Annotated in this window: 63 protein-coding genes and 1 tRNA gene (2 of these 64 running past the window's edge); 27 read left to right on the top strand and 37 right to left on the bottom strand. The window is 64.1% G+C overall.

Translation table 11 applies throughout. The annotated features are described in order from the left end of the window. From LZ016_RS02295 to LZ016_RS02275, 5 genes are all read right to left on the bottom strand, one after another. Positions 1-341 carry the 5' portion of a TspO/MBR family protein gene (locus LZ016_RS02295; RefSeq protein WP_241445579.1) on the bottom strand. Its footprint begins 178 nt before the window's first position, so only the first 341 of its 519 coding nucleotides appear in the window; its start codon is at positions 339-341; its stop codon lies beyond the left edge, outside the window. Beyond that, positions 334-1,062 (bottom strand): TlyA family RNA methyltransferase, encoded by a 729-nt coding sequence (locus tag LZ016_RS02290; protein WP_241447426.1) that lies wholly within the window; start codon positions 1,060-1,062, stop codon positions 334-336. Before LZ016_RS02290 ends, LZ016_RS02295 begins: the two co-directional genes overlap by 8 nt. Positions 1,063-1,067: 5 nt before the next feature. Next, on the bottom strand, positions 1,068-2,990 hold the full coding sequence (gene dxs, locus LZ016_RS02285; protein ID WP_241445578.1) for a 1-deoxy-D-xylulose-5-phosphate synthase: 1,923 nt from the start codon (positions 2,988-2,990) through the stop codon (positions 1,068-1,070). A gap of 96 nt (positions 2,991-3,086) precedes the next feature. Further along, a complete protein-coding gene (locus tag LZ016_RS02280; protein WP_241447425.1) occupies positions 3,087-3,557 on the bottom strand; it encodes a Fur family transcriptional regulator in 471 nt (156 codons plus the stop codon). A gap of 46 nt (positions 3,558-3,603) precedes the next feature. Beyond that, a complete protein-coding gene (locus LZ016_RS02275) occupies positions 3,604-3,933 on the bottom strand; it encodes a MerC domain-containing protein (protein ID WP_241445577.1) in 330 nt (109 codons plus the stop codon). A gap of 146 nt (positions 3,934-4,079) precedes the next feature. Between LZ016_RS02275 and LZ016_RS02270 the strand changes: the two genes are divergently transcribed. Both LZ016_RS02270 and cutA read left to right on the top strand, forming a co-directional pair. Further along, on the top strand, positions 4,080-5,144 hold the full coding sequence (locus tag LZ016_RS02270; protein WP_241445576.1) for a COX15/CtaA family protein: 1,065 nt from the start codon (positions 4,080-4,082) through the stop codon (positions 5,142-5,144). After that, positions 5,141-5,455 carry a divalent-cation tolerance protein CutA gene (cutA, locus tag LZ016_RS02265; protein ID WP_241445575.1) on the top strand — a complete coding sequence of 105 codons (315 nt, stop codon included), beginning with the start codon at positions 5,141-5,143 and terminating at the stop codon, positions 5,453-5,455. Before LZ016_RS02270 ends, cutA begins: the two co-directional genes overlap by 4 nt. A 4-nt stretch (positions 5,456-5,459) precedes the next feature. Here cutA and LZ016_RS02260 read toward each other — a convergent pair whose 3' ends face one another. Both LZ016_RS02260 and LZ016_RS02255 read right to left on the bottom strand, forming a co-directional pair. Further along, the gene (locus LZ016_RS02260) at positions 5,460-6,770 is read right to left on the bottom strand and encodes a sugar MFS transporter (protein WP_241445574.1); all 1,311 of its coding nucleotides are present in this window, start codon (positions 6,768-6,770) and stop codon (positions 5,460-5,462) included. Positions 6,771-6,836: 66 nt separating this feature from the next. Then, positions 6,837-7,721, bottom strand: a complete 885-nt coding sequence (locus LZ016_RS02255) for an ROK family protein (protein ID WP_241445572.1) — start codon at positions 7,719-7,721, stop codon at positions 6,837-6,839. 86 nt (positions 7,722-7,807) lie between these two features. On the opposite strand from LZ016_RS02255, the gene LZ016_RS02250 reads away from it, so the two are divergent. The 3 genes from LZ016_RS02250 (at position 7,808) to LZ016_RS02240 (ending at position 10,094) form a co-directional block, all read left to right on the top strand. Continuing rightward, positions 7,808-9,148, top strand: a complete 1,341-nt coding sequence (locus LZ016_RS02250) for a glycoside hydrolase 5 family protein (RefSeq protein ID WP_241445570.1) — start codon at positions 7,808-7,810, stop codon at positions 9,146-9,148. Positions 9,149-9,156: 8 nt separating this feature from the next. Further along, a complete protein-coding gene (locus tag LZ016_RS02245) occupies positions 9,157-9,759 on the top strand; it encodes a LuxR C-terminal-related transcriptional regulator (protein ID WP_366512876.1) in 603 nt (200 codons plus the stop codon). Between the two features lie 125 nt (positions 9,760-9,884). After that, positions 9,885-10,094, top strand: a complete 210-nt coding sequence (locus tag LZ016_RS02240) for a DUF378 domain-containing protein (RefSeq protein WP_241445568.1) — start codon at positions 9,885-9,887, stop codon at positions 10,092-10,094. Here the strand turns inward: LZ016_RS02240 and LZ016_RS02235 are convergent. Together LZ016_RS02235 and LZ016_RS02230 are read right to left on the bottom strand one after the other, a co-directional pair. Beyond that, positions 10,091-10,582 (bottom strand): PilZ domain-containing protein, encoded by a 492-nt coding sequence (locus LZ016_RS02235; RefSeq protein WP_241445567.1) that lies wholly within the window; start codon positions 10,580-10,582, stop codon positions 10,091-10,093. The two genes, LZ016_RS02240 and LZ016_RS02235, sit on opposite strands and share 4 nt — an antisense overlap. A gap of 100 nt (positions 10,583-10,682) precedes the next feature. Beyond that, positions 10,683-12,131: a CYTH and CHAD domain-containing protein gene (locus LZ016_RS02230; RefSeq protein WP_241445566.1), complete on the bottom strand. Its 1,449-nt coding sequence runs from the start codon at positions 12,129-12,131 to the stop codon at positions 10,683-10,685. A 174-nt stretch (positions 12,132-12,305) separates the two neighbouring features. On the opposite strand from LZ016_RS02230, the gene LZ016_RS02225 reads away from it, so the two are divergent. From LZ016_RS02225 to LZ016_RS02210, 4 genes are all read left to right on the top strand, one after another. Further along, complete coding sequence (locus tag LZ016_RS02225) at positions 12,306-12,737, top strand: NUDIX hydrolase (protein ID WP_241445565.1); 432 nt, start codon at positions 12,306-12,308, stop codon at positions 12,735-12,737. 122 nt (positions 12,738-12,859) lie between these two features. Then, on the top strand, positions 12,860-13,339 hold the full coding sequence (gene rplM / locus LZ016_RS02220) for a 50S ribosomal protein L13 (protein WP_241445564.1): 480 nt from the start codon (positions 12,860-12,862) through the stop codon (positions 13,337-13,339). Then, the gene (gene rpsI, locus LZ016_RS02215) at positions 13,339-13,887 is read left to right on the top strand and encodes a 30S ribosomal protein S9 (protein WP_241445563.1); all 549 of its coding nucleotides are present in this window, start codon (positions 13,339-13,341) and stop codon (positions 13,885-13,887) included. The genes rplM and rpsI overlap by 1 nt, the downstream gene beginning before the upstream one ends. A gap of 73 nt (positions 13,888-13,960) precedes the next feature. Continuing rightward, complete coding sequence (locus tag LZ016_RS02210) at positions 13,961-14,734, top strand: dimethylarginine dimethylaminohydrolase family protein (protein WP_241445562.1); 774 nt, start codon at positions 13,961-13,963, stop codon at positions 14,732-14,734. Here the strand turns inward: LZ016_RS02210 and LZ016_RS02205 are convergent. Both LZ016_RS02205 and LZ016_RS02200 read right to left on the bottom strand, forming a co-directional pair. Continuing rightward, positions 14,731-15,321, bottom strand: coding sequence for a DnaJ domain-containing protein (locus tag LZ016_RS02205; protein WP_241445561.1), 591 nt, complete (start codon positions 15,319-15,321; stop codon positions 14,731-14,733). The two genes, LZ016_RS02210 and LZ016_RS02205, sit on opposite strands and share 4 nt — an antisense overlap. 142 nt (positions 15,322-15,463) lie before the next feature. Further along, complete coding sequence (locus LZ016_RS02200; RefSeq protein ID WP_241445559.1) at positions 15,464-16,522, bottom strand: fatty acid desaturase; 1,059 nt, start codon at positions 16,520-16,522, stop codon at positions 15,464-15,466. A gap of 142 nt (positions 16,523-16,664) precedes the next feature. Here LZ016_RS02200 and LZ016_RS02195 point away from each other — a divergent pair, with 142 nt between their 5' ends. Together LZ016_RS02195 and LZ016_RS02190 are read left to right on the top strand one after the other, a co-directional pair. Beyond that, the gene (locus tag LZ016_RS02195) at positions 16,665-17,414 is read left to right on the top strand and encodes a ThuA domain-containing protein (RefSeq protein WP_241445557.1); all 750 of its coding nucleotides are present in this window, start codon (positions 16,665-16,667) and stop codon (positions 17,412-17,414) included. Further along, positions 17,411-18,667, top strand: a complete 1,257-nt coding sequence (locus LZ016_RS02190; RefSeq protein WP_241445555.1) for a metal-dependent hydrolase family protein — start codon at positions 17,411-17,413, stop codon at positions 18,665-18,667. The genes LZ016_RS02195 and LZ016_RS02190 overlap by 4 nt, the downstream gene beginning before the upstream one ends. A gap of 21 nt (positions 18,668-18,688) precedes the next feature. On the opposite strand, the gene LZ016_RS02185 is transcribed toward LZ016_RS02190, so the two are convergent. Further along, a complete protein-coding gene (locus tag LZ016_RS02185) occupies positions 18,689-19,675 on the bottom strand; it encodes an aldo/keto reductase (RefSeq protein ID WP_241447423.1) in 987 nt (328 codons plus the stop codon). A gap of 24 nt (positions 19,676-19,699) precedes the next feature. Continuing rightward, positions 19,700-19,975: a DUF167 domain-containing protein gene (locus LZ016_RS02180; protein ID WP_241445553.1), complete on the bottom strand. Its 276-nt coding sequence runs from the start codon at positions 19,973-19,975 to the stop codon at positions 19,700-19,702. Positions 19,976-20,018: 43 nt separating this feature from the next. On the opposite strand from LZ016_RS02180, the gene metC reads away from it, so the two are divergent. Beyond that, a complete protein-coding gene (gene metC / locus LZ016_RS02175; protein WP_241445551.1) occupies positions 20,019-21,203 on the top strand; it encodes a cystathionine beta-lyase in 1,185 nt (394 codons plus the stop codon). Here metC and LZ016_RS02170 read toward each other — a convergent pair. The 6 genes from LZ016_RS02170 to LZ016_RS02145 all read right to left on the bottom strand — a co-directional run bounded on the left by LZ016_RS02170 (position 21,200) and on the right by LZ016_RS02145 (position 27,651). Further along, on the bottom strand, positions 21,200-22,747 hold the full coding sequence (locus LZ016_RS02170; RefSeq protein WP_241445550.1) for a DHA2 family efflux MFS transporter permease subunit: 1,548 nt from the start codon (positions 22,745-22,747) through the stop codon (positions 21,200-21,202). The genes metC and LZ016_RS02170 overlap by 4 nt on opposite strands. A gap of 9 nt (positions 22,748-22,756) precedes the next feature. Then, positions 22,757-23,833 carry an HlyD family secretion protein gene (locus LZ016_RS02165; protein ID WP_241445549.1) on the bottom strand — a complete coding sequence of 359 codons (1,077 nt, stop codon included), beginning with the start codon at positions 23,831-23,833 and terminating at the stop codon, positions 22,757-22,759. Further along, a complete protein-coding gene (locus LZ016_RS02160; protein WP_241445548.1) occupies positions 23,830-24,273 on the bottom strand; it encodes a MarR family winged helix-turn-helix transcriptional regulator in 444 nt (147 codons plus the stop codon). The genes LZ016_RS02165 and LZ016_RS02160 overlap by 4 nt, the downstream gene beginning before the upstream one ends. Positions 24,274-24,410: 137 nt before the next feature. Beyond that, entirely contained in the window at positions 24,411-26,291 is a 1,881-nt protein-coding gene (gene asnB, locus LZ016_RS02155) for an asparagine synthase (glutamine-hydrolyzing) (RefSeq protein WP_241445547.1), read from the bottom strand. A 5-nt stretch (positions 26,292-26,296) separates the two neighbouring features. After that, entirely contained in the window at positions 26,297-27,253 is a 957-nt protein-coding gene (locus LZ016_RS02150; RefSeq protein ID WP_241445546.1) for a class I SAM-dependent methyltransferase, read from the bottom strand. Next, positions 27,250-27,651 (bottom strand): NAD-dependent epimerase/dehydratase family protein, encoded by a 402-nt coding sequence (locus tag LZ016_RS02145; RefSeq protein ID WP_241445545.1) that lies wholly within the window; start codon positions 27,649-27,651, stop codon positions 27,250-27,252. Before LZ016_RS02145 ends, LZ016_RS02150 begins: the two co-directional genes overlap by 4 nt. Before the next feature lie 241 nt (positions 27,652-27,892). On the opposite strand from LZ016_RS02145, the gene LZ016_RS02140 reads away from it, so the two are divergent. Together LZ016_RS02140 and LZ016_RS02135 are read left to right on the top strand one after the other, a co-directional pair. Next, on the top strand, positions 27,893-28,309 hold the full coding sequence (locus LZ016_RS02140; RefSeq protein WP_241445543.1) for a hypothetical protein: 417 nt from the start codon (positions 27,893-27,895) through the stop codon (positions 28,307-28,309). Positions 28,310-28,439: 130 nt separating this feature from the next. Next, positions 28,440-29,543: a hypothetical protein gene (locus tag LZ016_RS02135; RefSeq protein ID WP_241445541.1), complete on the top strand. Its 1,104-nt coding sequence runs from the start codon at positions 28,440-28,442 to the stop codon at positions 29,541-29,543. Here LZ016_RS02135 and LZ016_RS02130 read toward each other — a convergent pair. Both LZ016_RS02130 and cysE read right to left on the bottom strand, forming a co-directional pair. Further along, a complete protein-coding gene (locus LZ016_RS02130) occupies positions 29,521-29,865 on the bottom strand; it encodes a DUF2794 domain-containing protein (RefSeq protein ID WP_241445539.1) in 345 nt (114 codons plus the stop codon). The genes LZ016_RS02135 and LZ016_RS02130 overlap by 23 nt on opposite strands. Further along, complete coding sequence (cysE, locus tag LZ016_RS02125) at positions 29,862-30,569, bottom strand: serine O-acetyltransferase (protein ID WP_241445538.1); 708 nt, start codon at positions 30,567-30,569, stop codon at positions 29,862-29,864. The genes LZ016_RS02130 and cysE overlap by 4 nt, the downstream gene beginning before the upstream one ends. 157 nt (positions 30,570-30,726) lie before the next feature. On the opposite strand from cysE, the gene LZ016_RS02120 reads away from it, so the two are divergent. Together LZ016_RS02120 and LZ016_RS02115 are read left to right on the top strand one after the other, a co-directional pair. Further along, complete coding sequence (locus LZ016_RS02120; protein ID WP_241445537.1) at positions 30,727-31,140, top strand: alpha-isopropylmalate synthase regulatory domain-containing protein; 414 nt, start codon at positions 30,727-30,729, stop codon at positions 31,138-31,140. Positions 31,141-31,242: 102 nt separating this feature from the next. Then, entirely contained in the window at positions 31,243-31,722 is a 480-nt protein-coding gene (locus LZ016_RS02115; protein ID WP_241445536.1) for a hypothetical protein, read from the top strand. Between the two features lie 59 nt (positions 31,723-31,781). Here the strand turns inward: LZ016_RS02115 and LZ016_RS02110 are convergent, their stop codons facing one another. Continuing rightward, on the bottom strand, positions 31,782-32,966 hold the full coding sequence (locus LZ016_RS02110; RefSeq protein ID WP_241445535.1) for a TIGR03118 family protein: 1,185 nt from the start codon (positions 32,964-32,966) through the stop codon (positions 31,782-31,784). Between the two features lie 267 nt (positions 32,967-33,233). Between LZ016_RS02110 and LZ016_RS02105 the strand changes: the two genes are divergently transcribed. Next, positions 33,234-33,464 carry a hypothetical protein gene (locus tag LZ016_RS02105; protein ID WP_241445534.1) on the top strand — a complete coding sequence of 77 codons (231 nt, stop codon included), beginning with the start codon at positions 33,234-33,236 and terminating at the stop codon, positions 33,462-33,464. A gap of 112 nt (positions 33,465-33,576) precedes the next feature. Here the strand turns inward: LZ016_RS02105 and LZ016_RS02100 are convergent, their stop codons facing one another. The 4 genes from LZ016_RS02100 to LZ016_RS02085 form a co-directional block, all read right to left on the bottom strand. Further along, entirely contained in the window at positions 33,577-33,846 is a 270-nt protein-coding gene (locus tag LZ016_RS02100) for a hypothetical protein (RefSeq protein ID WP_241445533.1), read from the bottom strand. Positions 33,847-33,978: 132 nt separating this feature from the next. After that, complete coding sequence (locus LZ016_RS02095; RefSeq protein WP_241445531.1) at positions 33,979-34,176, bottom strand: hypothetical protein; 198 nt, start codon at positions 34,174-34,176, stop codon at positions 33,979-33,981. A gap of 73 nt (positions 34,177-34,249) precedes the next feature. After that, positions 34,250-34,501, bottom strand: coding sequence for a hypothetical protein (locus LZ016_RS02090; protein WP_241445529.1), 252 nt, complete (start codon positions 34,499-34,501; stop codon positions 34,250-34,252). Between the two features lie 3 nt (positions 34,502-34,504). Next, entirely contained in the window at positions 34,505-35,020 is a 516-nt protein-coding gene (locus LZ016_RS02085) for a DUF1993 domain-containing protein (RefSeq protein WP_241445527.1), read from the bottom strand. A 250-nt stretch (positions 35,021-35,270) separates the two neighbouring features. On the opposite strand from LZ016_RS02085, the gene LZ016_RS02080 reads away from it, so the two are divergent. Continuing rightward, positions 35,271-35,465 carry a hypothetical protein gene (locus tag LZ016_RS02080; protein WP_241445525.1) on the top strand — a complete coding sequence of 65 codons (195 nt, stop codon included), beginning with the start codon at positions 35,271-35,273 and terminating at the stop codon, positions 35,463-35,465. A 53-nt stretch (positions 35,466-35,518) separates the two neighbouring features. Here the strand turns inward: LZ016_RS02080 and LZ016_RS02075 are convergent, their stop codons facing one another. Continuing rightward, complete coding sequence (locus LZ016_RS02075) at positions 35,519-36,037, bottom strand: carboxymuconolactone decarboxylase family protein (protein WP_241445523.1); 519 nt, start codon at positions 36,035-36,037, stop codon at positions 35,519-35,521. Between the two features lie 91 nt (positions 36,038-36,128). Further along, positions 36,129-36,671 (bottom strand): peroxiredoxin, encoded by a 543-nt coding sequence (locus LZ016_RS02070; protein WP_241445522.1) that lies wholly within the window; start codon positions 36,669-36,671, stop codon positions 36,129-36,131. 121 nt (positions 36,672-36,792) lie between these two features. Between LZ016_RS02070 and LZ016_RS02065 the strand changes: the two genes are divergently transcribed. Next, on the top strand, positions 36,793-37,764 hold the full coding sequence (locus tag LZ016_RS02065; RefSeq protein WP_241445521.1) for a hydrogen peroxide-inducible genes activator: 972 nt from the start codon (positions 36,793-36,795) through the stop codon (positions 37,762-37,764). Here the strand turns inward: LZ016_RS02065 and LZ016_RS02060 are convergent. The 3 genes from LZ016_RS02060 to pgsA all read right to left on the bottom strand — a co-directional run bounded on the left by LZ016_RS02060 (position 37,694) and on the right by pgsA (position 41,007). Further along, on the bottom strand, positions 37,694-37,981 hold the full coding sequence (locus LZ016_RS02060) for a hypothetical protein (protein ID WP_241445520.1): 288 nt from the start codon (positions 37,979-37,981) through the stop codon (positions 37,694-37,696). The genes LZ016_RS02065 and LZ016_RS02060 overlap by 71 nt on opposite strands. Before the next feature lie 86 nt (positions 37,982-38,067). Next, a complete protein-coding gene (gene katG / locus LZ016_RS02055; RefSeq protein ID WP_241445519.1) occupies positions 38,068-40,314 on the bottom strand; it encodes a catalase/peroxidase HPI in 2,247 nt (748 codons plus the stop codon). A gap of 123 nt (positions 40,315-40,437) precedes the next feature. After that, the gene (gene pgsA, locus LZ016_RS02050; protein WP_241445518.1) at positions 40,438-41,007 is read right to left on the bottom strand and encodes a CDP-diacylglycerol--glycerol-3-phosphate 3-phosphatidyltransferase; all 570 of its coding nucleotides are present in this window, start codon (positions 41,005-41,007) and stop codon (positions 40,438-40,440) included. A gap of 163 nt (positions 41,008-41,170) precedes the next feature. Here pgsA and LZ016_RS02045 point away from each other — a divergent pair, with 163 nt between their 5' ends. Beyond that, positions 41,171-42,481 carry an MFS transporter gene (locus LZ016_RS02045; protein WP_241445517.1) on the top strand — a complete coding sequence of 437 codons (1,311 nt, stop codon included), beginning with the start codon at positions 41,171-41,173 and terminating at the stop codon, positions 42,479-42,481. 166 nt (positions 42,482-42,647) lie between these two features. Here LZ016_RS02045 and LZ016_RS02040 read toward each other — a convergent pair whose 3' ends face one another. Both LZ016_RS02040 and LZ016_RS02035 read right to left on the bottom strand, forming a co-directional pair. Further along, positions 42,648-42,821: a hypothetical protein gene (locus tag LZ016_RS02040; RefSeq protein WP_241445516.1), complete on the bottom strand. Its 174-nt coding sequence runs from the start codon at positions 42,819-42,821 to the stop codon at positions 42,648-42,650. Between the two features lie 106 nt (positions 42,822-42,927). Next, positions 42,928-44,571 carry a putative bifunctional diguanylate cyclase/phosphodiesterase gene (locus tag LZ016_RS02035; RefSeq protein WP_241445514.1) on the bottom strand — a complete coding sequence of 548 codons (1,644 nt, stop codon included), beginning with the start codon at positions 44,569-44,571 and terminating at the stop codon, positions 42,928-42,930. A gap of 73 nt (positions 44,572-44,644) precedes the next feature. Between LZ016_RS02035 and LZ016_RS02030 the strand changes: the two genes are divergently transcribed. Then, positions 44,645-45,055 carry an SET domain-containing protein gene (locus LZ016_RS02030; RefSeq protein ID WP_241445512.1) on the top strand — a complete coding sequence of 137 codons (411 nt, stop codon included), beginning with the start codon at positions 44,645-44,647 and terminating at the stop codon, positions 45,053-45,055. On the opposite strand, the gene LZ016_RS02025 is transcribed toward LZ016_RS02030, so the two are convergent. Then, entirely contained in the window at positions 44,983-46,284 is a 1,302-nt protein-coding gene (locus LZ016_RS02025) for a hypothetical protein (protein ID WP_241445510.1), read from the bottom strand. The genes LZ016_RS02030 and LZ016_RS02025 overlap by 73 nt on opposite strands. A 54-nt stretch (positions 46,285-46,338) precedes the next feature. On the opposite strand from LZ016_RS02025, the gene LZ016_RS02020 reads away from it, so the two are divergent. Together LZ016_RS02020 and LZ016_RS02015 are read left to right on the top strand one after the other, a co-directional pair. Then, the gene (locus LZ016_RS02020) at positions 46,339-47,226 is read left to right on the top strand and encodes an iron-containing redox enzyme family protein (protein WP_241445509.1); all 888 of its coding nucleotides are present in this window, start codon (positions 46,339-46,341) and stop codon (positions 47,224-47,226) included. Beyond that, positions 47,193-48,134 carry a methyltransferase gene (locus tag LZ016_RS02015; protein WP_241445508.1) on the top strand — a complete coding sequence of 314 codons (942 nt, stop codon included), beginning with the start codon at positions 47,193-47,195 and terminating at the stop codon, positions 48,132-48,134. Before LZ016_RS02020 ends, LZ016_RS02015 begins: the two co-directional genes overlap by 34 nt. Before the next feature lie 75 nt (positions 48,135-48,209). Here the strand turns inward: LZ016_RS02015 and LZ016_RS02010 are convergent. From LZ016_RS02010 to rpsA, 3 genes are all read right to left on the bottom strand, one after another. Further along, a tRNA-Leu gene (locus LZ016_RS02010) sits at positions 48,210-48,296 on the bottom strand. 36 nt (positions 48,297-48,332) lie between these two features. Continuing rightward, on the bottom strand, positions 48,333-48,629 hold the full coding sequence (locus tag LZ016_RS02005) for an integration host factor subunit beta (protein WP_241445507.1): 297 nt from the start codon (positions 48,627-48,629) through the stop codon (positions 48,333-48,335). Positions 48,630-48,738: 109 nt separating this feature from the next. Further along, positions 48,739-50,451 (bottom strand): 30S ribosomal protein S1, encoded by a 1,713-nt coding sequence (gene rpsA, locus LZ016_RS02000; protein ID WP_241445506.1) that lies wholly within the window; start codon positions 50,449-50,451, stop codon positions 48,739-48,741. Positions 50,452-50,874: 423 nt separating this feature from the next. On the opposite strand from rpsA, the gene LZ016_RS01995 reads away from it, so the two are divergent. From LZ016_RS01995 to LZ016_RS01980, 4 genes are all read left to right on the top strand, one after another. Continuing rightward, complete coding sequence (locus tag LZ016_RS01995; RefSeq protein WP_241445505.1) at positions 50,875-51,411, top strand: hypothetical protein; 537 nt, start codon at positions 50,875-50,877, stop codon at positions 51,409-51,411. 135 nt (positions 51,412-51,546) lie between these two features. After that, the gene (locus LZ016_RS01990) at positions 51,547-52,215 is read left to right on the top strand and encodes a TMEM175 family protein (RefSeq protein ID WP_241445504.1); all 669 of its coding nucleotides are present in this window, start codon (positions 51,547-51,549) and stop codon (positions 52,213-52,215) included. Between the two features lie 964 nt (positions 52,216-53,179). After that, on the top strand, positions 53,180-53,554 hold the full coding sequence (locus tag LZ016_RS01985) for a hypothetical protein (protein ID WP_241445502.1): 375 nt from the start codon (positions 53,180-53,182) through the stop codon (positions 53,552-53,554). Between the two features lie 114 nt (positions 53,555-53,668). After that, positions 53,669-53,685: the 5' portion of a hypothetical protein gene (locus LZ016_RS01980; protein ID WP_241445499.1), read on the top strand. 163 nt of this gene lie beyond the right edge of the window; 17 of the gene's 180 nt are visible here — the first part of the coding sequence; the start codon lies at positions 53,669-53,671; its stop codon lies off the right edge, out of view.

Raw genomic sequence — 53,685 nt, 5'->3', positions numbered from 1 at the left:
GCGCCGAGCTTGATGTCGCGCGCTCCGAAGAAGACCGGCGACCAGGCGAAGTTGAAGGCGAGTTGCACGAAGAAGAGCGTGAGGCCCCACTTGCGCAGCGTACCTTGCGCTTCGGCGAGGATCATCGCGACCGAGACACCCATAAGGACATAGAGCGTGGTCCAGGCCACCGGGAACGCCCAACCGGGCGGCATGAAAGGCGGTTTCAGAAGCGCCGCGAACCAGTGGTTGCCGTAGCCCGAGTTCGACAGCCAGCCGCTCAGCGATCCAGCAAGGACGATCGCCGGAACGGTGATGAACGCGATCTTCCACCAATCACGCCGCGCGACCGGGTCAGCCATTCTTTACCGCTCCCAACAGGAATTCGACATTGCCTTCCGGGCCCGTGATCGGGCTCGGGGTTACGCCGAGCACGTCCCAACCTTGCGACGCAACCCAGTCTTTGGCCGCGGTGCAGACGCGTTCGTGCACGTCTGGGTCCCTGACGACGCCGCCTTTGCCGACTTCCTCGCGCCCGGCCTCGAACTGCGGCTTCACGAGCGCGACGAGCTTCGCGCGGGGTTTGGCGAGCTTGAGAGGCGCTTCGAGCACCTTGGCGAGACTGATGAAGCTGGCGTCGCACACGACGATATCGACGGGCTCGGGCAGAAGCTTGGCGGTCAGGTTGCGGGCGTTCGTCTGCTCATGGACGATCACGCGCGGATCCTGCCGAAGCTTCCACGCCAGCTGGTTCGTCCCGACATCCACTGCGTAGACCTTCGCCGCGCCCCGGCAGAGCAGGACGTCCGTAAAGCCGCCGGTCGAGCTGCCGACATCGAGCGCTGTCGCGTCTGCCACATCGAAAGCGAAGTGCGTCAGCCCGTGATCGAGCTTGATGCCGCCTCGCGAGACCCACGGATGATCCTTGCCGCGCACCTCCAACGCCGCATCCTCGGCCAGCATGTCGCCGGCCTTCGTCAGCTTCTTCTCGCCGCTGAACACGGCACCGGCCATGATGAGGGCCTGTGCCCGGGTCCGGCTCTCCGCCAGCCCGCGGCTAACCAGCAGCTGGTCTGCCCGGATCTTGGCTACGCCCGCACCTCTTCGACGCCGGCGCTGTTGACGCGGAGAGCCTTCAGCACGGTCTCGACGATATGCGGGGCGTTGAGGCCCGCCTCGTCGTACTGCTTCTCGGGCTTGTCATGGTCCTGGAAGGTGTCAGGCAGGCGCATGGTGCGGATCTTGAGGCCGGCATCGACGAGCCCTTCATCGCTCGCCAGCGTCAGGACATGAGCGCCGAGACCACCGATGGACGCCTCCTCAACGGTGACGGCCACTTCGTGCGTCGTCAGCAGCTTGCGGATCAATTCCTCGTCCAGCGGCTTGGCGAAGCGCAGGTCGGCGACGGTCGTCGACAGGCCCTTCGCCTCCAGTTGCTCCGCCGCCTTCTCGGCTTCCGCGAGGCGCGTGCCGAGCGACAGGATGGCGACCTTGTTGCCCTGCTTGACGATGCGGCCTTTGCCGATCGCTAGCCGCTCCGGGATTTCGGGCATCGGGATGCCCCTGCCCTCGCCGCGCGGATAGCGGACTGCACTCGGCCCGCTGTCGTGCAGGGCCATGGTGTGGACCATGTGCACCAGCTCGGCCTCGTCCGCCGCAGCCATCACGACGAAGTTCGGCAGTGTGCAGAGGTAGGCGAGGTCGAAGCTGCCCGCGTGCGTTGCTCCGTCGGCTCCGACAAGACCCGCACGGTCCATCGCGAACCGCACGGGCAGGTTCTGGATGGCGACGTCGTGGACGACCTGGTCGTAGGCGCGCTGCAGGAAGGTCGAATAGATGGCGCAGAAGGGCCGGTAGCCCTGCGCCGCGAGGCCCGCCGCGAAGGTAACGGCGTGCTGTTCGGCGATGCCGACGTCGAACGTGCGGTCGGGGAACTTCTCCTCGAACTTGTCGAGCCCGGTGCCGGATGGCATCGCGGCGGTGATCGCGACGATCTTGTCGTCCCGCTCCGCCTCTCCGATCAGAGCCTTGGCGAAGACGCCGGTGTAGCTTGGCGCCCCCGGCGCGGCCTTCGCCTGGACACCCGAGACCACGTCGAACTTGACCACGCCGTGATACTTGTCGGCTGCGCTCTCCGCCGGACCGTAGCCCTTGCCCTTCTTGGTGACGACGTGGACCAGCATGGGCCCTTCGGGCGCATCGCGGACGTTTTCCAGCACCTCGACGAGGGCGCGGACGTCATGCCCGTCGACGGGCCCGACATAATAGAACCCGAGCTCGTCGAAGAGCGTGCCCCCGGTGACCAGACCGCGGGCATATTCCTCCATGCGGCGCGCCGCGACGTGCAGCGGCTCCGGCATGGCGCGAGCGAGCTTCTGCGCGAGGCGGCGAGGAGCGAGATATTTGCCCGAGCTCACCAGCCGCGCGAGCGAGTTGCGCAGGCTTCCGACCGGCGGCGCAATCGACATGTCATTGTCGTTGAGAATGACGACCAGCCGGTTTCCCGCGGCCGCGGCGTTGTTCATCGCTTCATACGCCATGCCGGCGCTCATGGCGCCGTCGCCGATGACCGCGATCGCCTTTCCGGGTGAATCCGACAGCTTGTTGGCAATCGCGAAGCCCAGGGCTGCCGAGATGGAGGTGGAGCTGTGCGCGGCGCCGAACGGGTCGTAATCGCTCTCGCTGCGCTTGGTGAAGCCGGAGAGGCCCCCGCCCTGGCGAAGCGTGCGGATGCGATCGCGGCGGCCGGTGACGATCTTGTGCGGATAGGCCTGGTGGCCGACGTCCCAGATCAGTTTGTCGTTGGGCGTGTCGAACACATAATGGATGGCGACCGTCAGCTCGACAACGCCAAGGCCTGCGCCGAGGTGCCCGCCCGTGACGGACACGGCGGAAATGACTTCCTGCCTGAGCTCTTCGGCAAGCTGCGGAAGTTGGTTTCGATCCAGCTTCCGGATGTCATCGGGATACTGGACCGTATCGAGCAACGGTGTTTCTGGCCGGTCGGACATGGCGGCGGTGCTTACGCGGAACCTTGTCCCGTGTCACCAACAGGGCGGGCGCAAGTGACCTGAATCAGACGATTTCAGCGATTGCTCAGGAATCGCTCAGCTGTTGCCGTCGCCGCAATCGCCGCACGTGCCGCGGACTTCGATGACCGGACGCTGATTGGAAAAGCCGGCAGATTCCGCCGCTTTCCGAACGCCGCCGGAGAGGCTGTCGTCATCGATGTGCACGGCCTGCCCGCAACTATCGCAGATCAGGAAGATGCAGTCGTGCAGGCAGTCGGGATGCGCATTCGCCACATAGGCGTTCGCGCTCTCGACCCGGCGGGCGAGGTTCGCGCCGACGAAGAGGTCGAGGATGCGATAGACGCTGTTGGCGGCGACGCGCCGGCCCTGCTCGTTCGAGACCGCCTCAGCGATGTCGTAGGCGCTTGCCGGCCTGTTGAAGCCCGAGAGAGCGTCGAACACGGCGGCACGCATGTCGGTCCACTGCTCGCCGCGGCTCGTCAGGTGCTGGCGGGCAGCTGCCTTGAGCGACTCGCCTTCGTGAAGATGGTGCTGATGAGCGGCCATAAACATGGATTTAGACCTCGGCCGGAGTGGCCGCAAGAAGGCCGGATTACTCGCCCGCGATCCGGTTCAGCTGATGGCCCAGCGCGAGGATGCCGACGCCGATGACGGTGAAGGTCGCTTCGGTGCCATCGTGAGGAAGGCTGAGTGCACCTGCCATCACGCCCAGGCCAAGGCTGCCGACCGCGCTTGGCATCATAAAGCCATGCTCCAGGATGCCGCGGCCGAGCGCGAACGAACCGACCAACATCGCGAAAGTGAGCCCGACTTCGTGGATCAGCGGCGATCCGAGAAGTCCGCCGGCGGCCGACAGCATGCCGAGCAGAACCGCGGTCGCGACGCAATGCACGACGCACAGCCCCGAAAGGCCGATCGCCATCCGATCAAGTCCACGGGTCTGCAGGGCTACCGCCATGGCCGAGGATATAACGTGCCATCCGTCAGGTTACAACATCACATCAACGCATTCTTTAAGCGGGCTGCCGCTTGTGGCGCCGAGCCCGAGCGGCCATAGGCCCGCGCGAAATGGACTCGGCACTCCCCCGCTCGCAATCCGTCGCGGCAGCTTCGACCAAGCGTCCGCTCGCCATCTCCAACTGGCTGATGACCGTCGCGGGAATGGTCTTCCTGATGGTCGTGGTCGGCGGCATCACCCGGCTCACCGAAAGCGGCCTTTCGATCACTGAGTGGAAGCCGGTCACGGGAGCCATCCCGCCACTGACCCATGCCGACTGGCAGCGCGCCTTCCAGCTCTACCAGCAGACCCCAGAGTATCGCGAGATCAACGGGCCGGCCGGGATGACGCTGTCCCAGTTCAAGTTCATCTTCTTTTGGGAATGGCTGCATCGCCTGATCGGGCGGCTGATCGGCGTCGTGTTCGCCCTGCCCCTGCTCTGGTTCGCAGCGAAGCGCGCCATCCCGCAGGGCTACGGCTGGAAGCTCGTCGGCCTCCTCGTGCTCGGAGGGCTTCAGGGCGCGCTCGGCTGGTACATGGTCATGTCCGGCCTCGTGGACCGCACGGACGTCAGCCATTTCCGCCTGTCGGCGCACCTTCTGCTGGCACTCACCATCATGGCCGCGTGCATCTGGGTCGCGCTCGATCTCAGGCAGGTCGCCCACACTCCGGATAGCCGGCCTGCGCTGCTGAAAGGCGCCGCCGTTGCGACGCTTGGAGTGCTGTTCCTCCAGCTGCTCCTCGGCGCCTGGGTGGCCGGTCTCAATGCCGGTCAGGTCGCGAACGACTGGCCGACGATGCAGGGCCGCTTCTTCCCCGAAGGTGTCGACTGGAGCCAGGGCGCGCTCCATGCCTTCACCAACGATCCCTTCCTCATCCACTTCGTCCACCGCTGGTGGGCGTGGATCGTGGTCGCGGTGCTCGCGATCTTTGCGCGGAGCCTCAAGAAGCTGGATGGCGGCAAGGCGGCTTCGATCGCCATCCATTCGGCCTTCGGAACGCAGATCCTGCTCGGTATCTTCACTGTGCTGAGCGGCGTCGCCATCTGGCTCGCAGCCCTTCACCAAGCAGTGGGTGCAAGCCTCGTCGCGGCGACGGTCTGGGGCGCCCACGTCTTCGGACGCCGGACCGCATGAGCGTCGTCTCGGTCTACGCCATCTTCGCCAACGCCGACGAGGCGGAGCGGATCGGCCGGGCCGTCGTCGAGGAAGGCCTCGCCGCCTGCATCAACATCCTCGGCCCTTGTCGCTCGATCTACCGCTGGCGCGGCACGGTCGAGAGCGCGGAGGAAGTGCCTGCAATCCTCAAGACGACGCGGGACCGCGCGGACGCGCTGATCACGCGTATCGCCGGATTGCACAGCTACGACGTGCCGTGCGTTGCCGTGTGGCCCATCCACAAGCTCCTGCAGAGCTACGCCGAATGGGTCGAGGACAGCGTCGGCTAGCCGATCACGGCTCGACGACGGCCGGTTCGAGCGTGTCCCGTGCAACCGTCGACTGCGGCAACCGTGCCCGCCCTGCCGACAAAGCGAAGAAGCACAGCACCGCATAGCAGAGCGCCGGGACGATCAGCGCGGTCACGTAATCCGTGTTCTGCGATACCAGGCCGACGAGCGGCGGGATCGCTGCGCCGCCGATGATCGAGAAGCAGAGGAAGCCGGACGTTGCCTCTTCCGATGCGGTCGAGCGCTCCAGCGTGATCGTGAAGATCACCGGGAACATGATCGAGTTGAACAGGCCGATCGACAAAGCGACATAGCCCGCGCTGACGCCACCTACCGAGAAGACGTACAGGCACATGGCGCAGGCCACGCCGGTAAAGACCGCAAGGAGCTTGGGCGCCGGGACCTTGGTGAGAAGCGCCGAGCCGACGAGCCGGCCGACCATCGCGCCGCCCCAATAGAGGCTGACGAACTTAGCGGCGCTTTCGAGCGGGACGCCCCAGACGCGATCGCTGTTGAGGAAAAAGGACATCTGCGTGCCGATGGCCACTTCGGCGCCGACGTAGAGGAAAATCGCGAGGCCGCCGAACAGCGCCCATGGCGACGATGCCGCGTCCTTCAGAGTGGCGACTACACCGCGCCGCGCGGTCTCTTCCGAAGCGGCAGGAGCGGACTCGCTGATGACGCGGCGGCCGAGCCAGATGAGTACGCCGACGAGGATGATGAGGCCCGCGATCCAGAAGAAGGCGCGATCGATGCCGGCAAGCGATTGCGCGCGGACCTCGTCAGTGATGACGGAGCCGTGCTTCACCTCGACGCCCTTCAGGAAAAGCGCGGCGCCGAGGTACGGGCCGATGAACGTGCCAAGGCTGTTGAAAGTCTGGCTGAAGGTCAGGCGGAAGTGGCTCTTCTCGGGCGTTCCAAGGGCCGCTGCCAGCGGGTTCGCCGCGACCTGCAGGATGGTGATGCCGCTCGCGAGGACGAACAGGCCGAGAAGCACCAGCTCGTAGACGGCGATGTTCGCCGCGGCGAGCATGATGAGGCAGCCGGCGACCATGAGCGTCAGCGCGATCAGGACAGTCCCAACGGCCTTCCTGCGCGACAAGAGCACGGCGGCGGGCAAGCTCATCACGCCATAGGCGATGAAGAATGCCGAGGCGCTCAGCTGCGCCTCGACGTCGCTCAGCTGGAAGATGCCCTTCACCGCGGCGACCAAAGGATCGACCAGCGAGGTGATGAAGCCCCATGCGAAGAACAGGCAGGTGACGATCGCGTAGGCGCTGGTCACGGTTGCCGAACGAGTATCCGATTGCGCCATGCGTCTCTCCCTCCAGATGGCGGCGCGACCCTAGCAGGGAGGACCGCGCTCACAAGGCACGAAATGCTAGGCGGCGAGGGCGTCCATCGCGAGTGCGATCGACCCCATAGGCCCCGCCTGCGCGCCGAGTTCAGGAGCGACAACGTAGTCGGCGCGCGGGAGGGCCACGTAAGAGTTCAGGCTCTCGATCAGCATCTCCTGCACGCGTGCAAGCAGGTGCGGCTGGCGCTCCATGACCCCGCCTCCAATCGCGATGCGCATTGGGCAGGCCGCGCAGACAATCGAGTGGCAAAGTTGAGCCAGTGCGTACGCAACGGTTTCCCACACCGGATCATCGGGCGCGATCGAGGCGATGGCGCGCGAGCCAAGGCGCGCTTTGATCGCCGGGCCCGACGCCAAGCCCTCGGCGCAGGCGCCGTGAAAGCTGCACGCGCCCGGCCAGTCGTCTCCCGCAAGACGAACCGGGCGGATATGGCCAAGCTCACTATGGGCGAAGCCACGCGTCGGCTTGCCGTTCACGACGAGCCCCACGCCGATACCGGTCCCGACCGTAATGTAGGCGAAATCGTCGAAGCCGCGTCCGGCACCCCATCGCATTTCGGCTCGGGCGGCACCGTTCACGTCCGTATCGAACGCCACCTTGGTGCCGGCCGCGCTCGCGAGCCTGCGGGCGACGTCGGTGCCCGACCATTCCGGCTTGGTTGTGTTCGTAATGAAGCCCCAGGTCGGCGAATCCGGACCAAGATCGACGGGTCCGAAGCTGTTGATGCCGAGTGAAGCAATGCCGTCCCGCGACCATTCCCTGAGGAGCGCCTCGATCGTCCCCAGCGTCTCGTCAGGCACGGTCGTCGCGACGGTCTCCTGACGCAGGATCTCATCCGGCGATCGCCCCAGTGTGCAGACGCATTTGGTGCCGCCGAGCTCGACCCCCGCGAACGGCAATTCCGCCATTGAACTCCCCGCCACTGATACGCTTCCGTTCGGCATCGCTAGCGCTACCATGCGCGACGCAACAGAGGGGATGGATCGTGGGGCCAGTGAATCGCCGTGAATTGCTCGTGGGCTCAGCCGCACTTCTTGCCGGCTGCGCCACCGCGCCGCTCGTCTCGCCGCCCTCACCTCCACAATTCGTGCGCCGGGAACACAATCGGTTCGTGCTCGGCAATGAGACGTACCGCTACGCCGGAACGAACATGTGGTACGCGGCACACCTCGGCGCCGACACGCCGTTCGGGAACCGCGAACGGCTGAGGCGCGAGTTCGACCGGCTTCAGATGCTCGGCATTTCCAACGTCCGTATTCTCGGGTCATCCGAGCTCTCGCCGCTCAAGAACTCCATCACGCCGGCGTTCCGGACGCAATCGAGCGAGTACAACGAGACGCTTCTGCGCGGGCTCGACTTCGCCCTGGCGGAGATGGGCAAGCGCGGCATGCGGGCGGTCATCTACCTGACCAATTTCTGGGAATGGTCGGGCGGGATGATGACCTATCTCTATTGGACGAACGGCGGCCGCTACATCAACATGAACGACCCGGCGCATCCTTGGCCGGAATTCGCCGACATGGCCTCGGAATTTTACGAGAGCGCGGCTGCGACCAACCTCTACTATGACTATGTTCGCGCCGTCGTTACTCGACGCAACACGGTCACCGGACAGCTTTACCGTGACGACCCGGCGATCATGTCATGGCAGCTCGCCAACGAGCCGAGGCCGGGAGGCAGCGAAGAGGCAGGGCGGAAGAACATGCCTGCATATCTCGGCTGGATCGAGGGAACTGCCCGCGCGATCAAGTCGCTGGATCCCAACCATCTCGTCTGCACCGGTAGCGAAGGAACGCAGGGCTGCCTCGACAGCGACGACTGCGTCCTCGATGCGCACTCTACGGCTGCCATCGACTACGTCACCGCGCACATCTGGCCGCAGAACTGGAGCTGGGCAGACCCCAAGGACCTCGCCGGAACCTGGCCGACGGTCGAAACCAAGACCCGCGACTACATCGCACGGCAAGTCGCCATTGCCGCGCAGCTCCACAGACCCTTGGTCATCGAAGAGTTTGGTTTCCCGCGCGACGGCGGCGGCTTCGATCCCGGGAGCGCGACGACCTATAAGGACCGCTTCTACTCGCTCATCTACGGCGCGGTGCTCGACAGCGTGCGCAGCGGCGGGCCGATCGCGGGCTCGAACTTCTGGGCGTGGGGCGGCGAAGGACGCGCGCAGCACCCCGACAAGCATTTCGTACGGGGCGACACCTCATACGTCGGCGATCCGCCGCACGAGCCGCAGGGCTGGTACAGCGTCTTTGATACCGATCTTTCCACACAGGCGTTGATCAGAGATCATGCGGCCGCGCTTCGCGCGTCAGTTGCATCTGCTTAGGAGTGCCCTTGGCCGGTCTGGATCATCAGCAATTGCTCGACAGCGTCGACGCCTCGCCGCTCGCGATGGTCGTCAGCAATCCTCGTCGGCCGGATAATCCGCTCGAGGTCGTCAATGGCGCCTTCTGCGACCTGACGGGCTATGCCGAAGGCGACGTAGTCGGCCGCAATTGTCGCTTTCTCGCCGGTGAGGCGACCGATCCCATCATCAGCGATCAGATCCGCACTGCCATCGGCGCCGAGCGGCCCGTGCTCGTCGAGATCCTCAATTACCGGAAGGACGGCTCGGCCTTCCGCAACGGCGTGATGATCACGCCCTTGTTCGATCCTGAGGGCGGCCTCGCCTGGTTCCTCGGTTCGCAGGTCGACTTGGGTCCGCCCGACGCGCTCTCGCAGCGCCGTGCAAGGGCGTCGGCCCTCGTCGGCGAATTGCCGCCCCGCCAGCGCGAGGTCCTGGAGCTGATGGCCGGTGGGCGCCTGAACAAGCAGATCGCATGGCAGCTGAAGATCAGCGAGAAGACGGTGAAGATGCACCGCGCGCTCCTGCTCGAGCGGCTCGGCGTAGCCACTTCCGCCGAGGCCATCCGGATCGCAGTCGAAGCCGGGCTTTAAGCACCTACGGGCCAAAGTCCGTATCGCGCCGCGTCCGTCGCCTCTCCACCTTCTCATCGACAAACGGGCGTCCGGCGCGATTGCGTTCCCACGTGCCGGACGCCCACATTCGAAGGGATGCGAGCATGCGCGTACTGAACACCGTCACCCTGGTCCTGCTGATCGTCGGCGGACTCAACTGGGGCCTCGTCGGGCTTTTGGGCTTCGATCTTGTCGCAGCGATCTTCGGCGAAATGTCGCCTGTGAGCCGGCTGGTCTACATCCTCGTCGGGGTGTCGGCCTTGTGGCAGATCGTTCCGCTCTTCGCCTCGGACAAGCGACTGGCCACGAACTAATCGGCTTCGGTACCGAGCGCGGCGCGGATCTGGGAAAAGGGTGCTGCAAGCGCCTGGCCCACCGCGCCGAACGCGGTGATCCCGAAAGCCGCGACGAACAAGGCCACGCAGGCGAACTCCATGGAGCGGGCGGCGACCCGGCTCTGGTCGTGCCGATGCTGAACATTGCGCGGCGCACGGCGGCGCTCGACCGGCGCACTCGCCGGCGACTGAGCGGTCGCGGCCAGCGCCTCGTTGATCAGGCCCTGCGCCCAGATCGGGTCCTGCGACTGGAGACCGGCGCGGTGGCCCTTTACCCACATGATCCGGGCGACCATCACGATCTTGCCGCGGCAGATCTCGACGTAGGTGCCACGCGCCGGCGGATCGGCCGCTTGAATGCCCAATCCACGCCTCGACAGGTTCAGGACGCAGACGTCGTGCCACGTCGCGCCGACACGCATCCGCGCCCTGATCATCACCTTTTGGCGGTCTTCGCGAGTTTTCACTGTGACGGTCCCAGCCGTCACTCCCCCCTTGGTGCGTCGGCGATCGTCCCGATAATCAACCCCGCAGCTTCGGCGGCTTAATCAAAGGTCCGGTTTGGACCTAGCAGGCGGCGACACGAGGTGACTGGGTCCAATATGGACCTGTCAGCTTCAAACGGTTGAGCCGCTTGCCCGCCTCGCGAAGGCATCTCGCGCGCTCGTCAGCATATCTGGCGTCGACTTCCTGCGAGACGTCGGCGCCAGCAATGCTCCGCGCGGTCACGAGGTCGTTGAGCCGTCCTAGCGACTGCTGCAGGCCCTCGATCAGCTTGGAGAACTGCTTCTGCCGGCGCCCGTGCTGCACGTGTAACGGCTGCATGAAGTCGAGAGCGTAACGCAGCTTCTTGATTTCGATCCGCAGGCGGTGCCGCTCCTCGTCTTGCATCGCGGACATATTGTCGTGGCCGCAAACCTTCAGCCACAAGCGACTGATCCGTTTCTCTGCGAAAGGCGGCAGCGGTCGGTTCGCCTTGTCGCCCAAGCGCCATTTGCCCAACGAAGCCCACTCGGTAAGGTCGATCATCAAGAGGAGGAAGCGCCTGGAGTCGAGCGCCTCGACTACGCGGTCGTAGGCCTCGTTGCGGAGTTTCAGCAGATGCTTGCGTTCCTGCTTGGGCATGTCTTGCTGAAGATAGACGTCGAGGTTCCTCGCCTCGCCAAGTTGCCCGACGAACCAGCGCAATTGCTCGCGGAGCCGGGGATATTCCTCATCAGCAACTGCGGGTCGGAACAGGCTTAGCGCAGAGCGCAGCCGCCGCATCGCCACCCGCATCTGATGAAGGGCGTCCGGATCGCGGCCTTTCGCGACGAGCGGCTCGTTCAGCCGGAAATGGCGAATGCACGACTGGAGGATCGTGGCGAAGCCCTCGGCGACGCTCATGTCGGAGCGAACGGGCACGGGTTCCGCCTTGGCCGGCTTGCCGAACAGCCCGTCCGCGAGCGCAAAGGCGCGCTCGGCCTTGCTCAGCACCCCCAGCCTCAGTGGGATATGATGCGCGATCTTCCGAGCGGCGTGAAAAGCTGCTGCGGGCTCGCCCTTCTTCAACTCGATTTCCAGCTCGCACACGGGCTGGTCGCGTTCGTCGGCGCGAAGTTCCCCGTCATCCAGCGAGACTTCCAGCTCGCTGTGATGGTCGTGCACGTCCCAGCGTGTGCGGTCGACGGCTGAGGAAACCACCGGGCGCAGGCGCTTGGCACCCACTTCACCCGCCGGTGTGCGCGCGAGCTCTTCCACGTGCGGCTCGATGCTGTCGACCGCAGCTTCCCACTCTTGCCGGAAGAATAGCCCGGCGCCGTTCTCGAGCGATTTGACGGTCTGGATGTAGCCGTCCGGCGTCGACCTTACCCGTAGGGAGTAGCCGTTCTTTCGAAGCTTGCCTCCGGGTGTGTCGTAGTAGACGGAGACCAGGCGTTCGGACCGCGACTTGGACTCGCGAAGGAGGCCCTGGTCTGCCAGCGTGCGGGCATCCTTGGGATCGAGTTCGAGCTTCAGTTCGATTTCGTGGCTCACGAGTCCTCACTGGCACGGGAAGCACGCGCGCTTCTAACATGTGTTCCGACTCCTGTTGAGCAACGCCTTGAGCGGACGTGAGTTCTGATTGGTCACGAGACTGTCCGAAAATGTGGGCAGAGAGTCGAGAATCGCGATCGTGACAGACGCGAGTCGTTGAGGAGACAAAACAAGTTGGCGCTGCAGACCGGTGCCCTGCCCTGGCGTATCGCTGGTGGAAGCAAGCCCGAGGTCATGCTCGTGACGGGGCGCCGCTCAGGTCGGTGGATGATTCCCAAAGGTTGGCCGATGCTGGGCAAGTCGCTGGCCGATGCGGCGGCGCAGGAAGCGTTTGAGGAAGCGGGCATCAGCGGAACGATCGACGCCGATCCCCTGGGCAGCTTCCACCATAAGAAGCGCAGCCTGTTCGGAACAGTCGACGTCGAGATCCTCGTGCACCTGCTGGCCGTCGAGAAAGAACTGACGGAGTGGCCGGAGCGTGGCCAGCGCGAGCGCAAGTGGTTTCCGGTCAAGGAGGCCGCGAGCGTCGTGGACTCGGACGATCTAGGCGAGCTGATCGCTCGCGTCGGCAAGCGCCTCAAGAACGGGAAGAAGTCGGCGCGGTAGTATAGTACCCGTTACGAAATGCCCTGTTTCGCTTGACTTTCCGGCACTCGGCAGCGATTAGGCCGGCCATCGGCGCCCCCATGAGGTGGCGCCTTTCGTATCCATAAAGAAGGTCGAACGCCATGAAGGCGCTGATGAAGACGACCAAGTCGGCCAAGCCGGCTGAGGTCGAGAAGAAGTGGCATTTGATCGATGCGGACGGACTAGTCGTTGGCCGCGTCGCGACGATTATCGCCAATATCCTGCGGGGCAAGCACAAGCCGAGCTTCACGCCGCACGTCGATTGCGGTGACCATGTGGTCGTGATCAACGCTGACAAGGTCCGTTTCACGGGCCGCAAGCTCAGCCAGAAGGTCTATTACAAGCACACCGGTTATGCCGGCGGCATCAAGGGCGTGACCGCGGGCAAGGTGCTCGAGGGTCGTTTCCCGGAGCGCGTGCTTGAGAAGGCTGTCGAGCGCATGATCCCCCGTGGCCCGCTGGGCCGCGACCAGATGCGCGCTCTGCATCTCTACAACGGCACCGAGCACCCGCACGGTGGCCAGGACCCGCAGCCGCTCGACGTCGCTGCGATGAACCGCAAGAACAAGGTGGGCGCATAATGTCCGACAATCGTCAGTCTCTTTCCGATCTCGCCGAGCTGACCGGCCAGCAGGCTGCGCAGCCGGCTCCGGCAGCCGAGGCTCCGGCCGAAGCCGCCGCTCCGACGCCGCCGCCGCCGGCCCAGGCCGACACACCGCTTCGTGAGCAGCAGCTTGACAAGTACGGCCGCGCCTATGCGACCGGCCGCCGCAAGGACGCCGTTGCGCGCGTCTGGCTGAAGCCGGGCTCCGGCAAGATCGAGGTCAACGGCCGCGATCAGGAGATCTACTTCGCCCGTCCGACCTTGCGTCTCGTCATCAACCAGCCGTTCGACGTTGCCGACCGCGCCGGTCAGTACGACGTCGTCGCCACCGTCAAGGGCGGCGGTCTCTCGGGCCAGGCGGGTGCAGTGAAGCACGGCATCGCCCAGGCGCTAAGCCGCTTCGAGCCGGCGCTCCGCACGGCGGTGAAGCAGGCAGGCTTCCTGACCCGCGACCCGCGCGTCGTCGAGCGTAAGAAGTACGGCCGCGCCAAGGCACGCCGTTCGTTCCAGTTCTCGAAGCGCTAGTCGTTTCCAAGAGCGTCACGCGAAGGGCGGTCCGGAGCTTCCGGGCCGCCCTTTTCGATTCTAGGCTGGTGCCATGCCCAAAGCTTTCACCCGCGCCGTGAGTCCGAAGCTTGCCGAATGCGAGCTGACCCATCTTCAACGTATGCCGATCGATGCGCAGAAGGCGGCGTCGCAGCACGAAGCGTATGAGAGCGCCCTCGAGGCATCGGGCTTCGAGGTCATTCGCCTCCCCGAACTTCCGCATCATCCCGACGGCGTGTTCGTCGAGGACACGGCGCTGCTCCTGGATGGTCATGCAGTGATCTTGCGGCCGGGTGCGGCATCGCGAGCGCCGGAGACCAGCTCGAGCGCCGAGGGCCTGGCGCCCCATTTCGAGCTGCATCGCATTGAGAGCGGTCACGTCGATGGCGGCGACGTCCTACGCATTGGCAAGACGCTCTACGTCGGCCTTTCGACCCGCACCGACGCGGAAGGGATTGCGGCCTTGCGTGACATCGTGCGCCCGACCGGTTTCGACGTGGTCGAGGCGAAGTTGAAGGACTGCCTGCACCTGAAGACGGGAGCCACTCTGGCCGGGCCGGACCGCAACGGATCTCAGGTCCTGCTGTTCGCGCCCGATAGCGTCGATCCTGCGCAGTTCGCAGGCATCGAGCCGATGGCGGTCGATGCCGAGGAACCGAACGGCGCGAACTGCCTTCGCGTCGGCCACCAGCTGATTCTACCGACCGGAAATCCGCGGACAGCCGCTCGCTTGCGCGATCGCGGCTTCCAGGTCGTGGAAATCGACGTCTCGGAGCTTCAGAAGGCCGAAGCCGGCGTCACCTGCATGAGTCTTGTCGAAAGCTAGGCTTGCGCTTCGCCCGGTTCCTCCGGGCTCGACTTCGCGATCATCAGTTTCTCCGCTCGCGTGCTCCGGGAAATGGAGATGACGTGGTCGATCCCTTCGATGGTGATCGCGAGCGTTCCATGCTCGGTGACCACGATGAACCCCTTTTCCTTCAAATACCACTTATGAAATTCAAAAGTATCATCGGAGCAGTTCAACAGCTTTTGAATATAAAATCCGACTACGCCCGCGTTCTGAGCGTTCTCCCGCCGCTTCTTGTAAAGGAACATAAGCATTCTCGCATGATCGTCTGCGTCAGTGAGAGCGCTTCGTACGTCTAGGTCGTCCTCGTCTCCCTGCGCGGAAAATTCCCATTCGTCCGGATTATTTTGCGAATGGAGAAGATCGTACTCGGCACGCTTGTCGGGATTGCGAAGGACTCGGTACGCCTCAATAATCCTGTTGAACTTGTCCGTATCAACCGTGCCTCCGTGGTCGGGATGATACATCTTCAGCAGGTCGTGATAGGCGCATTCCAGTGCCTTGGCGTCGCAACTGGGCTTGACGCGTAGAACTGAGTAGAAATCGACGAACGGTTGGTTGATCATCGCGCTTGCCCTCGACACCCATTGACGAGGAAACCTCGCCCAGGCGGAGGCGACAACCCGCCCTTCTCTTCAGTGATTTAGTTTTGCCGAAGTTTCGAATGTGCGCAATGGGGGAAAATCGGACTTGCGCCGCGCTGTCCCGTTATGCGGCGACCACATCCTTCATGCGCTCGGGCATCGGCCTTACGATGCGGTTGTGTAGCCCGAACTGCGGGCTGAACAGAACGTGGAAGAGCAGCTTCGTCCATGACCTATGATGGTAGAGATGGTCGTAAAATTCCGGAGCCGCTGCGCGAATTGCCGGCAGGCGTGACCACGGCACGTGCGGAAAATCGTGGTGCTCGTTGTGATAGCCCATGTTGAACGACAGCCTGTTCAGCGGACCGTAGTAGGAATAGGTCTCCTGGTCCTCGCGGAAGACGTAATGCTCCTGGATCCAGCGAGCGCCGACGGGGTGGACGCCCAATGAGAAGACCGTCGAGCTGAACAGGTAGGCGACAGGCCACCAGCCGAAGAGCCAGAGGATCGGCGCCATCGCGGCCGCCATCGCGGCGGCGTTGAACAGCACCCAGCCGTCGATGGTGCGCATCGCCTTCACGGTCGTAGGCCGGAGCAGCGCCTGCACCGCCCAGAACATGCTGAGCCACACGGTCTTGCGCCACCAGCTGTTGCCGACCCAGCGCGCTTCCTTCGACGTCGGCACGTCACCGTCGAGTCCCGGGATGCCGAGATATTTGTGATGCATCAGGTGGTAGTTGCGAAAGCCGATGGCTGCTGGAAACACGATCGCGACATTGGCGAAGATCGCTCCCAGCCGATTAGCCCTGGCGGTCCTGAAGACCACGTTGTGCGAATAGTCGTGGATCAGCACGAACAGCGCATGATTGGCGAAGGCGCCGATTACATAGGCCACAACGAGGATCGCCCACCAAGGCGCGTCGAGGACGGCCAGCGTGATCGCAATCGCCACTTGCAGTGCGACCAGCAGAACCGTCCATAGCGCCGACCATGCGTCGGGCTTGAAGAGGGTTCGCACTTCCGGATGCGCTGCCATTATTTGCTTTGCACGTTCGCCGTGAGGCAGCGGAGCATTGCTCTCCGCGAACGCCGTGCGACGTATCGAGACGACATTCCTCATCGCCTCGGGATTGCCCCCGACCGCAAGATGCATCGTCGAACCAACCGAAGCGGCGTGAGCCACGCGCCCCCCTCCTCCTAAAGCGAGGCTTCAAGGTTAGTGCGAGCCAACAACAATGAGCATCCGGGCAAATCCTTAGCCACGACGCTTAACTCCGCTATCGTCTGCTTGGCGATGCTGCGGTTTTGCGCATAGGCTGGCCGCCATGCGTCACCTGATCCTGTTCCTGATCGCCATGCTCGTCGCGGCTCCGGCGGCGGCGGCTCCGGCACCCGCACGTGGCGGGGCCATCCTCATCTATTCGGGCACCACCGGTTTCCGGCACGATTCCATTCCGGCGGGCATCAAGGCCGTCAGTGGGATGGCGGCGCGGCGAGGCCTTCAGGTCGTCGCGAGCGAGGACCCGCAGGTCTTCTCGGCCTCCAGCCTCAAGCGGTTCCGGGCCATCGTCCTGCTGAGCTGCACCACCGATCCCAAGAATCCGGCGTCCGAATGGCTGGTCGGCGATCGCCGCACCGCCTTGCAGCAGTTCGTCCGGCAAGGCGGCGGGATCGTTGCCATCCACGCTGCAGCCGACTCCCACTACAATTGGCCGTGGTACACGCGGCTGATCGGTGCTCATTTCGCTCGGCATCCAGCGGGGACTCCGAAGGGAACGGTTACCGTGGTCGCCCCGTCAGATCCGGCGGTTCGTGGCCTGACCCGCTCGATCCAACGCACCGACGAATGGTATTATTTCGACGACTACGACCCAATCTCGAAAGTGCTGGTCACGCTCGATCCCGCGACGATTGGGGAGAAGGACACCAACCCCAACCCGATGGCCTGGACGCGCCAGATCAACGAGGGCCGGGTCTTTTACACGGCCATGGGCCATACGGTGGAAAGCTACTCGGACCCCTGGTTCCTCCAGCTTGTCGGCAATGGCTTGGACTGGGTACTGAAACGCAGATGATCGGACGCCTGCTCGCTCTCGCGCTGGTCGCCGCCACATCCCCGGCCCTCGCCGAGACGTTGGTCCTGAAGCCCGCGCGCGTGTTCGACGGCGTCGATCCACGGCCTCATGAAAACTGGTCGGTGCTCATCGAAGGAGACCGCATTGCGGCCGCGGGCCCCTCGGTGACGGCTCAGCCCGGAGCACGTGTCATCGAGCTTCCTGGGATGACCCTCATGCCGGGCATGATCGAGGGACATTCGCACCTCTTCCTTCACCCGTACAACGAGACGCTCTGGGACGACCAGGTCCTCCACGAACCGCTGGCGCTGCGCACCGCCCGGGCCGTCGTCCACGCCGAAAAGACGCTGAAAGCTGGCTTCACGACCGAGCGCGACCTCGGCACCGAGGGCGCGGGCTTTGCCGACGCAGGACTGAAGAAGGCGATCGATGAGGGCATCGTCCCCGGCCCTCGCCTGCTCGTCGCCACCAAGGCCATCGTCGCGCGCGGCGCCTACGGACCGAAGGGCTTCGAAGCTGGCGTGGCCATCCCGCAGGGAGCGCAGGAAGTCGCGGGGGTCGACGAGACGATCCGTGCGGTTCGCGACCAGATCGCCGGCGGCGCGACGGTCGTCAAATTCTACGCCGACTATCACTGGGGCAAAGGCGAGCCGACGCTGGCAACGCTGTCGCAGTCGGAGCTCGACGCAGGCGTTGCTGCCGCCCACGACGCCGGACGCGAAGTCGCGGTCCACGCTACGACGCCAGAAGGAATGCGACGCGCAGTCCGCGCCGGCGCCGACACGATCGAGCATGGCTACGGCGGGACCGTCGAGGTCTTCCGCCTCATGAAGCAGCGCGGCGTAGCGCTATGCGCGACCCTCGCCGCCTCCGAGGCCTATGCCCGATATTTCGAGAAATGGGACGGCCGGGAGCCGGCGCCTGAAAGCGTCCAGGAAAACCGCCGCTCACTCCAGCTGGCGAGAAAGGAAGGCGTTGCGATCTGCATGGGCGGCGACGTTGGCGTTTACACGCACGGCCAGAACTGGCTGGAGATGGACGCCATGCAGCGCACCGGAATGCCCGCAGCGGACGTCCTCATCTCCGCCACCTCCGGCAACGCCCGCATCTTCCATCTAACCGACCGCGGAGCAATCCGCCCCGGGCTTCTCGCCGATCTCGTCGCCGTGGAAGGCGATCCGACCCGCGACGTTACCACAGTCCGCAACGTCAGACTGGTCGTCAAAGGAGGAACGGTTGTCGTCGCTCCCTGACGATCGTCCGATACCGACGCCCTAGAGGTTCACCGTCTCCATGCCGCGCTCATGATAGCGCTCGCCCGCCGCCGCTCCCGGCGGGAGGATGGCATCGAGGCGCTGCAGGTCTTCATCAGTGAGGCGAACCTCGAGCGCGCCAATATTCTCGTCGAGATAGCGGACGTGCTTGGTGCCCGGGATCGGGACGACGTCCTCGCCCTGCGCCAACACCCAGGCCAGCGCGAGTTGCGCTGTCGTGCAGCCCTTCTCGCGCGCCATCGCCTCGACCTCTCGGACCAGCGCGATGTTCTTCGCGAAATTCTCGCCGGTGAAACGCGGATGGAAGCGACGGAAATCGTCATCGGGGAAATCATCGGGCGACTTGATCTGACCGGTCAGGAACCCACGGCCAAGCGGCGAATATGCGACATACCCGATGCCCAGTTCGCGGACCGTCGGAAGCACCTCCGCCTCCGCATCGCGGCTCCAGAGGGATAGCTCCGTCTGCACGGCCGAGATCGGATGCGTCTCATGCGCCTTCCGGATCGTGTGGGGCGCCGCCTCGCTGAGGCCGAGGAAGCGGACCTTCCCCTCCTCCTTCAGGCGCGCCATTTCACCGACCGTATCCTCGATCGGCACGTTCGGATCGACGCGGTGCTGGTAGTAAAGATCGATGGTTTCGACGCCGAGACGCTTCAGGCTCGCCTCGCACGCGGAGCGTACATATTCCGGGTCGCCCTTCACGCCCAGGAACTCGCCTTGCGGCCCACGCACGTTGCCGAACTTGGTGGCGAGGAAGACCTGGTCGCGGCGGTCGCGGATTGCGCGGCCGACCAGCTCCTCGTTCTTTCCGACGCCATACATGTCTGCGGTGTCTAGGAAGGTCACGCCTCGTTCGATCGCGTGATGGATCGTAGCGATCGATTCCTCTTCGCTGCCCGAGCCGTAGAATTCGCTCATGCCCATGCAGCCGAGGCCGATGGCCGAAACCTCCGGACCGTTGCGGCCGAGCTGCCTCTTGGGGATTCCAAACATGGGCGTTCTCCTTTTTCAGCCGCTCAGGCGGCGGCGCGCTTCTTTCGCCTCAAATGGGATCGACAGGCGCTTGTGACGACTGGTCTGGCCAGAAATTATCGACAGTTCCGAACGGCTGATCCCAAGCGCGTTCGCAAGCAGCCGCAGCACGGCTTCGTTCGCCGCTCCATCCGCAGGAGCTTCTGCCACCCGAATTTCGAGCTCTTCGCGACCGTCGGCGCCAGTCCGCCATGCGCCAAGCCCCGGCTTCGCCGAACGCGGCGTAACCCTGACGGCAATATGATCCGGCACCCTCTCTTCCCCTCGCGAACATCGTTGCGCTAGGCTTGTCGCAATGAGCGACGATCGGCCCAAGCACCCCGACACGAAACTCGTTGAAGCCGGTCGGCGCAAGGACTGGCTTCGCGGGATGGTCAACATTCCCGTGTCGCGCACCTCGACGGTCCTGTTCGATAGCATTGCGGACATGCACGCCGCCTATCCGCCCAAGGACGGCCGGCCAAGCTACGGGCGCCACGGAACCTGGACCCAATGGGCGCTGGCCGAGGCACTGACGGAGCTCGAGCCCGGAGCGGCCGGCACGCGGCTGTTCCCGTCCGGATCGGCAGCGGTGGCGATCGCCCTGACGAGCGTCCTCTCGCCCGGCGACGAGTTGCTGATGGTCGACAGCGTCTATGAGCCGACGCGCCATTTCTGTGATCGCGAACTGAAGCGGCTCGGCATCGCTACCCGCTATTACGATGCACTCGCTACTCCGGAGCAGGTTGAGGGCCTGATTTCGGATAATACGCGCGCGATCTTTCTGGAGAGCCCCGGTTCGCTGACCTTCGAGGTCCAGGATGTGCCCGGCATTTGCGCCGTGGCGAAGGCGCGCGGCCTGACCACATTGATCGACAACACCTGGGCGACACCGCTGTTCTTCCAGGCGATCGGCAAGGGCGTCGACCTGTCCATCATCTCGGTCAGCAAATATATTTCCGGCCATTCCGACTTGATGATGGGGTCGGTTACGGCAGCGCCTTCTCGTTGGGCGCAGCTGACCCGGACGGCGAGCGCTTTCGGCCAATATGTCAGCCCCGACGACGCGTATCTCGCAGCGCGTGGGCTGCGGACCCTCGGAGTGCGCCTTCGCCAGCACGAGCTCGGAGCGATGAAGATCGCGCATTGGCTGCAGCACCAGCCGCAGGTCGGACACATCCTCCATCCGGCCTTGGGCGAAAACCCGGGTCACCAATTCTGGAAACGGGATTTCACCGGCGCGTCCGGACTGTTCGCATTCTCGCTGGTCGGAGGCGACGAGGCTGCGCGCGACCGCCTGATCGAGCGGCTGGAGCTGTTCGGCATCGGCTACAGCTGGGGCGGGTTCGAGAGCCTGGCCGTTCCGGCGGACGTCGACTCGCTACGGACGGTCACGAACCGGGATTACGGCGGACCGCTGGTCCGGCTGCACGTCGGTCTCGAGGATCCGGATGACCTCATCGCGGATCTCGCGAACGCCCTGGCGCTCTACCCGAATTAGTCCATCGCGACCGGCGGGCCGCCGCCGCCCTGCTGGCCCCGCTTCATGAGAAGCAACAGCGGCAGGACCGCGAACGTCACCAGCATCATCAGCTTGAAGTCGTCGAGATAGGCAATGAACAAGGCCTGCCGCGTGACTTCCGCGTTCATGATCGCGAGGGCGACGTCCCCCTGAGGCGCGATCGTCTGCAGCAAAGTGGGGTCGGCCGTCGGAATGGTCTGGTCGGTGACGTGGCTAGCGATGTCGGCGTGTGCGACCTGCGTCATACGCACGAGCTGCGCGCTGACGACCGAAATGCCCACGGAGCCGCCGATGTTCCGCGACAGGTTGAGCAGCGCCGCCGCGGTCGTGCGCATCTTCGGAGCAAGCGTCTCGAACGCGAGGCTCTGAAGGGGCACGAAGATTAGGCCAAGACCCAGGCCCTGGACGACGCCGCTCATGATGACCGGCCGCGACGGCTGGTCGATGGCAAAGCCCGTCATCATCCACAGCGAGACGCCCATCAGCGTCACGCCGATGCCCACCAGCACTCGGGAATCGATCTTGCCGACCAATCGGCCCGCGAGCAGCATGGAGATGAGCGTGCCGACGCCGCGCGGCGCGGTCAGGAAGCCCGACTGCAGCACCGAATAGCCGTAGAGGTTCTGAAGCAGCGGAGGCAGCAGGGCGAGGCCCGCAAGAAGCAGGACGCCCGTTACCGCCATGAACAGAAGGCCCGTCGAGAAATTGCGGTCCGCGAACATCGAGCGCTCGAACAAGGGGTTCTTTGCCGTCGCGATGTGGACCACGAACATCCAGGCGGCGGACACGGCGAGCCCGAGCTCGATGATGATCTCCCAGCTCTGCAGCCAATCCTTCTGCTCGCCGCGGTCCAGAAACATCTGCAAGGCGCCGAGGGCGATCGCGAGGAGCGCGAAGCCAAAGATGTCGAAGCTGCGCTTCAGTGTCTCCGTCTTGGGCATGTAGCGCAGCATGACGAAGGTGCAGATGATCCCAACCGGCAGGTTGACGAGGAAGACCCAGCGCCAGTTGTAATTGTCGGTCAGCCAGCCGCCGAGCACGGGTCCGAGGATCGGGCCGATCATCACGCCGCCGCCGAACAGGGCCATCGCCTGCCCGTGCTTCTCACGCGGATTGATGTCGAAGAGCGTGGCCTGCGCAAGCGGAACGATGAACGCACCGCTGACGCCCTGAAGCGCGCGGAAGATGACCATCTCCGTCAGCGATGTCGCCATCGCGCACAGCACCGAGGCGACGGTGAAGCCGACGACGCTGATAAGCAGCAGCCGCTTGCGCCCGACCCGGTCCGCCAGCCAGCCGCTGATCGGCAAGGCGATGGCGGACGCGACGATGTAGCTGGTCAGCACCCAGTTGATGCTTTCCTGCGTCGCGCTGAGGCTGGCCTGCATGTGCGGCAGCGCGACGTTGGCGATCGTCGTGTCGAGCACCTGCAGCAGAACGGCCATCATCACGCCGACGGTGACGATGATCCGTTCCGCAGGAGGAAGCGGATGACTGGCTACGTTTGCTGGCGTGTCGGCCAATGCCGGGTCCTACTTGTCCAGGTAGACGGTCACCGTGGACGACAGGCCGGCGATCATCGGCTTCTTTGGGTCGCCGTCGAAGGCTATCCGCACCGGCACGCGCTGCGTGACCTTCACCCAGTTTCCGTTGGCGTTCTGCGCCGGAAGGATCGCGAACTCGCTGCCCGTCCCCGCGCCGACGCTCTGCACGTGCGCCGGGAAGTCGATGCCCGGATAGGCGTCGATCTCGATCTTGGCCTTCTGGCCCGGAACCATCGTGCCGACGTCCTTCTCCTTGAAGTTGGCTTCGACCCAGGTGTTGTTGTCGTGGACGACGGACACCATGCCCAGCCCCGTCACAGCCATCTGGCCCACCTGGAGGCGGTCGGCGTTGGCGACCTGACCGTCCATGGGTGCGCGCACTTCGGTGCGCCAAAGGTCGAGGCGCGCCTTGTCGATGGCCGCCTGAGCCTGCGCGATCGACGGCTGCTCACCCGGAGCGATTGCCGCGTGAGCGTTGTTCGCACGGGCCCGCGCATCGGCAAGCTGGGTCTCGGCCGTGCGAACCTCGTTCATCGCGTCCTCGTAGTCCGCGCGTGTCGTGAAGCCCTGCTTCAGGAGCGCCGCCTGACGGGCGAAGGCGTTCTGCTGGATCTTCAGGTTGGCGGCGGCGCCTGTGATGTCGGCGCCCGTACCCGCGGCCTGAGTCCGCAGCTGCGTTGTGGATAGCTTGGCCGCGGCGAGCTGTGCCTGCGCCTGCTCCAGCGCGACGCGATAGGGCTCGGGATCGATGCGGAAGAGGAGGTCGCCACGTTTGACGCGATCGCCGTTCTTCACGCGCACATCGATAATCGGCCCGTTCACCTGCGCGCTGACGGAAACGATGTCCTGCTTCACGGCCGCATTGTCGGTCGACACCGATCCGGCGCCCGCAAAGAAGTAATAAAGGATGGCGCCCACTACCAGCAGCGGGACGATCAGCATCATTGCGATGCGCACGTACGAGCGGCGCGGCTTTTCGACGACGACGTCGTTGGCGACCTGCGAAACGTCCTCAGGCGTTTCGACCTGGGATCCCTTCATCTTCTCGGATCTGATCTCGTTCATTGGTTCGCTGCCTTTTTCACCGCCTCGGCGGCGCACAGATTCTCTCGGATCTTGCTGAGCGTTCCTCGCATCACATTGAGGTCGCTGGGATTAATGTCGGCAAAGGCCTCGGCGACGAGTTGCTCCGCCAGCTCGCGCAGCTTCTCGACGAGCGGCTGTGCCTGCGCGGTAACCTGAAGTCGCCAGGCCCGGCGATCGGCCGGATCGGGCGTTCTTTCGACGTGACCGGCCTCTTCGAGGCGGTCGATGATGCGGCTCAGCGTGATCGGCTCGACATCGAGCATGTCGGCCAGCTCGACTTGCCGGAGGCCCGGCGTGCGAGTGAGGCGAAAGAGCACCTTCCACTGTGCACGCGTGACACCGAGCGTCGCTGCGCGTCGGTCGAACGACCGCCGCATCGCATGCGCCGTCTCAGCAATCTCGTAGGGCAGGTTTTCCATAGGCCTGCATATAATAAGCTTGCTTACTATTTCAACCTAGCGAGCCCGCGTTTGTTCCCCCTTCTGCGGCCAGTTCGGGATTAGCGGAGGCGGTGGAGCTCATGATCTCCAGCCGATCCAGAGACGGATCATCGCCGTCATCCTGCGTAGTGAGAAAGCCATTGATTGGCGTTGAGCAGCGACCAGATGGCGAGGCGGTTGTTGTGCTTGCCCTCGACGTGCTCCTCGACGATGCTGCTGGCCTCTCCGTAATCGAGATAGTCGTAGAGCGGCGCGCTCTTGTCGAGCAGCGTCCTCCGCACGAAATCGATGCTGTCGCCCTTGAACCAGCTCGCGTCCGGGGCCGAGAATCCCTGCTTTTCCGCTTCGACGATCTCCGTCGGCACGTAGTTCGCCATTACGTCGCGCAGGATCTGCTTCCCGTCCTTCGTCTTCTGGAAGAAGCGGTTCTGCTTGCCCCCGGGCTCGTTCTCGTTGAGCCGCACGACCTCCGAGAGGTTGTTGAGCTTCAGCTTCACCGGGCAGCGCATGGCAAACTCGACGAGGTCGTTGTCGAGGAAGGGCACTCGGCTTTCCAGGCTGTGCGCCATGCTGAGCTTGTCCTCGACGACCAAGAGTCCGTGGAGGAAGGTCTTCGCCTCGAAGTAGAGCGAGTGGTTGATGTAATCCTCGGGCCCGCGCGGCCCCTCGCCATTGTTGGCGAAGACGTTTCGGAAGATCGCCCTAGTATCGACGTCGTCGACGTCGCCGGCGATGGGCCGGAACAATCGATCGAGCCGGTCATCGTCTACCAACCGCTGCCAGAAGCCGTAGTATTTGCGAACATAGTCGTCGAAGCTGTCGTTCACGACCGCGCGGTAGTAGCGCCACGGATAGCCGCCGAAGAGCTCGTCGCCGCCGGCGCCGCTCAGCACCACTTTCACGAAACGGCTTGCGAGCTTGGCGGCATAGAAGTTCGGATAGCTCTGCCCGACGCGCGGCTCTTCCAGATGCCAGGCGAGCGACGGCATCGCCCGCTCCATGTCGCCGGCCTTCAACACCATCTCGTAATGCTCGGTCTTGAAGCGGTAGGACATGGCCTCCGCCTTGGCGCGCTCGTCGAAACCGAGCTCGATGCCCGATGCTGACGACAGGTCGAATCCGCAGGTGAAGGTCTTCAGGTAGGGGAAGGACTTCGCCGCGACCGCGGTGATCGACCCGGAGTCCATGCCGCCTGAGAGATAGCTGCCAAGTTCGACATCGGTGACCAGCTGCCTGGTCACGGCCTGCTGAAAAAGTCGGTCTAGTTCTTCGCGATATTCCGCCGCGTCCGTCGGATGATCGGGCTCCCGGAAGTCGAAATCCCAATACTGCGTGTGCTGCAACTCCGGCTCGCCGTCCCGCAGGTCGAGCACCGCGAAATGGCCTGCCGGAAGCAGGCGCACTCCCTCGACAAGTGTTCGATCGGTAAAAATGTTCTGAAAGGTGAAGTATTCCCGAAGCGCCTTGCGATCAGGCCGGACAGTGAACCCCGGCACGGCCGTGATCGCCTTCTGCTCCGACCCGAATGCAAGGCTGCTTCCGAACCGTGCAATGTAGAGTGGCTTGATCCCGTAGCGGTCGCGAGCAAGCAGCAACTGGCGGGTCTTCCGGTCCCAGAAGGCCAGCGCGAACATGCCGTTCAGCCGGTCGAACGCCTTCGTCCCCCACTCCGCCAATGCGTAGAGCAGCACCTCGGAATCCGTCTTCGACCGGAACCAGTATCCCGCCGCCTCGAGCTCCGCCCGCAACTCCCGGAAATTGTAGATCTCGCCGTTGTAGCTGAGCACGTAGCGGTGATCGGCGCTGAGCATCGGCTGATGCCCGGCGGGCGACAGATCGATGATGGCCAGCCGCCTGTGCGCGAACCCGATATTGCCTTCCGTCCAAAAGCCCTCGCCGTCGGGGCCGCGATGGGCCACGGCGTCCGACATGCGCTGCAGCACCGCGGGGGACACCGGCGATTGGTCGAAATGAACGAGGCCCGCGATTCCGCACATTGCCGTTACTTCACGAACCGGCCCGTGTGGCACGCTTCTTCGGAGTGCAGGAACTCGGGCCGAAAGCCTGCGCCGGCGAGCATGTCGACGAACTCCTCGCGCGAATACCGAAACGCCAGCGACGGCGAGTACCAGTCGAAGTTGATCATCTTCGACGCTTCGAACCCATGCTCGGGGTTCCAGAAGCACTTCACGAAATTCCAGTAGATAAAGCGCTGCAGGTCTTGCCTCCCGCCCTTGATGCCGAGAGCGGGCATGTCTGGGACCTCTATCTCGGCATTCAGCTCCGACAGGGTCTTCCCAAGCTGTGTCAGCTGGTCCGCCAGCGCCCAGATTTCGTCCTTGGAGAGCTGCTGCGAATAGCTGCGGAGATGCTCGTCGAGCAGCTCGCGAGGCAGCGCCTTCTTCGCATAGACGTAGGTGTTGAGGTTGCCGGCGGCCGCCAGGATCCGCGCGAACTCCTCGACCGTGTCCGGCGGGGACTTGGTGTGGTGAAGCACCTGGTCGCAGCTGATGAAGTCGAATACGCCATCCGCGAACGGCGTAGTGGCGATGTCGCCCTGCACCGCGATGAGGTTCGGCAGATGCCCGTAGCGCTTTCCGGCGAGCACTGCCGCGTCGGTGAGGTCCATCGCGACGACGGTCGTATCCGGCGCCAGCCGAGCGAACCAGGCGGCTTTGTATCCCGGCCCGCAGCCCGCATCGAGGATCACCCTGCGGCTGCGCAGGAAGTCTGCGAACTCGGCTTCGTTCGCATAGCCGTAGCAGCGCAGGTACCATTCGTACTGGAACTGCTTCCAGCCCTCGGTGTCCTCCGGATCCTGCTCCAGCGAGCCCCATTTTTCCGAGAAGGCCGCCTTGGTCTGCACTTCCTCGGCGTGGTCGCCGGCATGGGAAGCATCCCAGATACCATCGCGGAACGGCACGTCCCTCGCGAATAGCCGCTCCGGCGCAGCCTTCATGCAGCCGCCGCCTGGCGCCGCGCGTCCACCTCCCCCTTGTGCGATGCCCGCCAGGCGATGAGCCGCTGCAGGCCCTCACGGAGCGGCACTTCGGCGACAAAGCCGATCTCATCGGCCGCGCGCTTCGGGCAGCCGATGCGGTTGCGAACCAGGGTCGCGGAGCTTCGCGGTGCGTACTGGACCTGGCGGGTCGTGCCGGTGAGCTCGATCAGAAGCTCGGCAAGCTCTTTCAGCGACGTGCGCCGCCCGGTGCCGACATTGTAGAAGCGGTCGGTCGCATCGGCCTGCATCGCCCGCACGTTCGCCAGCCCGCAATCCTCGACCGCGACGAAGTCGAACGCTTCCGACCCGTCCCCGAGCACCGTTGGGTTCTCGCCTCGGTCGATCGCGTCGAGCATGGAGCATACGCTCCGTACCGGATGAAGTGGAGCCGGTCGACCGGCCTGACAACAAGTTTGCCGGCATCGGCGATTCACCAGGAGCGCGCGCCAAAACAACCACGGCTTCAAGGCCTTAGGGATCCAACTGCTGACCTTGCAAAAAGCCCGTCCTGCTCGGCAACCCTCGCTGGTAACTTGCGTTTCATCCATTGCGGTGCAAGTAGTGTCCACACCGGACAGGTGTCGCAGGAGAATCGCCGTGAAGGTTGGGTTCCGGAACTACACAGCGGCATTTCTCGCAGCGTCGATGCTTCTGAGCTCGGCTGCTACCGCTGCACCGCGCACTGTCGATCCCCTCGTGGCCCTCAGCGTCTTCGGAACGGCAGAGTCTCGCGCAGCCGTTTGCGCTGCTGGTGCGCAGGCCGCTGCCGCCGCAGGTGCTGCAGTTGCGGCCCAGGGTGCCGCCGGAGGCTGCGTGCTTCCGGCCGTCGACGCTCCGCCGCCGCCCGCGCCGGCCAGCACCGAAGTCATTCCGCCGGCAGCGCCGGTCGTCGCCAGCAGTGGCGCGGCCATCTGGCCGCTGTTCCTTGGCCTCGCCGCGATTGCCGCCATCGCTGCCGTCGTTCTCACCAAGGACAACGACAACGGGCATATCGACCTTCCGGTCAGCCCTTAGTCAGAACACAATCGTCTGATCCGAGCCCGCGCAGCACCCGCTTCGCGGGCTTTCCGGTAGGTGCCTCGTTTCCACTGTATTGACACAGTAATACACCACGCGTACATCTGCCGGTTCAGGGAGCACAGGCATGTACAGTCAAACCGAGATCGACGAGGCGGTCGCCGCGGGTGCAATCAGCCCCGAAGCTGCCACCGCATTGCGCGCTCATATCGAAACCCAGCGGCATCTTCCGACGCCGGACGAAGAGCAGTTCAGGCTCATCACCGGCTTCAACGACATCTTCGTGTCCATCGCGGCGGCCATCATGCTTTTCGCGGTGGGATTCATCGGTCAGTGGATCGGCCAGCACAGCGGTCTGGTCTTGGAAGATGGTCCATCGTTCCTGGCGCCGCTGCTCGTTGCGGCAACCAGCTGGGGCCTCGCCCTCTTCTTCACGGCGAAGAGGCGGATGGCATTGCCCTCCATACTCCTGCTGCTGTCCTTCGTTTTCGGTGTCCTCGCGACCGCGGGGATGGTCCTGGCACTTGCCATTGGCCCCGCCGCCCTCGAGAACAATCCGCAAGTCGCGGCGATCGTCGGCGCGGCGTCGGCAGCCATCGCAGCCATCGCCGCCTGGCTGCACTGGAGAACCTTCCGCGTGCCAATCACGGTTGCTGCGGGCGCGGCTTCCGTCGCCGGCATCGCCGTCGCGCTTCTGATCGCCGTGCTTGGCGAGAACGTCGAGCAGGCCAAGAACCTGGTCCTCGGCTTCGTGCTGCTGCTCGGCATCGGCACGTTCCTCTTCGCCATGTGGTGGGACAGCTCCGACCGTGCACGCCTCACGCGCCGCTCGGACGTCGCTTTCTGGCTCCACCTGCTTGCGGCACCGATGATCGTGCATCCGATCTTCAGCCTGCTCGGCCTCAACGATGGCAACGCCACGATCGGCGAGGGCCTCGTCGTGATTCTGCTCTATGTCGTCATTGGTCTGACCGCTCTGGCCATCGACCGTCGCGCATTGCTGGTGTCGGCGCTCGCCTACGTGCTGTTCGCGCTAAACCAGCTGTTCGAGCGATTTGGAGCGGTCGAGCTGAACGTCGCGCTGACCGCCTTGGTCATCGGCTCCGCGCTGCTGATGCTCTCGGCCTTCTGGCACCAGGCCCGGGTGCTGGTCGTCCGTCCGCTGCCGGAGAGTCTGCGGGCTCGCCTGCCGCTGATCGATCGGAGGTCTATTCCTCAACCAGCCGCATGAGCCGGCGCTCGAGCGGGGCAAGGATGTTCGCGAGTTCGTGACCCCGCTTGAGCACGATGCCGTGCTCGCTGACCAAGGCAAACGCCCCCTGCTTCGTCCGCAGCTCGGGGCGTTTTTCTATGCGCACCTCGGGGCGTTCAGAGGTTCGGCGATAGGCGGCGAAAACCGCAAGGTCCGGACTGAGCCTGATCGCATAGTCGCGCCAGTGACCGGCGGCGACCATCCGGCCGTAGAGGTCCAGGATGCGATTGAGTTCGCGACGGTCGAAAGTAGCAATCGCGCGCCGGTCCCTGCCGTTTGGGAACGGCGCGATGACGCTCAAGCGCTTTTCGCCTTGGGCGCCGGCTGCCGCGCAGCCTTCAGCGTCCTGATCTCGTTACGAAGCTCTTCGATCTGCTCCTCGAGCTCCACCAGGCGCGCGCGGCCCGGATCGCAATCCTCGCCGCAGGGTGTGCCATAGGCGACGAAGCCGGGGCTGTAGTGGACCGTGTCGACCGGCACCGGCCGCGCGGGAATGCCCACGACAGTGGCTCCGGGGGCAACGTCCTTCGTTACGACGGAATTGGCGCCGACCTTGGCCCCCTGGCCCACCTCAATCGGGCCGAGCACCTGCGCTCCGGATCCGATGACCACGCCGTCGCGGATGGTCGGATGGCGCTTGCCGCCGATCCCTGTGGACGGGTTCGTGCCGCCCAGCGTCACGTTCTGGTAGATCGTGACGTCGTCGCCGATCTCGGCGGTCTCGCCGATGACGGTGAACCCATGGTCGATGAAGAAGTTGCGGCCGATCTTGGCGCCGGGGTGAATGTCGATTGCCGTCAGGAAGCGCGCGATATGGTTCACCAGACGCGCCAGGAAGTAGAGCTCGCCGCCCCACAGCCAATGGCCGATGCGATGAAAACCGAGCGCGATCACGCCCGGATAGAGCAGGACTTCCCACCGCGACCGCGCTGCCGGGTCACGTGCCTTCACCGAGTCCAGGTAGGACAGGAACCCGGGGGCTACCTCGATCTGTTTCTCTTCCACCGCGGGACAATTTAGGTCCGCCGGGCCGCGATTGAAAGCTTATTGGGCGACAAAGGTTCACGCGCTGGCCTTGGGATGAGGCGCGCGCGCCGGTTTGGGCTTCGTTCGGCGCGACCGTTGGCGTACGATGACGCGGCTTCCCCGGAAGGCAGAATGAATGAGCGACGCGACCATCACGAATGAACGAACCGACCTCGGCAAACCGGACGTCCGCGACTGGAAACTGCGCCGGATCGATATCCGCTCGCCCGTGCTGAAGGATGCCTGGCCGGTTGCACGCCTGGAGCTGGAGCACCCCGTTCGCGGCCGGGTCACCGACATCGGCACCGCACCGGGCGCGTTTGATGCGGCCTTCATCGCCGCGAGCCATATCGTCGGCGTTCGCCCGCACCTGCTTAGCTACAACGTCCGCTCCGGGACCGCAGGCGAGGAAGGCGCGCTGCCGATCACCATCGAGGTCGAGATCGAGCTCGACGGACGGAAGTTCGCGGGCCGTAACTCAGGCCTGGACCTCGTGCGCTGCTCGCTCGAGGCCTGGCTCGACGCCATCGCCAAGTCCGACGAGGACTAGGCCGAAACTGCCCACTCCGCAGCGCCTGCCAACAGGCGTATAGCGCGCCGTCACCGCCTTGAGTCGGGGGCGGCGGCCTGTCCTGGATATGGGGAGAAGGCCATGAATGGACTTTCGAAATTCGCATTGGTTGCAGCGAGCCTGGCTTTCGCCATGCCGCAAGTCGCGAGCGCGGCGGAGCTGAACGCCAAGCTGTGGAACGGGACCTGGCACCTCAACGCGGCGAAGTCGAAATTCGCCTCGTCCGCGAAAGAGAAGAGTGAGACGCGGACCTACAGCGTCGAGGGCGACAAGGTGAAGATGAAGTCCAGTTCCAAGGACCCGGCCAGTAAGGAACTAAACTTCAGCTATTCGGCGGGCTATGACGGCAAATCGTACCCGATGGTGGGGAACCCCAACGCCGACAGCATCTCGCTTAAGGTCGTCAGCGAGCGCGAGGTGAAGGCCAGCTCCAAGCTTCACGGCAAGCCGTCGGTCGAATCCACGGCTACGGTTTCGCCTGACGGGAAACACCTGACGATCAAGCGGCATATGGTCAGAATGAAGGGCGCGCCGACGGACGTGCTCGAGTTCGACAGATAGGCAGAGATACGCCGCGCGGGCCTAGTCGCCTGCGCGGCGTAGTTACCGAGCTCCAATCCTCACGCGAGCTGGCGCAAGGTCGTCTCCGGCCGCCTCCGCCGGCGCATCGCGAAGCCGACCGCTCCGAAGCCCATCAGCATCGTCGTCCAGGTCCCGGGCTCCGGCACCGAGTTGAGCTTTCCGAACAGGCCGTGCTCCTCGTCGCCGATGCCGGCGGTGAAGAAGACCGCGCTAGAGTCAAAGCCGGAGGTCGATGACCGCGTCCCCAAAGCCCACAGATAAGGCACGTTGAACGGATCGGACCCGACCATCAGCATGCCGAGGTAGGTTCCGTCGCTCGCGAACGCGTTGATGAAGCCGTCCTCCTCGGCGAAATTGCCAATCAGGATCGCATTCGCGAACTCATCCCAGCTGCCGGGCGCCTGTGTGACGCCCCAGGGCGACAGGACGTTATTCGTCAGGTCCGCAGTGACGAACCGGTCGAGGAAGATACCGTCGGTCGTGAACCTGTCGACGATGCCGGTGCCAAGCGCCTGTTCGTCGGCCTCCGGTCCTCCCAGCGCGTAGGTCACGTAAAGCGTGCCATTGACGTTCGCGACGTTGAACGGCGAATAGCCGTCCGGCAGGCCTGGATCCACAAAGCTCCCGCCCAGCGTGGCAGGCTGGAAGTTCGCGTCGAACACGTCGATCGAGCCTCCGGCATTGTTCGCCGCGTAGAGGAAATTCCCGCTGCCGTTATTGCCGGTGGCCAGGCCTGTGTAGACCGTTCCCTGCGAAGCGGGCACGGCGACAAGGGCATTGGTGGGGTTAACCGTCGGGTTCCAGCCCGAGATGCTGCCGTCGAGATTGGCGAAGATGAACCGCGCCGGATTGTTGGTCGTCAGCTGGAAGTCGTTCGTCCCGTTGAACACCTGTCCCGTCGGACCGCCGTTGCCGGGGATCGACACGACGAGCGCCTGCGGAACCCCGGCGCCGTTGTAGAGCGTCGACTTCGCCGTACCCTGATCCGAGATCCAGAACGGGCTCGTGTTCGAATAGCTCATGCCCCAGGGGTTGATGAGGTTGGCGTCCACGTTCGCGGCCGGCTCGTAGCCGAGGCTAGTGAGGAAGACCTGATCGTCCGTCGTCAGGTTAGTCTGAGCGACGGCCTGGCAAAGAGCTTGAGTGGAAATGGGAAGCGCAAGAGCGAATGCGGTGGCGCACGTCACCGTCCGCAAGCGCGCTCTGTCGAAACGTAGGCGCATGACATCCTCCTACGAAGATCGTCGCCCCTGTCCGCTCGCAGTTTCTTGTCTCGTAGAGCCGGAGTCGCGTACGGCTGCGCGCCCAATATCACTTTTGATGTCGAAGTTGAACTCGGCGGCCACTGGCAGGAATGGTGGAAAGCGGATATGTCCGGCCCGCCGAGCTCAAGCGCGCTGACGACTAGCCCCAGTCGTTCCGGACTCGACACAAATACCTAATCCACATCACGTTGCGGAACGAAGCGTCCGCGCACCCGCTTCGCCTTCATGCCGACATTCCGAGTCACTGTCGTAAACTCCGAGTTCAGCGCGTGGGAAGAGCACGATCTTCCGTCCCTGGATGCCGCGAAGAAGCAGGGCCGCAAGGCCGCGCTCGCGATGGGATCGGACGAGGTGCGCCGGGGAAAGGCATTCTTCGGCGCCGAAATCCTCGTGGAGGCCGATGGAGACCTCGCTAGCAGGTCGGTTGTCTCAATCGGGACTTCGCCGCTGCAGTGAGCAACCCGTTTAGAGAAGCTCCGCGGGGCCCGGTGGCCGCGGGCTGCTGAAGCTCCCCGGCTGACAGTTGCAGGAATGGATGAAAAGCGGACACCCCGATAATGGGGCTATCTCAGTCGGTCTTGGTCGCGTCTGTTACGTTTTGATCGTGGCCGCTTTTGTCGCTGAAAAATGCGGCAGCGAATAATCCGCAGCCAAGCAACACAGAGAAGAACACTCCCACGACCGTAGCGATTACCATGTTCTTTTCGAGATCGCCGGTGAGCGACAAATAGGTCAACGCACCGATCACCATCACCACTCCGACGACGGCGATGATCAGTACGGTCCGCTTGAACTCGGCGACGGCGTGAGCGTGGTTTTGGATTGGCATGAACGCCATGTAGAGATGCCTCCCTCAGCCCGCCAATTGATTGAGTTCGTAAGTGTTATCGACGGGGTGATCACCTTCCACGTTGGTCATTCAATGTGAGGGATGGCAGCGCCGGCTGCGCCGCCATCCCTGCCTGCTTTCTTAGCGTGTACTGACTTCGACCCCGCGCGCGAGGCGATCGGCATTCGCCAGCCTCGCAGCGACGCGGTCGCGCACTTTCTTGCTCACGCGGAAGCTGACGCTCTTCGTGCCGAACTCGCCGCGGACCTGGCCGGCCTCGTTCACTCGCAGTTCGAAATTTTCGCCCGTCTCCAAGACTACGCTGGTCAGGCGGATCATGTCGCCATCAGCAACAGTACTATATTCATACGTATTGCCTTCGAACTCGAAAGAACTCTGCGTTTTGCAGACCTCAAAGATCCTGCATCAGGTCCATGAAGTTGCGAGCGGCCTCACGCTCTTGCGGGTCCTCGAAGACAGCATCGAGGTCGGGGGATGCTCCCAAGGTGTGGAGGAGAGCCCACAGGGCAAAGCGCTCGCCGGCGTCCTTGGTGAGGCCGAGATCGACGAGCATGTGCTCGATCCCGGCCTCGAACGCGGCCGGCGCGACCTCCTCGAGGTTGCTCGTCCCAAAATAGCGGCGGATCTGGTCGTCGAAATTCATGGCTTAGGCCGTGATGCTGGGCGGGCCGAGATGCTGGAGGAAATCGGGCTTGCCCAGCGACACGCCGGCATTGCGCAGGATCGCGTAGGCGGTCGTCGCGTGAAAGAAGAAATTGGGAAGCGCAAAACCGGTCAGGTACTCCGCGCCGGTCCATCGATAGCCTTGGCCGTTGGGGAATTTGAGCTCGACTTCGCGCGCCTCGCTGCCGGTGAGCGATGCCGCGTCGAAGCCGTTGAGAAAAGCGATCGTCTTGTCGCAGCGCTCCCGCAGGTCGGCGAAGCTCTGTTCCGTGTCGGGCATTGAGGGCGCCTCGGTTCCCGTCAGCCGAGCGAGCGCATTCTTCGCCGAGTCCGAGGCCATCTGATACTGCGCCGGCAAGGGTCTCATGTCGGGCGCGAGCCTCGCTTCGAGCAGCACTGCCTCGTCCTTCTCCGCGGCCGCCTTGTCGAGCCATGCACGCATGTCGGTCAGCGTGTTCACGAACACCGGCACCGAAGCAGTCCACATGTTGAAGTCCATGGCCGTTTCCTCGCTCGCGAACCGTTAGATCACCGGATGTCGAAGCGTCCGGCAGTAGACACCCTCTATGGCGGGCTGGCCCGTGTCCGCAATGGGTGGAAAGCTGCCACTAAACCCCATCGCCCAGCCTCAGAAATCGAAGACGATCGGAACTCTCGAAGGCACGAGGTCCCGAAACAGGGTGAAATTCTCGCAGGTGTCGCAGCCTTCCGGCCGTCCCAACGTTGTTGCCTGGCAAGCGAGGTATCTCGTGGGTGTCGATCCATATGATGTTGGGAGCGCTTTGGCGCTCTTTCTGGGCGTGCTGATGGTCGTCGCTGGACTGCGCGGCCGTAAGCGCGGCTATGCGCGGCGTCTCGAAGGCTTTGCCCTCCTCTCAAGCGCCGTCGCCGTGATCGGCTTGGCGGCCATCACGTTCGGCACTTACGGCATTCTCAAAGGGTAAGTGTCGCGAAGTTCTCGCGGCCTAATGTCCGCAATGGGTCAAAGGCGGACTGCCTAAAGCGTAGCGTGTACCGTGGCGACGGCCTTCAGCACTGCGCCGATGCGCACGGCCGACTGGATCGTTTCCGGCTTCACGCCATGCTGCAGGAGCACGCGCTCGTGGCTCTCGATGCACATGCCGCAGCCGTTCATGGCGGAGACGGCGATACTGAACAGCTCGAAGTCTTCCTTGGCGATTCCGTGGCTGCCGATCAGGTTCATGCGCAGCTTCGCCGGCATCGTGCCGTATTCGGGGTTCGCGACCAGGTGCACGAAGCGGTAGTAGACGTTGTTCATCGCCATCAGCGCCGCCGCACCGCGCGCCGCGTTGGCGACCTTCTCGTCCAGCTTGCCTTCGATCTCCGCCTCCGCGGCATCGACCAGCGGCTTGTATCCGGAGCCGTGCGCGCAGGAGAGGAGTAGCCCGTTCTTGCGCTCTTCGCCAAGCGTCTGGTCGTTGAGGATCGACGACAGGTTCAGCCGCAGGTCCTTGGCGTATTCGGGAAGCGCGTCGGCGAATGCCTTGAGGGACATGAATTCAAACTCCTGCATCGGATAAATTTGGGGCGCGGAAACGGCGAGTCTCCGCGCCCCGAGAGGTCTGCTGCGAGCAGCGGCAAGGGGGCTAAGCCGCCGGGCGCAGCACCTCTTCTCCCTGCGACCAGTTGCACGGGCACAGCTCGTCGGTCTGGAGCGCGTCGAGGATGCGAAGCGTCTCCTGCGGGTTGCGGCCGACGTTGAGGCCGTTGACCGTGACATGCCGGATCACATTGTCCGGGTCGATGATGAAGGTGGCGCGGAAGGCGACGCCCTCGTCCTTGGCGAGAATGCCGAGAGCTTCAGCGAGCTCCTTCTTGTTGTCGGCGATCCACGGGAAGTCCGCGGCGGCCAGGCGCTCGTCCGACTTGCGCCATGCGAAGTGGACGAAGTCCGTGTCCGTCGACGCGCCGATCAGGTCGGCGTCGCGGTCGGCGAAGTCGCTCTTCAGCTCGCCATAGCCCTGGATCTCGGTCGGGCAGACGAAGGTGAAGTCCTTCGGCCAGTAAAAGAGGATCTTCCAGCGGCCATTGCTCTGGCCGAGGTCGAGCGTCTCGCCGGCAGGAAGCGCCGAGGTACCCTGCTGGACGGGAACCTTGATGGCGGGAAGCTTGTCACCAACGGTCAGCATTCAATTCTCCTTACGATTACGCTTGTTGCACTGCAGTGATCTCGTGTTGCACCGCGGCATCTAGGAAGCTGGCCTCAATCGTTCAAGTCGATTATATCGATTGGATTGATTGGATTTATCGATGACCGTTCATCTCCCCACGATCAAGCAGCTCCAGTACCTCGTAGCGCTTCGCCAGCACGGTCATTTCGGCAAGGCCGCGGAGGCCTGCTTCGTCACGCAGTCCACTTTGTCCGCTGGCCTTCGCGAGGTGGAAAACCTGCTTGGCGTGACCCTCGTCGAACGCACCCGCCGAGTGGTCCGTTTCACCCCGCTCGGGGCGCGGATCGCGGAAAAGGCACTGCGCGTCCTTCGCGAGGCGGAAGAGCTCAGCGACATGGCGCGGGCGGAAGGCAAGCCGCTGCACGGGGAGTTGCGGCTGGGGGTCATCCCTACCATCGCGCCTTTCTTGCTCCCGGCGATGCTGCCGCGCCTGCGCGACCAGTGGCCAAACCTGAAGCTCTTCCTGCGCGAGGAGACCAGCCAGGCCGCTTGCGAGGCGCTGCAGCGCGGGCAGCTCGACTGCGTGCTGCTCGCCCTCCCCTTCGCATGCGGCGACGTCGACAAGGCGCCGCTGTTCGACGACCGCCTCTACGTCGCCTTCCCGCGTGGCGAGGCGCCTCCGGAACCGACCATCGATCCCGGCAAGATCGACGAGAACCGGCTGCTCATGCTCGAGGACGGCCACTGCCTGAAGGACCACGCGCTGTCCGCCTGCAACCGGCCGGAGCTGCGCGCCGAAGCCGCGATGCTAGGCACCTCGCTCCACACGCTCGTGCAGATGGTCGACAATGGCCTCGGCCTGACCTTCGTCCCTGCCATGGCGATCGACGCCGGCATCCTCGACGGGACTCGCGTCGATGCTCGGCCGTTGAAGTCGGATCACGGCTTCCGCCGCGTGGCCTTGATCTGGCGCCGTTCGAGCCCGCGCGAAGAGGAATTCCAGCTGCTCGCGGACACGCTCCGCAAAATCGTGAAGGACGTTATTCCAGGCCTAGAAGCCAGCGATCGAGTGCCACGGCCCGAACGCGAGCCTCAGGCAGCGTCCGGTTAAGCCGGGCGCGGTTCTTCATAATCCATTTGAGGCAAGTGAGCTGGCTGTCGAAGGCCGGGAAGCTGTCGCGGTTCGCCCGCAGCGTTCGTCCGTCGACGAGATAGCGCGCGCCGGAGCGACAGCCGCGCGCCGCAATCCAGTCCCGGTGCGGTGCCACGACCGCGGGCACCCAATATTGCCTCGTCGGATCGAGGCCGTTGATCTCCGACTTATGCATTGGGCTCTCCCTTCCCAACACGTCATCGGCCGCCGCGGCGGGCGGGGGGGGGTGGGGAGTGACGTCCCGCCGCGGCGACCGAAGCCTTATTTCGCCATTTCAGGCTCTGCGATGCCGATCGGCTCGTCGGACTTCGTCTTCTGCGGAAGATCGAAGCGATCGGCGTTCATCACTTTGGTCCACGCCTTGACGAAGTCGCGGGCGAACTTCTGCTCGCCGCCCTTCTGGGCGTAGACTTCGGCCACGCTGCGAAGCTCCGCATTGGATCCGAAAATGAGGTCGGCACGGGTCGCGCGCCATGTCTCGCCGCCGCTTGCGCGATCGGTCGCGACATATTCCTCGTCGCCCGAACCATCCACCGCTTTCCAAACATTGGTCATGTCGAGCAGATTGACGAAATAGTCGTTGGTCAACGCTCCCGTCCGCTTGGTGAAGTGGCCGTGCTGGCTGCCGCCGTAATTGGCGCCGAGCACGCGCAGGCCACCGACGAGGACGGCCATTTCCGGCACGGACAAGCCCAGGAGGGCAGCGCGGTCGAGCATCATCTCCTCGGTCTTCACGCGGAGCTTCTTCGGCAGATAGTTGCGGAAGCCGTCCGCCTCCGGCTCGAGCCACTTGAAGCTGTCTGCGTCGGTCTGCTCCTGCGTCGCGTCGCCGCGGCCGCCGGTGAAGGGCACCTCGACGCTCTGGCCGGCGTCCTTCAGCGCCTTCTCGACGCCGACCACGCCGCCGAGCACGATAACGTCGGCCATCGACAGGTTGCCACGCAGGCCGTCGAGCGTCTGCAGCACCTTCGCGAGCTCGGCCGGTTCGTTGACGTCCCAATCCTTTTGCGGCGAGAGGCGAATGCGCGCCCCATTAGCGCCGCCGCGATGGTCGGACTTGCGATAGGTCGACGCCGACGCCCACGCCGTTTTCACCAGCTGCTGAACGGTCAGGCCGCTACTTGCGATCTTCGCCTTCACCGCTGCGACGTCGGCATCCGACGGCATGTTCCCGGCCGGGATAGGATCCTGCCAGATCAGGTCTTCGGCGGGGACCTCCGGGCCGAGGTAGCGAGCCTTAGGCCCCATGTCGCGATGCGTGAGCTTGAACCAGGCGCGCGCGAAGGCGTCCTTGAACGCTTCGTGATCGTTGCGGAATTTCTCCGAAATCTTGCGGAATTCGGGGTCCATCTTCAGCGCCATGTCGGCGGTGGTCATCATCGTCGGGACCTTCTTGGAAGGGTCATGCGCCGCGGGCGCCATGTCCTCTTCCTTCTGGTTGATCGGCTGCCACTGCTGAGCGCCTGCGGGCGAGTGGACGAGCTCGTAATCGTAGTCGAGCAGCAGGCGGAAATAGTTCTCCGACCATTGCGTCGGGGTGTTCACCCACGACCCTTCGATGCCGCTGGTCACGGTGTGCTCGCCAATGCCGCCATGCTCCTCGCCACTGACCCAGCCGAAGCCTTGCGCCGCAAGGTCGCCGCCCGCCGGCGCAGCGCCGAGCGTCGAGGGATCGCCATTGCCGTGCGCCTTGCCGAACGTATGGCCGCCGGCGGTCAGCGCGACGGTCTCCTCATGGTTCATCGCCATGCGCTCGAAGGTCGCCTTGATATCGCGGGCTGATTTCAGCGGATCGGGATTGCCGCCGGGACCTTCCGGATTGACGTAGATGAGACCCATCTGGATCGCGGCCAGTGGACCGTCGAGATCCTCAAGCCCACGCTCCTCGTCGATGCGGGTCTGAACGCCTTCGTTCACCCACTTGTCCTCGTCGCCCCAGTAGGTGTCCTTTTCCGGCTCGAAGACGTCGGCGCGGCCCCCGCCGAAGCCGAACACCGGGCCGCCCATGGATTCGATCGCGACGTTGCCGGCCAGGATGAACAGGTCGGCCCAGCTGATATTTTCGCCGTACTTCTGCTTGATCGGCCACAGCAGGCGGCGCGCCTTGTCGAGGTTGCCGTTGTCCGGCCAGCTGTCGAGCGGAGCGAAGCGCTGCTGCCCGCTGTTTGCGCCGCCGCGGCCGTCGCCGGTGCGGTAGGTGCCGGCCGCATGCCAGGCCATGCGGATGAAGAAGGGTCCGTAATGTCCGTAGTCGGCCGGCCACCAGGGCTGGCTATCGGTCATCAGCGCCGTCAGGTCAGATTTCAGCGCTTGATAGTCGAGCTTCTTGAAAGCCTCGGCATAGTTGAAGTGCTCGCCCAGAGGATTCGCGGGACCGTTCGGCGCTAGGATGTCGACCGCGAGCGCGTCCGGCCACCAGTCGCGGTTTTGCCGCCCGAGAAGCGCGCGGACGCCACCGTCACCATGACCCATCGGGCATCCACCCATATCGCCAGTCTTCGCGTCCATGTCGTGCCTCTCCCAATCTGGAATGTGGGGCAGACGCTAGGCTCGCTCGCTGAACGGCGGAAACGATGAATCTTTGTCAGTAACAATGGGAAAATCGATTAGTGTCAGGTTCTCGTCAGAACCTCAGTCCATGTGCTTCAGGCCGACGCGCAGATAATCCCAGCCGGTGACGAGGGTGAGCGCCGCCGCGACCCAGAGGCAGCCGATCCCGGTGAGATGAATCCAGTGCTGCGCCGGGAAGGCTCCGCCGAGGATCAGGGCGCCGAGCGCGACGAGCTGGAAGGTCGTCTTCCACTTGGCGAGCGCACTTACGGGGACAAGCACCTTCAGTTCGGCCAGAAACTCGCGCAGGCCCGAAACCATGATCTCGCGCAGCAGGATGACGAGCGCCGGGATGACAGACCAATTCTCGATAATCGGCGCATCGCCGTCCGCCTTGCGGCTCGCCATCAGCATGACCAGCACCGCCGCGACCATGATCTTGTCCGCGATCGGATCGAGGAACTGCCCTAGCCGCGAAGTCAGCCCCTGCGCGCGCGCCAGGTAGCCGTCGAAATAATCGGTGATCCCGACGATGCAGTAGAGGACGAAGGTGATCGCATAGTCCCATGGCGCCGGCTTCCACAGAAGGAAGACGAGCAAGGGCACGGCGAGGATTCGCGACAGCGTCAGCAGGTTCGGCACGGACAACATTGGCAACCTGCTTAGCCAATGCGACGAATTGGCAAAAGTCATGGCGATCCTGCGCTTGTAGGAGGCGCGGCAGTCGCTAAGGGTTTTCGGCAATTGCGGCAGCCGAGGGCCCACCGGACCTAATGTTATTCACGCGGACTTTACCGTCGCCGCGAGCGTTCTGATGCAGGACTCTCTTCACCTCCTGCGAACCCGCCGCTTCCTGCCAATCTTCACGACGCAGTTCCTCGGCGCCTTCAACGACAACCTTTTCCGCACCTCGATGGTGCTGCTCGTCATCTACGGGATCTACCGCAATGCCGAGCAGGAGGCGACGTTCAGCGCCATCGCCGGCGGCCTCTTCATCCTGCCCTTCTTCCTGCTGTCGGCGCTTTCCGGCCAACTTGCCGACGCGCTCGACAAGGCGCGCATCGTCCGCATCGTGAAGAGCGTGGAGATCGCGATCATGATCTTCGGCGCGGCGGGCCTCCTGCTGCAGAACGTCCCGCTGCTACTCATCGCCCTGACAGCGATGGGTGTGCATTCGACCTTCTTCGGGCCGATCAAATACGCGATCCTTCCGCAGCATCTCACCAAGGACGAGGTGCTCGGCGGTACCGGACTCGTGGAAGCGGGCACCTACATCGCCATCCTGTGCGGCACGATCTTCGGCGGTCTTCTTGTGCATCAGAGATCCGACGGCAGCTATCATGCCGAGTGGGCGGCGGTCGGGGTGCTGGCGGTTGCGCTCATCGGCCGCGTCGCGGGCGGCTTCGTGCCCGCTGCTCCACCCGCCGACGATGCGGAAATTCCCGGCTACCCTCACCGTGGCATGGACTGGCACATCATTCGAGCCTCGGTGACGCTGGTCAGCGCGACTCTGCACGTACGCCGCCTCTTCCTTGCGATCCTCGCGATCAGCTTCTTCTGGGCGATGGGCGCCGTCCTCGCGGCCCAATTCCCGCCGCTCGTGAAGAACGTCTTCTACGGCGACCAGGGCGTCGCGACGCTGTTTCTCGCCGTTTTCTCCGTTGGCGTGGCCATCGGCTCCGTTGCCATCAACCGCATGCTGAAGGGCCGCGTGTCGGCGAGGTTCGCGCCCAGCTCAGCGCTGCTGATGGGCATATTCGTACTGTTGCTTTTCTGGCTTACCCGCAACTGGCCGGCGTCGACTGAACTCGTCACCTTCCGCGAATTCCTCCGCCACCCGCTGGCCTGGGCGGTCGTGCTGGACCTTCTCGGCGTTGCGATTGCGGGCGGCATGTTCGTCGTGCCGCTCTACGCATTCCTGACCACAACCGTCCCGAAGTCGGAAACGGCCCGCACGGTGGCCGCGAACAACATCGTCAATTCAGGCGCGATGGTGCTCGCGACGCTGATGCTGACCGGACTCGTGCTGGTGGGCTTCTCGGTCGCGCAGACCCTGTTCCTGGTTGCGCTCGGAAGCGTCATCGCGGCTTGGCTAGGCTGGAAGCTCCATTTGGCCTGCGATTAATGCATGGCCTGGTCTTGAGCGCAGTCAGAATGATCGTTTCCGATTAGCGGCTTGCCGCACCAAGAGCATTTTGCGCTCGGCGAAGTCAGCAATCGCCAAAACCTACGCAACATCATCGTCCCCCCAACTGAGGGGCCGATCTAGTAATCTTAGATTGGTCGAGCGGTCAGAGAATCAGGACCGAAACGAACAGGAATCCCGCAGCAAAGGTCGATGCGAACAGCTTCAGGTCGTCGCTGATTGCCCAGCTCGGCTCCTCGGGGCTGCCGAGGATGAATCCCGGGAAGCGCCTTCCGAAGAGGCGCGGGTCTAACGCAATCACAGGTTTCAGCATTCGCATGGCCAATTCTTAAAGTGGATTTAACCATGCGCACAACTCCACTTTCGACGCGCTTGCTCCGCCCGTTCCGTAACGGGACGCCCGGGAACCTGTCGTTGATTAGGGATTAAGCCGCGCGGGAAGGCGACTGAGAAGCCTGCGCTTCCGGCACGGCGGTGCGGCGGACGACCAGCTGGGCCGCCTGGTCCGCTTCCATCGGCTTGCCGAAGTACCAGCCCTGCCCGCTCGAGCAGCCGATGGCGAGCACGGCGGCATGTGCCGCTTCGTTCTCGATCCCTTCGACGAGGATCGGCACGTTCAGCGCATCGGCCAGCGTCACGACGGCACGAACGATGGCGGCGCTCTGGCCGCTCTCGTGAATGTTGGTCACGAACGAACGGTCGATCTTGATCAAATCGAACGGCAGCGAGCGCAGGTGCGACAGCGACGAAAAGCCGGTGCCGAAATCGTCCAGCGCCAGCTTCATCCCCTGGTTCTTGAGGCTGGTGACGATGGACTTGGCGAGGTCCATGTCGCCGAGCATCGAACTCTCGGTGATCTCGATGACCAGACGATCCGCCGGGAACGAGGTCTCGGTCAGGATGCGGACGATCCGTTCGGCTAGCCAGCCGTCCGCGAACTGCGTTGGCGAGATGTTGACCGAAATCTTGATCGACGGGTCCCAGTCCCGAGCAGCGAACAGAGCGGCTCGGATGACCTGCTCGGACAGCCGGTCCATGACCCCGATTTCCTCGGCGATCGGGATGAACTGGTCGGGGGAGATGAGGCCGCCGAGAGGGTGCCTCCAGCGCGCGAGAACCTCGAAACCGGTGATCTCGCAGGTCCTCAGATCCACCTGCGGCTCGAAGAAGGGCACGAACTGCTCGTGCTCGAGGCCGAAGCGGATGCCCTGCTCGATCTCCCCGTGCGCCATCAGCGCACGTTCCATCGCCGCGTCGAACCAGACCGGCCGTGCCGAGCGGCCCGTCTTCGCATGGTCGAGCGCGATATCAGCGCGGCGAAGGAGGTCGGGCACGCGAACGTCCTCGCAAGGCGCGAGGGCCATGCCGGCGAACGCGCCGACCTGGATCATTTTGCCCTCGATCTCGAATGGGCGGGTCACGGAGCGCAGCAGCGCTTCGATATGCTTCTGCGATTCCTCGCGAGTGTCAGCGGACGTTACGCTGGCAATTGCGAACTCGTCGCCGCCAATGCGGGCGATGACCGCCGGGCCCGGCACCTCCTTGAGGATGGTCGCCGAAATGCCGCGAAGCATGGCGTCGCCAACGTCGTAGCCGTGGCGGTCGTAGACGGAGCGGAATCGATGTAGCTGAAGCGAGATGATCAGCAGTGACAGGCCTGCCGTCGCCGCCCTGCCCCGCAAATCCTCGGTGCCGTCGGCGAAGCCCTTGCGGTTGAGCAGCCCGGTCACCGGATCGGTCGAAGCCGCAATTGCCGCGCGGCGTTCACCGTCGATGCGGCGCTCGGTCTCATGCTGCAGGTCGACGTAGCGCCGCCATCCGAACAGAAGCAGCGCGACGTTCAGCGTGAGAGCGATTGCAGCGACCTGGACGCCCGGGCCCAGCAGGATCTCCGCGCGGCTGATTTCGCGGAAAAAGGAAGTGCCGTTGCCGATTAGCAGGACGACGGCGGCAATGACCGTTCCAAGCACGACCCAGTCGTGGCGCGCGACATCGTTCGCGGCTCTGCCTGTAGAACTTTGCGGACGCTCCTCGGACACATGCTCGCAATAGCCCGACAAGATTAACAATTTGAGTTGTCCTTTGGCACCTCTGGGCACCTTTCCGCCCAGAGGCCGTTTACCTGCGCCGACGGAGTTGCGTATGTTGATGGTCAGGACGGAATTGCGCGCGAGCGACATCCACGGAATCGGCGTTTTCCTGGTCGAGCCGGTCCGGGCAGGACAACTGATCTGGCGGTTCGACAGCCGCATCGACCGCGTCTTCTCGGACGACGAGCTCGAAGACATGCCGGAGCTTCTGCAGAGCTTCCTGCGGACCTATTCCACGCTCCATGCCGATCTCAGGCTATGGGTCCTCTGCGGCGACAACGGGCGCCACTTCAACCATTCCGATGAGCCGAACACTCGCTCGCTCGGCATCGCGTTCGGCGATGACGTCGCGGCTTACGACCTGCCGGCGGGCACCGAGCTGACGAGCGACTATCGCACGATTTGCGATGCGATGCGGCTGGAGGGCATGGACTTTATCCAGCCCCAATCGGTCAACGCCTGAAGCTGCCACTTCGCGAGCTTGTCGCCGATGTCCTTGCGATAGCGCAGGTTCGGCGTCTGCACTTTGCTGGCGCGCTCGTAGGCCGCCGCTTGCGCGTCACCCACGGTAGGGCCCGTCCCCGTGACGACCGCCGTCCAGCCGTAGAGGCCTGACGTCACCAGCTGGTCCTGTTCCAAGCCGACCTCGCCCCAGTGAAGATGCTCGACCTCGACGCCGTCGACGATCAGCGGCAGCCCCACAGGCGCGTCCACTTCCTTGCGCGACAGTGGAAAGGGTGGCGTGCTGAGGACGACGCCGACCGAGAAGCCGGAGTGCGTGGGCAGGCGCTCGCCCGAACCCTGAGCCAAAGACTTCAGCAGTTCGCCCCAACCGATCGCCTGAAGCGGCTCCAGCACGGCAAACCCGGGGTATCCAAAGCGGCAGGTGAACTCGAGCGGCCAGATGCCCTCCGCGTTCACGATCATATTGAGGTTCACCCAGCCGACATGCTTCGCATCCGCAAGCTGGGGTTCGAGACGCGCCAGGGTGGCGTCGAACAAGGTGTCCGAATGATCGAACGTCGCCGCCGTACCCATCTCGCCGGTCAGCTCGCCGAGGTCACCGGCGAAGAAGTGCTTGTGCTCCCAGTCGAGGCAGGCAGGGCGCAGGAAGTGCGATCCGTTGAAGAAAGCGCCAACGCCGATCTCGATACCTTCGACATGATCCATCAGGATGAAGGCGCCGCTCGGCGGCTTAATTCTGAGATAGGCGGCGATGTCCCGACCGTCGGAAAGAACTCCGACCAAAGTCTCGCCGGCCGAAGCGCTCAGCTTCAGAACGCATCGCCGTGGTCGTTTCGCGAGGTCGGAGATTGCAGTCTCCGCGCCTGTGAACTCCTTCGTGGGCGCGATCTGCTGTCCGAGGTCGGACAGGAGCTGCTGCGCAAACGCTCGGTCGTTCTCCAGGCGGTCGCCGAAAGCGCTGCCGCCCACGACATTGAACCCTCCGACGCGAAGCTGGTCCTGAAGCTCGCCGAAACCGATCGCCTCGAACAGGAGGAGCCCGTCGGCCCCAGCCTCGCGGATCCATTCCAGGTCCGCTCGCCAATCGTCCGAGCGCGGGACAATTCCCGCCATCGTGCCGGACGCAAGCGGATTGGAGATGCTGACCTTGACCTCATGCCCCTCGCCGAGAAGGCGCCGGTAGAGGGACCCGAGGTCGCAGGTTTCGGTGATGCCTAGTACGCGCACAGGCCGCTGCTAGCGCACGGAACCGCCTGACATACAAGGCAGTTTCCGCATTGCATGGCGACAGTCTTCAAGTGGCGTAGCGAAGAGCCGGAGATCTTCAGCGAGGATGTGCAGCACCGGCTCGCCCGATGGAATCGGGAGCGCCTCGCGCCGCGCCTCCCGGACGCCGATCGCGAACGGCGGCTCGCGAACGACGTCGAGATGCTGAATCTGGAGGACAGCTTCCTCGAGGCGCTGCGCCGCGACGTAAGCCAGGAAGCGTCCAGGGCGCCATCGGATTCCGAAGGTTTCGTCGCCTGGTTCGAAAGCCTGAAACAGCATGGGCCCGGACAGGGCGACCCCTTGTTCCCGTGGCTTGCCGAACGCGCGACGCTCGATGAGATGCGCTGGTACCTGCAGCAGGAAGCGGCCGGGGAAGCGGGCTTCGACGATTTGACGGCGCTGACGCAGATCAAGCTGCCGACCCGCATCAAGCTGGAGCTCGCACGCAACTATTGGGACGAGATGGGCCGCGGCAACGAGAAGGGCATGCACGGCCCTATGCTCGAACGGCTGACGGTCGCGCTGGGCATTCGTCCGACGATCGAGGGGACTTGCTGGCAGAGCCTCGCGCTGGCGAACGCCATGACGGCCATGGCGACGCGCCGCGACTACGCGTGGCACGCGCTCGGCGCGCTGGGCGTCATCGAGCTCACAGCTCCCGATCGCTCGGCCGCAGTTGCGGCAGGCCTCAAGCGTCTCGGCGTTGCGGCAAAGGCCCGAACCTATTTCGATCTCCACGCCACGCTGGACGTGAAGCACAGCGCCGCATGGAATGCGGAAGCCATCGCACCCGCAGTCGCCGAAGACCCGGCCCGCGCCCAAGCGATCGCCGAAGGTGCGCTGATGCGGTTGCAGTGCGGCGCACGATGCTTCGATCACTACCGCCGCGAGCTCTGGTGAAGCGCGACGCAGCGCTCGTCGAGCTGCTGCATTTCCTCCGGCTCTACGCCTATCAGTTCACGACCGTAACGCCCGCGACGCACGAATGCGTGCTGTCGTCGGAGTGCACGGGTCCCCCGACCCTCCGCGATATCTTCGGCTGGAACAGGCCGTTTGGCCCGAACGAAATAGAACCGGTGCTTCTGCAGCTGCTCGAACAGGCAGAAGCGCTAGAAAGGGACGGATCGGGCAAGCTGGTCTGCCGCATCCGCGTGGCCAGCCTCGACGACCAGCTCTTCGTCCATTCGGGCTATCCAACCGACGAGAAGGACGCCGTCTTCTTCGGCCCCGACACGTATCGGTTCGTGGGGTTCGTAAAGCGGCAACTCCCGTCCCTCCCGGCGCCGCGACACATCGTCGACATGGGCGCTGGATGCGGCAGCGGCGGGATCGCAGTGAGCGCGCTCTTCCCGGACGCGAAGGTCTCGCTCGTCGACGTGAACCCGGAGGCGCTTTCCTTGGCGGAGGTCAACGCGGCCGCCGCCGGTGCGTCGGTGGAGACTCGTTGCTCGGACCGACTGCCGGAAGGCGCGGACCTGGTCATCGCCAACCCGCCCTACCTGATGGACTCTACGGAGCGTCAGTATCGCCACGGCGGCGAGCTCCTGGGCGGCGCGATCGCTCTCGACTGGCTGCGCCAGGCGCTGGACAAGCTCACACCCGGAGGAACGATGCTGCTCTATACGGGGGCGGCCTTCGTCGACGGCCGATCCCCGCTACTCGTGGCGCTGAAATCCGACTGCAACGCCGCCGGCGCGCAGATCACGATCGAAGAGATCGATCCGGATGTGTTCGGTGAGGAGCTGAAGCACGACGAATATCGCGACGTAGAGCGTATTGCGGCGGTCGGTGTGCGTGCGACGCGCTGAGGATGCGCGCTCGCCCTCCGCCTCGCTACGGGATCGTTGTCCTCGGCATGCCCCCGGCATGCCTGCAGGCAGCGATGGTGCGGACGGTGGGAATCGAACCCACACTCCCGTTACGGGAAGAGGATTTTAAGTCCCCAGCGTCTACCGTTCCGCCACGTCCGCATTTGCCAGCCGCGGCGACGGTAGTGCTGCCCCGGCTTACTCGGCGGTAACCTCGCTTAAGTTTAGCCGCTCGCGCATTTCCTTGCCCGGCTTGAAATAGGGGACGCGCTTGGCGTTCACCGAGACCGGATCGCCGGTGCGCGGGTTGCGCCCGACACGGGCGTCGCGCTGGCGGGTTGAAAACGCACCGAAGCCGCGCAGCTCGACACGGCCGCCCTGGGCCAACTGCTCGGTGATGGAATCAAACAGGGCGCCGACAACGCCTTCCACTTCACGCTGGGTAAGGTCGGGAAAGTCGCCGCAGAGTTTCTGCACCAGTTCCGAGCGAATCATCTCATCCCCGCAAGAATCATATTCGTTTTGACGATGCCTCTCCCCCAAGAAGCGCGGTCAAGCTGTCAGAAAGGATGGGGCGGCGCAAGTGTCGCCGCCCCTTACACACTTACTTCTTCGACGAAGCGGCCTTTTCCTTCAGCGCGGCGCCGAGGATGTCGCCGAGCGAAGCGCCCGAATCCGACGAGCCGTACTGCGCAACTGCCTGCTTTTCTTCGGCAATCTGCAGCGCCTTGATCGAGAAGTTCGGCTTCTTCGACCGGTCGAGACCGGTGATCATCGCGTCGAACTTCTGGCCGACCTGGAAGCGCTCCGGACGCTGCTCGTCGCGGTCGCGGCCAAGGTCGGTGCGCTTGAGGAAGCCGGTCGGGCCATCGTCGCCGACCTGAACCTCAAGACCGCCGTCCTTCACCTCGAGAACGGTGACGGTGACGACTTCGCCCTTCTTGGCGCCGCTGGCCGCACCCGCGGCCGAAACGCCGCCGCGCTCAAGCTGCTTCATGCCGAGGCTGATGCGCTCCTTCTCGACGTCGACGTCGAGCACCTGCGCCTGGACGGTTTCGCCCTTGCGGTGCAGCTGGAGAGCTTCCTCGCCCGACACGCCCCAGGCGATGTCCGACATGTGGACCATGCCGTCCACGTCACCGTCGAGGCCGATGAACAGGCCGAACTCGGTCGCGTTCTTGACTTCGCCTTCGACGGTCGAGCCGACCGGGTGCTTCTGCGCGAAGTCTTCCCACGGGTTCGCCTGGGCCTGCTTGAGGCCGAGCGAAATCCGGCGCTTCTCCTCGTCGACCTCGAGCACCTTCACTTCGACTTCCTGCGAAGTGCTGACGATCTTGCCCGGATGGACGTTCTTCTTGGTCCAGCTCATCTCGGACACGTGGACGAGGCCCTCGATGCCCGCTTCCAGTTCCACGAAGGCGCCATATTCGGTTATGTTGGTGACACGGCCCGAGAACACGCCGCCGACCGGATACTTGGCCGCCGCGCCTTCCCACGGATCCGTCTCGAGCTGCTTCATGCCGAGGCTGATGCGCTGCGTCTCACGGTTGATGCGGATGATCTGCACCTTCACCGTGTCGCCGATGTTCAGAACCTCGCTCGGGTGGTTGACGCGCTTGTAGCTGATGTCGGTCACGTGCAGCAGGCCGTCGATGCCGCCGAGGTCGACGAACGCACCGTAGTCGGTGATGTTCTTGACCACGCCGTCAATGACCTGGCCCTCGGCGAGGCTCTGGATGAGGCCGCTGCGCTGCTCGGCGCGGGTCTCTTCCAGGATCGCGCGGCGGGACACGACGATGTTGCCGCGGCGGCGGTCCATCTTGAGGACCTGGAACGGCTGCGGGATTTCCATCAGCGGGCCGACGTCGCGGACCGGACGGATGTCGACCTGGGAACCCGGAAGGAACGCCACGGCGCCGCCGAGGTCGACGGTGAAGCCGCCCTTCACGCGGCCGAAGATCACGCCTTCGACGCGGTTGCCGGCGGAAAACTCCCCTTCCAGCTTGTCCCAGGCAGCTTCGCGGCGGGCGCGGTCGCGCGACAGCATCGCTTCGCCCTGCGAATTCTCGACGCGATCGACGAAGACTTCGACTTCATCGCCCACGGAGATTTCCGCCTTCTGGCCCGGCGCTGCGAACTCGCGCAGCGGCACTCGACCTTCGGACTTGAGGCCCACGTCGATCACCGCGAGGTCGTTCTCGATCGCGGTCACCTTGCCCTTGACGACCTTGCCCTCAAAAGCCTCGTTCTCTCCGCCGAGGGACTGGTTGAGGAGCTCCGCGAAATCGTCGCGGGTCGGAAATGCCGTGGTTGCCATAAAGTTGGTTGTCTCTCTGTAATCGTGGCCTGCCGCGGGACCGCCACCATGGCGAGCCTTCACATGCGGACCTGGTTCAATGCACTGCCGCAGCGGCACCATGCCGGAACGGCGTCCTTGGGGGTGGTTCGTTCTGAGGACACCCCGTCATGCAAAAAGCGCGTATCGGCGCCGGACCTTTCCGATGCACCGAACGCGCTCGCCAATTGAGACGGGCTGTCCAGAGGGGATCACCGCCCGCCGGACGGCTGCGCCCTTAGACTAGAGGGGGTTTGGAGGCAAGCAGGAAGCCCTTGACGCCCTCAGTTGCGACGAGGCGGTGGCGTCACGATGATCAGCTTCGCGTAGCCCGCTCCGATCCACGAGCGTTGCAGAGTTGTTTAATTTGCGTTAACTACGCTTGAGTACAGGAAGGGGGCTTCCATGCGCGTTGTTGTTTCGCTTGTTGCGTCCGCAGCACTCTTGTCCGGCTGCGCCACCTCACCCACCAAAATCTCTGCAGCGTACGTCTCACCAACCACGTATCAGAATCTCACCTGCCACCAGATCGACACTGAGATCATGGCAGTCGATACCAAGGCGAACGAGCTCTACCACCGACTGAAGCGGCGATCGAGCAACGATAGTTGGGCCATGGGCGTCGGCTTGCTCGTGGCTTGGCCCGCTCTGTTGTTTCTGTCGGGCGGCAATGGGCCCCAAGCGGGTGAATATGCCTCGCTCAAAGGGCAAAAAGACGCTCTCATCGAAGCTCGCAGGCATTGCGAGGACGTACAGGGCACCCGGACTTTGGCGGGCGACATTCCAGGCACGCTTCATTACGGCCGCGTCACTCTGGTGCCGGCCACCACACCTTCAGGCATGTGCATCATTGCCCCAGCGGACTACGTCGGAACGGGCGCGAAGAATATGCCCGCGGTCACAACGACGATGCCGCGCTGCGACAGCTTTGCGTCGCGGTAATACGTAAAGCTTTGTGCTCGCTAGCGGCAGCTTTCGACCCAAAGTTGCCGCTAGCTCAGTGGCAGCTTTCGACCCAAAGCAGACTCTCAGATAAGCTCGGCTCCGCGAGTTGCGCTGACGGGATAGGATAGACTCATGCTGAGAACATTGGGGGCCGTCCGCGGCCTGAGGCGCCTTGAGGGCTTCAGCGATGCGGTCTTCGCGATCGCGCTCACCTTGCTGGTCGTCGAAATCCAGCCGCCGGGCTCTCCCGACGGGCCGGCGGTGGGCCCTAGCCTATGGCTCGCCATCGCCGCACAGTGGCGCGAGCATCTTGCTGTGCTGGTCTGCTTCCTCGCGATTGGCGTCTACTGGCTCCAGCACCACCATGTCGGCCGCATCTACGTCCACAGCGACCACGCCTTCGGGGCAATCAACCTCGGCTTCCTGATGGGGGTCATGTCAATCCCCTATCCGGTCCGCATCTGGGCCTACAATGTTGGGACCCAGCACGAGGCCGAGGCGAGCCTCGTGCTCACGATCGGACTCATGGTGCCGGCTTTGTTCTGGATGGGAAAATGGCTGTATGGCCGGCCACGGACGATCATGGACGAGCGGCTCGCACCCGATTTCCTCCGCCAAATGACCTGGCGGTATTCCACCGCAGCCCTGCTCACCGTTGCCGCCGTGCCGCTGGCGCTGGTCGCGCCGAGGGCCGCGGTCGTGCTCACATTATCAGTCCTGCTTTATTTCCTGCTCCCCCAGCCCAGCCCCCGGTATCGTCCAGGCATGGAGCCGGAGGAGACGAAGGTGAGCACGGAATAAGGGAGCGGCCCGCCGCCCGGCGGCCAAGGAGAGCGACGATGCTGCCAATCGCGGCAGTTCCGAGCCGCCGCGAATGTCTGCTTTCCTCCCAAAGTTGCCGCTAGCCCAGTGTCCGCTTTCGACCCATTGCGGACATAGGCTCGCGGCGATTGTGCCGATTGCAAATCATCGTGGCAGCTAATTCATTGCGCTAAATGCACGAGGTGGCGTAGCGAGACTCATCGTCGACGAGGTTCCAGCGAGTCGGCGAATGAGAGACAAATGAGAGCTCCCGCTATGTAGGAGCCTCATCATGCCCAACGACCATTCCTATTTGGATGACTGATCCTTTTGAAGGCTTGTCGCGTGGCGAGCGACAGATCGTGACGATGATCGCTGTAGCCATCGCGAACGGCGAGCTTCTACCTCACAATCGCCATGGCCCCCTTGCGGCGCGGCGTGTTTTCGAGGCGCTGAGGACGGCTTGCATCCTGAAATGAAGGGTTCGTCTGACCAATCACTGGTCCGCCGCTGAAATGTCAGCTTTCCACCCATTCCTGCCATTAGCTAAATGGCCCTAGAAGCCGTCACGGGAGTAAATCCCGTGACGTCGGACGCGTCTCGCGGCGCGGCTTAGGCCGCTTGTTCGCGCGCCGGCCGGCGCTCGCCGTCTCTACGCGCTGCTTCCCGATTGCTCCGCAATCGCTCAGCTGCGCTCGGCAGTTCGTGCTGTCCTACACCCCCCTTTTTGTGACTTACCCTGCCGAATGAGCAGGAAATTCGCCCGCAACGACTTCTCCCGGCAACGCACCGCCCGCTCCTCCCCACCCCTCCCCCACGCTGCTCGCGCGTTGAGGAGTGAACTTAGCGAACTTCGGCGCCTGGCTGGAAACCGCGCGGCACAGTCAACTTGGTCAACTTCCCCTACGCAGGAATCCAACAACGCTCACAAAAGCTTGCAAAATAGCCGTGCAACCGATTCACTATGGTCGAGCGTTACGGCATCTCGGGTCGCAACGTGTCAGAGGGGACGCGCATGAAGGTGCCGGTGCTTGCCGTGGCCTGTGTGCTGGCCGGCTTGTCCGCGCCGGCCTCCGCCAAGCTGCCGCCGCTCCGCGACCCCGTCTTCCTCAACATCGGCTTCGTCTGCCAGTGGGAGAATAACTGCATCTCCAGGCAGCAGAAGGCCATGAAGCGATCGCTCGCCTACGTGAAGAAGACCGACCCGCCCGACTGGAAGATCCACCTGTGCAACCGCAACGCCTCGCGCGGGCATTCGCGCACCGACTGGATCGGCTACGAGCATTGCATCCGCAACCCCGGCCTCCGGCCCGCGTCCGCATCCTCACGCCGTCGCTAAGCCGTTATGTTCTTGGGGCGAATTTTCAAAAAGTAGGGTTTGGTTAACCATTGGGGACCAGTGTCGAAATGGGCCGCGAGACCGAGGTCGTGTCGCCCAAATCGGAGAGTATCGGTGCCCTATTACAGGCT

It is taken from the genome of Sphingomonas telluris (assembly GCF_022568775.1).
GTDB lineage: Bacteria > Pseudomonadota > Alphaproteobacteria > Sphingomonadales > Sphingomonadaceae > Sphingomicrobium > Sphingomicrobium telluris.
The sequence above is the reverse complement of the archived record's forward strand: the minus strand, read 5'-3'. Positions and strand labels throughout refer to the sequence as shown.

Coding starts and splice junctions, on each gene's coding strand:
- LZ016_RS02190 (WP_241445555.1), top strand. CDS start 17,411: ATGATCGGACGCCTGCTCGCTCTCGCGCTGGTCGCCGCCACATCCCCG.
- katG (WP_241445519.1), bottom strand. CDS start 40,314: ATGGACGCGAAGACTGGCGATATGGGTGGATGCCCGATGGGTCATGGT.
- LZ016_RS02095 (WP_241445531.1), bottom strand. CDS start 34,176: ATGATCCGCCTGACCAGCGTAGTCTTGGAGACGGGCGAAAATTTCGAA.
- LZ016_RS02150 (WP_241445546.1), bottom strand. CDS start 27,253: ATGAAGGCTGCGCCGGAGCGGCTATTCGCGAGGGACGTGCCGTTCCGC.
- LZ016_RS02240 (WP_241445568.1), top strand. CDS start 9,885: ATGCGCGTACTGAACACCGTCACCCTGGTCCTGCTGATCGTCGGCGGA.
- LZ016_RS02270 (WP_241445576.1), top strand. CDS start 4,080: ATGGACTCGGCACTCCCCCGCTCGCAATCCGTCGCGGCAGCTTCGACC.
- LZ016_RS02020 (WP_241445509.1), top strand. CDS start 46,339: ATGGCGACAGTCTTCAAGTGGCGTAGCGAAGAGCCGGAGATCTTCAGC.
- LZ016_RS02030 (WP_241445512.1), top strand. CDS start 44,645: ATGTTGATGGTCAGGACGGAATTGCGCGCGAGCGACATCCACGGAATC.
- LZ016_RS02060 (WP_241445520.1), bottom strand. CDS start 37,981: ATGCATAAGTCGGAGATCAACGGCCTCGATCCGACGAGGCAATATTGG.
- LZ016_RS02205 (WP_241445561.1), bottom strand. CDS start 15,321: ATGATCAACCAACCGTTCGTCGATTTCTACTCAGTTCTACGCGTCAAG.
- rpsA (WP_241445506.1), bottom strand. CDS start 50,451: ATGGCAACCACGGCATTTCCGACCCGCGACGATTTCGCGGAGCTCCTC.
- LZ016_RS02090 (WP_241445529.1), bottom strand. CDS start 34,501: ATGAATTTCGACGACCAGATCCGCCGCTATTTTGGGACGAGCAACCTC.
- cutA (WP_241445575.1), top strand. CDS start 5,141: ATGAGCGTCGTCTCGGTCTACGCCATCTTCGCCAACGCCGACGAGGCG.
- metC (WP_241445551.1), top strand. CDS start 20,019: ATGAGCGACGATCGGCCCAAGCACCCCGACACGAAACTCGTTGAAGCC.
- asnB (WP_241445547.1), bottom strand. CDS start 26,291: ATGTGCGGAATCGCGGGCCTCGTTCATTTCGACCAATCGCCGGTGTCC.
- rpsI (WP_241445563.1), top strand. CDS start 13,339: ATGTCCGACAATCGTCAGTCTCTTTCCGATCTCGCCGAGCTGACCGGC.
- LZ016_RS02135 (WP_241445541.1), top strand. CDS start 28,440: ATGTACAGTCAAACCGAGATCGACGAGGCGGTCGCCGCGGGTGCAATC.
- LZ016_RS02075 (WP_241445523.1), bottom strand. CDS start 36,037: ATGTCCCTCAAGGCATTCGCCGACGCGCTTCCCGAATACGCCAAGGAC.
- LZ016_RS02015 (WP_241445508.1), top strand. CDS start 47,193: ATGCTTCGATCACTACCGCCGCGAGCTCTGGTGAAGCGCGACGCAGCG.
- LZ016_RS02165 (WP_241445549.1), bottom strand. CDS start 23,833: ATGAACGAGATCAGATCCGAGAAGATGAAGGGATCCCAGGTCGAAACG.
- LZ016_RS02160 (WP_241445548.1), bottom strand. CDS start 24,273: ATGGAAAACCTGCCCTACGAGATTGCTGAGACGGCGCATGCGATGCGG.
- LZ016_RS01995 (WP_241445505.1), top strand. CDS start 50,875: ATGCGCGTTGTTGTTTCGCTTGTTGCGTCCGCAGCACTCTTGTCCGGC.
- LZ016_RS02065 (WP_241445521.1), top strand. CDS start 36,793: ATGACCGTTCATCTCCCCACGATCAAGCAGCTCCAGTACCTCGTAGCG.
- LZ016_RS02005 (WP_241445507.1), bottom strand. CDS start 48,629: ATGATTCGCTCGGAACTGGTGCAGAAACTCTGCGGCGACTTTCCCGAC.
- LZ016_RS02275 (WP_241445577.1), bottom strand. CDS start 3,933: ATGGCGATCGGCCTTTCGGGGCTGTGCGTCGTGCATTGCGTCGCGACC.
- LZ016_RS02115 (WP_241445536.1), top strand. CDS start 31,243: ATGAATGGACTTTCGAAATTCGCATTGGTTGCAGCGAGCCTGGCTTTC.
- LZ016_RS02085 (WP_241445527.1), bottom strand. CDS start 35,020: ATGGACTTCAACATGTGGACTGCTTCGGTGCCGGTGTTCGTGAACACG.
- pgsA (WP_241445518.1), bottom strand. CDS start 41,007: ATGTTGTCCGTGCCGAACCTGCTGACGCTGTCGCGAATCCTCGCCGTG.
- LZ016_RS02210 (WP_241445562.1), top strand. CDS start 13,961: ATGCCCAAAGCTTTCACCCGCGCCGTGAGTCCGAAGCTTGCCGAATGC.
- LZ016_RS02260 (WP_241445574.1), bottom strand. CDS start 6,770: ATGGCGCAATCGGATACTCGTTCGGCAACCGTGACCAGCGCCTACGCG.
- LZ016_RS02040 (WP_241445516.1), bottom strand. CDS start 42,821: ATGCGAATGCTGAAACCTGTGATTGCGTTAGACCCGCGCCTCTTCGGA.
- LZ016_RS02110 (WP_241445535.1), bottom strand. CDS start 32,966: ATGCGCCTACGTTTCGACAGAGCGCGCTTGCGGACGGTGACGTGCGCC.
- LZ016_RS02145 (WP_241445545.1), bottom strand. CDS start 27,651: ATGCTCGACGCGATCGACCGAGGCGAGAACCCAACGGTGCTCGGGGAC.
- LZ016_RS02120 (WP_241445537.1), top strand. CDS start 30,727: ATGAGCGACGCGACCATCACGAATGAACGAACCGACCTCGGCAAACCG.
- LZ016_RS02280 (WP_241447425.1), bottom strand. CDS start 3,557: ATGGCCGCTCATCAGCACCATCTTCACGAAGGCGAGTCGCTCAAGGCA.
- LZ016_RS02195 (WP_241445557.1), top strand. CDS start 16,665: ATGCGTCACCTGATCCTGTTCCTGATCGCCATGCTCGTCGCGGCTCCG.
- LZ016_RS02045 (WP_241445517.1), top strand. CDS start 41,171: ATGCAGGACTCTCTTCACCTCCTGCGAACCCGCCGCTTCCTGCCAATC.
- rplM (WP_241445564.1), top strand. CDS start 12,860: ATGAAGGCGCTGATGAAGACGACCAAGTCGGCCAAGCCGGCTGAGGTC.
- dxs (WP_241445578.1), bottom strand. CDS start 2,990: ATGTCCGACCGGCCAGAAACACCGTTGCTCGATACGGTCCAGTATCCC.
- LZ016_RS02100 (WP_241445533.1), bottom strand. CDS start 33,846: ATGGCGTTCATGCCAATCCAAAACCACGCTCACGCCGTCGCCGAGTTC.
- LZ016_RS01985 (WP_241445502.1), top strand. CDS start 53,180: ATGGTCGAGCGTTACGGCATCTCGGGTCGCAACGTGTCAGAGGGGACG.
- LZ016_RS01990 (WP_241445504.1), top strand. CDS start 51,547: ATGCTGAGAACATTGGGGGCCGTCCGCGGCCTGAGGCGCCTTGAGGGC.
- LZ016_RS02070 (WP_241445522.1), bottom strand. CDS start 36,671: ATGCTGACCGTTGGTGACAAGCTTCCCGCCATCAAGGTTCCCGTCCAG.
- LZ016_RS02255 (WP_241445572.1), bottom strand. CDS start 7,721: ATGGCGGAATTGCCGTTCGCGGGGGTCGAGCTCGGCGGCACCAAATGC.
- LZ016_RS02105 (WP_241445534.1), top strand. CDS start 33,234: ATGCCGACATTCCGAGTCACTGTCGTAAACTCCGAGTTCAGCGCGTGG.